We start from the raw sequence: 55886 nt of genomic DNA, 5'->3' as shown, positions 1-55886 counted from the left end.
GCATCGCCCACTGCCGGAGGGGCGTGTCATGCTGAAGCATCGCGGCTTTCCGGGCCGTCTGGCCGGCACCGATTTCCAATTCGTCATCCGCCGCGCCAATGCCAAAGGCGCCACGCCGATCACCCGGCGCGAACGGTTCAAGGACCGCCGCCCCGCTGATCGCCGCGCCGATGTCGCCTTTCTGGCCGCTCTGATCGAACATTTCGGCGACGAACCCTTTGAACGCGGCAATCTGGACGCGGGCCGCCTGTCATGGCTGATCGGGCGCGAGGTGATGCCCGTGGGCAAGCTGAACCCCACCGATTACGAACAGCTTTTCGTCGTCGATCTGGCGCGGGCCGAGGCCTCATTCCCGGAAATTTTCGCCAAGCCTGACAATGGCGAAGGTTGGGAAGATGGCGACGACTGGCCCGAGGATGACGGCGATTGGGACGATGGCGACGATTCCGACGCAGGGCGCGGCTGAATCATGCGCAAACCCTTGCCCATCACCACCTTTTCACGGCCATTTCAGTTTGCCTGTTGGAATAGAAATGGCATAACCTGCGTATGTTCAACACAACCGGCCCGAAAACGGGTCTTTGATACAGGCACAGTGATATGCAGACGACTTCGATCCTTCGCCTTTCCGGCGCTCTTCTTGTTGCGGCAACCCTGTCGGCTTGCCAGCAAGGCTATGGCGCACCCGCCATTTCGCCCGACGTGCAGCGCGCTGCCGGTGGTGCCGTGGCTGGTGCCGTCATCGCCAAAGCCGTTGACGGCAACGTTGGCACCGGCGCGCTTATCGGCGGTGCCGCAGGCGCGCTGTGCGACGATGTGGGCGTCTGCGCCTCGGCATCGGGCTACTGATCGGCGTCATTTCAACGCAATCGCCACGGTTCCTCCGCGCCTGCATGGCGCGGACGGCCTTGGCCTGACGGAAAGACAACTGACATGCGCAAGATCTTTCTCCTTGCTTCCGGCGTCTCGCTTGCCCTTGTGGCGGGCTGCACGCAAAACATCCGGCCGACCGACGCGGACCGCGCCATCATCGGTGCGGCAGGCGGCTATACCGTCCAGACCGTGCGCGGCAAAGGCGGGTCGGATCGTGTCAAAGGCGCGGCCATCGGCGCCGTCGCGGGCGCGCTGTGCGACGACGTGCGGCTTTGCCAATAATCTGACCGCTGCCGCCACGCGCGGCGCGCAAACCTTTTCTGCCGTCCCGGCCTTTGGCGTCCGGGGCGGTTTTTTCATGTCCGGGGACCAGCCATGTTCAAGAAAATCCTGATCGCCAACCGCGGTGAAATTGCCTGCCGCGTCATCAAGACCGCGCGCAAGATGGGCATCCAGACGGTTGCCGTCTATTCGGATGCCGACCGCAACGCGCTGCATGTCGAAATGGCGGATGAGGCGATTCACATCGGCCCGCCCCCGGCGGGCCAATCCTATATCGTGATCGACAAGATCATGGAGGCCATCCGCCAGACCGGCGCCGAGGCGGTTCACCCCGGCTATGGCTTTCTGTCCGAGAACATGAAATTCGCCGAGGCGCTGGAACAGGCCGGCGTGGCCTTTATCGGCCCGCCCGTTGGCGCGATCGAGGCGATGGGCGACAAGATCACCTCGAAAAAGATCGCCGCCGAGGCGGGCGTTTCCACCGTGCCCGGCTATATGGGCCTGATCGCCGACGCCGATGAAGCGGTGAAGATCAGCCAGCAGATCGGCTATCCGGTGATGATAAAGGCATCGGCGGGCGGCGGCGGCAAGGGGATGCGCATCGCCTGGAACGACACCGAGGCGCGCGAGGGCTTTGAAAGTTCCAGGAACGAGGCCGCCAACAGCTTTGGCGACGACCGCATCTTTATCGAGAAATTCGTCACGCAGCCGCGCCACATCGAAATTCAGGTGCTGGCCGATCAGCACGGCAACGCGGTTTACCTGCACGAACGCGAATGCTCGATCCAGCGGCGCAACCAGAAGGTCATCGAAGAAGCGCCCTCGCCCTTTCTTGACGAAGCCACGCGCAAGGCCATGGGCGAACAGGCCGTCGCGCTGGCCAAGGCAGTGGGTTACACCAGCGCAGGCACGGTGGAATTCATCGTCGATGGCGAACGGAATTTCTATTTCCTTGAAATGAACACCCGCTTGCAGGTGGAACATCCGGTCACAGAGCTGATTACCGGCGTCGATCTGGTCGAACAGATGATCCGTGTCGCCAGCGGCGAGCCTCTGCCCTTCCGGCAAGAAGATCTGAAAATCAACGGCTGGGCGATTGAAAGCCGTCTTTATGCCGAAGACCCGTATCGCAACTTTCTACCCTCGATTGGTCGCCTGACCCGTTACCGCCCCCCGGCCGAGGTTGCCGCCGGGCCGATGGTCGGCAGCGGCAAATGGCTGGCCGAGGATGTGCGGCAGGGCGCGACCGCCGTGCGCAACGATACCGGCGTCTATGAAGGCGGCGAGATCAGCATGTATTACGACCCGATGATCGCCAAGCTGTGCACATGGGCACCCACGCGCGACCGCGCGATCGAAGCCATGCGCGAGGCGCTGGACGGGTTCGAGGTGGAAGGGATCGGCCACAACCTGCCCTTCCTGTCGGCGGTGATGGACCACCCGCGTTTCGTCAGCGGCGACATCACCACGGCCTTTATCGCCGAGGAATATCCCGACGGTTTTCAGGGCATCGAACCCTCGCCCGAAGATATGAACCGGATCGCGGCAACGGCGGCGGCAATGCACCGCGTCGCGGAAATTCGCCGCACCCGGATCACCGGCCGTCTGGGCAATCACGAACGCCATGTCGGGTCGAACTGGGTGGTGCTGATCGGCAAGCAGGAAATCAAGGTGCGCATGATCGCCGACCCCGAGGGCGCGGATGTGACCATCGGCGACCAGACCATGCGCGTCGAGGGCGACTGGCTGCCCGGCATGTCGCTGGCGCGGCTGACGGTGGACAGCGAACCCCTGGTCATCAAGGTCGATAAAATCCACGCCGGTTATCGGATGCGCACGCGCGGCGCCGATCTCAAGGTCTATGTCCGCCGTCCGCGCACCGCCGAACTGGCCCGCTTCATGCCGGAAAAGGTGGCGCCGGATACGTCGAAATTCCTGCTGTGCCCGATGCCGGGGCTGGTGGTGAAAATCAACGTGGCCGAGGGCGACGAGGTGCAGGAAGGTCAGGCGCTGGCCACCATCGAAGCGATGAAGATGGAAAACATCCTGCGCGCCGAAAAGAAATCCGTGGTGAAATCCGTCAACGCCGAGCCGGGGCAAAGCCTGCGCGTCGATGACGTCATCATCGAGTTCGAATAAGGTGGCGGCCCGCCCGCTTGGCCGTGGCATCGTGGCGCTGGCCCTGATGGCGGGGCTGGCGGCGGGGGCGGCTGTGCTGGCGCTGGCATGGCGCTTTCCGGTGCGGGCGGCGGCGCTGCATGACCGGGTATCGGCGGCGGTGGGGCTGGACAGTTCCCGCCTGACGCATCAATTGCTGGAACTGGCCGGGCAATTCGCCCTGCTGGCGATGGCCGGGGCGCTGGCCTATGGCACGGTGATCGCGCTGGCCGCCGGGCGCTGGCCCCGGCTGTGGCGGCTGGCCGCTGCGGGTGGAATGATGGCGGCGCTGCCCTTGCTGGCGATGGGGGTGGCCTTTCTGACGCCGCTGCCCGTATCCGGGGCACCTTTCGTTGCCGCCGTGGGCTATTTCACCACCGGCCTGATGCTGCGCGACTGGATCGTGCGGCAGGATGTGCGCTGATGGCCCCTCTGGATCATATCCTTGCGCCCCCCGCGCAGCAGGCGGTGATTGCCGGGCTGTTTCTGGCGGCGGGCTGGTGGGTGGTGGCCTATCAGAACATCTGGCGCGACCGCCGCCATCGCGCGGAACGGGTGCGCGATGTCCAGCGCGCCCTGTTTGCCGAAATCCGCGCCAATGTCGCCATGCTGCGGCGCGAGGAACTGGCCGAATATGGCGAAACCATCGCCCGCATGATCGAAACCCAGCCGGATTATTTCCCGACCATCCCATCGGAATCCAATGATGCGATCTTTCGCGCCATTATCGAGAATATCCACATCCTGCCCCGCGACACCATTGACCCGCTGGTTCTGTATTACAGCCAGTTGAACGCCATTTCGGCGATGATTACCGATCTGCGGGTTCTGGATAAGGAAAAAATCGGCGCGGATCGCGCAGCAGCGATGTATCGCGATTATATCGCCTTTGAACTGGAGGCGCTGGAGCTGGGCGAAAAGGCGATGATCGCCATTGCCAATAATATGGACGGAACCGGACGCCGTTCCGTCAATAGCCCGGACGCGGCTTCGTCCGGCCAAGGATCGGTTGGACGCCCATGATCCGTTCGGCTTCTGCAATCAGGGAAAGACGCGCGCCGCTGGTCTGCACCTCGGGGCGTTCGGGGCGCGACGGCTTTCTGGTCAGGACGGGTTCTGTCCGCGGATGCGACCGGAAAATGCGCAGGGATTTCGGTTTGTCCATGATGCCCTCACTCGTTCTTATGAATATGAGCGGGGTTTCGGTGAATTGCAATCAGGGCAGCACCCCTGCCCGGCCGATTTCCTGCCGCCGCAGCGGGAATTTGTCGATGGCGCGGCTGATTTCGCGCACCGTCCACGGGCTGGGCTTGCGCTGTTTCACCTGCCCGTCCTTGTCCAGCAGCACCAGAGAAAAGCCGCGCGGGTGCAATTGCTGCCGCCATGCGCTGTTTGCCGCTGGGTCGGTATCGGTAATCACCACCACATCGCGGGCAATCAGCGCCGCCGGATCACGCTCTAACCGCTTGAGCTGTTCGATAAAGGCGGGGTCGGCGGCGGTATCGGCAAAGATCACCAGGGGCCGCGCCTGCCACAGGAACGTCGCCGGATCAGCCTCGGACGCGGGCAGGATGCGCAGCACGGCTTGGCCCACGGCGGCGGGCTGGCCTGCGGCGGAACCCGGCGCATCGGGTTCGGGCGACCGGCTGGTCGGCCATGCCGCGCCCGTCGCAGGCTGGGACGGTTGCACCGGCGGCACCACGGATTCAGGCGGCGCATCGGATCGCCCCGGCCCCATCGCAGCCACGGCCATCGCGGCCAGAAACATCGTCGCGGGCAATAATTTACACTTCATCGGCACCTCGTTCTGCCCTTTGAATATAGGGCAGGCAGTCCAATCGGAAAGGACAGATCATGACAAAACCGACGTTGGATGACTGGCGCAAGCTGGCGGAAAAGGAACTGAAGGGCCGCAACCCCGATGATCTGAACTGGCAGACGCTGGAGGGGATCGAGGTCAAACCGCTTTATACCGCCGAGGATACGGCAGGGCTGGACCATATGCACAGCCTGCCGGGGATTGCGCCCTTTACCCGTGGCCCCCGCGCGACCATGTATGCGGGCCGCCCGTGGACGATCCGGCAATATGCGGGCTTTTCCACCGCCGAGGAATCGAATGCCTTTTACCGCAAGGCACTGGCTGCCGGTCAGCAGGGCGTGTCGGTCGCCTTCGATCTGGCCACCCATCGCGGCTATGACAGCGACCATGACCGCGTTGTGGGGGATGTGGGCAAGGCCGGGGTGGCGATCGATTCGGTCGAGGACATGAAGATCCTGTTCGACGGCATCCCGCTGGACAAGGTGTCGGTCTCGATGACCATGAACGGTGCCGTCATCCCGATTCTGGCGAACTTCATCGTCACCGGCGAGGAACAGGGCCACGACCGCTCGGTTCTGTCGGGCACTATTCAGAACGACATTCTGAAAGAATTCATGGTGCGGAACACCTATATCTATCCGCCCGAACCCTCGATGCGGATCATTGCCGATATTATCGAATATACCAGCAACGAGATGCCGAAATTCAACAGCATCTCGATTTCCGGCTATCACATGCAGGAAGCCGGGGCCAATCTGGTGCAGGAACTGGCCTATACGCTGGCCGACGGGCGCGAATATGTCCGCGCCGCGATTGCCGCCGGGATGGATGTTGATGCCTTTGCCGGGCGGCTGTCGTTCTTTTTCGCCATCGGCATGAACTTCTTTATGGAAATTGCCAAGCTGCGGGCCGCGCGTCTGCTGTGGCACCGGATCATGTCGGATTTCAACCCGAAGAAATCCGGCAGCCTGATGCTGCGCACGCATTGCCAGACCTCGGGCGTTTCGTTGCAGGAACAGGACCCCTATAACAACGTGATCCGCACCGCCTACGAGGCGATGTCGGCGGCGCTTGGCGGCACGCAGTCGCTGCACACCAACGCGCTGGACGAAGCCATCGCCCTGCCGACCGAGTTTTCCGCCCGCATCGCGCGGAACACTCAGCTGATCCTGCAAGAAGAAACCGGCATCACCCATGTCGTCGATCCGCTGGCCGGGTCGTATTACATCGAAACCCTGACCGCCGAACTGGCCGAACAGGCATGGGCGCTGATCCAGGAGGTCGAGGACATGGGCGGCATGACCAAGGCCGTCGCCACGGGGATGCCGAAACTGCGGATCGAGGAAACGGCGGCGCGGCGTCAGGCGATGATCGACCGGGGCGAAGAAGTCATCGTCGGCGTCAACAAATATCGCAAGGACAAGGAAGACCCGATCGACATTCTGGACATCGACAACGTGAAGGTGCGTGAATCGCAGATCGCGCGCCTGACCGAAATGCGCGCCACCCGCGACGAAGCCGCCTGTCAGGCCGCGCTGGACGAAATCACCCGCCGCGCCGAACAGGGCGGCAATCTGCTGCAAGCGGCGGTCGAGGCCGCCCGTGTGCGCGCATCCGTGGGGGAAATCAGCATGGCGATGGAGAAAATCTTTGGCCGCCACCGGGCCGAGGTGAAAACGCTGGCCGGCGTTTACGGCGCCGCCTACGAGGGCGACGAAGGCTTTGCCCAGATCCAGCGCGATGTGGAAGCCTTTGCCGAAACCGAAGGCCGCCGCCCGCGTATGCTGGTGGTGAAAATGGGGCAGGACGGCCATGACCGCGGCGCCAAGGTCATCGCCACCGCATTCGCCGACATCGGCTTTGACGTGGACGTTGGCCCGCTGTTCCAAACCCCCGAAGAAGCCGCGCAGGACGCCATCGACAACGATGTTCACGTCGTGGGCATTTCCTCGCAGGCGGCGGGTCACAAGACGCTGGCCCCGAAACTGATCGAGGCTCTGGCGGCGCAGGGGGCCAAGGATATTCTGGTGATCTGCGGCGGCGTGATCCCGCAACAGGATTACGATTTCCTCAAGGCCGCAGGCGTCAAGGCGATCTTCGGCCCCGGCACCAACATCCCCGCCGCCGCCGCCGACATCCTGCGCCTGATCCGCGAAGCACGGGGGTGAGCGGTTCTGATCGCGCATTTCGACTGGTCAACGTCCCCCGCCAAACGGTGGGGGGCGCTTGCACGGCGCAGCGGTGCGGGATAGGTGATTGGTGATCTTGCGCCAGCAGCGGACCTGTTCCCTGCCGACGTTGCCAATGGTTTGCGACAGGCAAGCCGCAATCATCAGGTTCTGGCCGGGTTCGATTTCCCCATCGGCTTGCCCACCGCCTATGCGCAAAGAACCGGGTTTCCGCATTTCCGCGCCTTTTTGCAGGCTCTGTCTTGCGGACAGTGGCCACATTGGCTGTTACCGGGGCAGATCGTTCAAGACATCTCGGTTTATCGCCCGTTCTATCCGCAGGCCACGGCCGAAAAGGGCAGCCAGCACCGGGCACAACTGACCAACGCCCTGAACCTGACGTGGGATCAGTTGCACAGGCGCTGCGACCGCGCGGCAGGTATGGGCAACGCGGCGGCGGTCATGTTCTGGACGCTTGGCGGCAATCAGGTTGGCAAGGCCATGATCGCGGGCCTGAAAGAGATCATCCTGCCCTTGCAAGGCGAAAGCCACCTCTGGCCCTTTGACGGCGATCTGCACGACAGCACCGCCCGCCTGACGCTGGCCGAAACCTATCCCACCCGGTTTTACGACCTGCTGGGGCTGACGCCCCGGCAAAAGCCGGGCAAAACCGATCCGCAGAAACTGATGGCACTGGCCCCGGCGCTTTTGGACAAGGCGCAGGCGTTATCCATCACCCTGTCGCCCCCCATAGAACATATGGTCCGCACCGGATTTGCCGGGCATAAGGCCAAGGCGAACGACGATGCCTTTGACGCGCTGGTGGGGGCTATCGGAATGATCGCGACCCATGACGGCCACCGGCCCGAACATCCGCCGCTGACCGCCGACGAACAGGCATGGGAAGGCTGGATGCTGGGCGCGCATCTGCCCTGACAGCGGCTCGCCCGCCTCAATCCGATCAGCCGGGCACCATGCTCTTGCGATTTTGGGCAGCGGACATACCATGACATCATATCGCGACCGCGCCCAAGGAACCATGACGCAACCCGACCGCCCCTGCCCCCAGCTTGACCCCGACATGGCACAGGCCATCGGCCATGCCGTCGCATCCTTTGGCTTTCTGGAAGAATCGCTGAAACGCGCGATCTATTCGCTGACCCTGAAAGGCCTGGGCGAAAGCGCCAGCGACGCCGCCTTGCAGGACTGGATCGAGCGGATGGAGAATCTGGCCGACGACAGCATGGGCACACTGATCGACGCCTTTGCCGCCGCCAGCCGCGACAGCGGGGCCGAGGGGCGCAAGCCGCTGATCGCCGAGCTGCGCGACATTCGCAAGCTGCGCAACCTGATCTGCCATGCCTCGTGGCGGCCCACCCATACCGAAGGGCTGTGGCAACCGACCTTCATCAACACCAAGGGCGCACCCCCGCCCGGCCCGATGACCGCAACCGAGGTGAACCGCCTGCGCGATCAGACCCTTGCGGCGGCGCGGCGCTGTCTGGCGATCATGCGCGCCACCGGCATCGCCGGACAGATCGCCGGTCAGCACCCGAACGGGGCCAGCGAACCGCCATGCGGCTGACGCCGGATTATCCGCAGGTCAGGCTTGCGGGCCTGGCTGTAGCCGTTTGTCGCCTTGCCGCGCGGCGCGACCCGCGCTAACACCCGGCCAATTCAGGACAAGAGGCCAGACATGACCACGACCGACAGCGCCCCCCTCCGCCTTGGTATCGCCGGGCTTGGCACGGTAGGAACCGGCGTGGTCAAAATCATCCAGCGCCATGCCGACCTGCTGGGCAACCGCTCGGGCCGCCCGCTGACGGTCAGCGCCGTGTCGGCCCGTGATCGCCACAAGAACCGCGATTTCGACATGTCGGAATTCGGCTGGGAAGATTCGCCCGTCGATCTGGCGCAGCGCGACGATGTGGATGTCTATGTCGAACTGATCGGCGGCGACGCCGGCATCGCCCGCGACAGTATCGAGGCCGCACTGCGCGCCGGCAAGGATGTCGTCACCGCGAACAAGGCGCTGCTGGCGATCCACGGTCACGAACTGGCCGAACTGGCCGAATCCCTTGGCCGCGTCATCCGGTTCGAGGCCGCCGTGGCAGGCGGCATCCCGGTCATCAAGACGCTGACGGAATCGCTGGCTGGCAATGGCATGACCCGCGTCATGGGGGTGATGAACGGCACCTGCAACTATATCCTCACCCGGATGGAAAGCGCGGGCCTGCCCTATGAAACCGTATTCGACGAGGCGCGGCAGCTTGGCTATCTCGAAGCGGACCCGACGCTGGACGTGGGCGGCATCGACGCCGGGCACAAGCTGGCGATCCTGTCGGCCATCGCCTTTGGCACGCAGGTTGATTTCGATGCGGTGGAAATCGAAGGGATCGAGCGGGTCAGCATCGACGACATCAACCGCGCCCGCGACATGGGCTATCGCATCAAATTGCTGGGCGTGGCACAGATGACCGCGCGCGGGCTGGAACAGCGTATGTCACCCTGTCTTGTCCCGGCCGACAGCCCGCTGGGGCAACTGGTCGGCGGCACCAATATGGTGGTGGTCGAAGGCGACAGCGTAGGCCAGATCGTCCTGCGCGGTGCCGGCGCGGGCGAAGGCCCCACGGCAAGCGCCGTCATGTCGGACATCGTGGAAATCGCGCGCGGCGTGCGCCTGCCGGTCTTTGGCCAGCCCGCCGCCTCGCTGACGGCGGCACAACCCGCACGCACGGCGGTGCCTGCCGCCTATTACATGCGCATGGAATTGCTGGATAAACCCGGCGCGCTGGCAAAAATCGCCTCGGTTCTGGGCGATGCAGGCATTTCCATCGACCGGATGCGGCAATACAGCCACCACGACGGCGACGGCGTGCCGGTGCTGATCGTCACCGACAAAACCACCCCCGACGCCATCGACTTTGCCATCGAACAGCTGCCCAAAACCGGCGTGCTTCTGGGCGAACCCGTCGAACTGCGCATCGAAGAGGTGTGATCCACCCCGGCCTTGCCGCTTCCTGTTTGCCCAAATACGCTTCTTTGGGGGCAACCGCGCCCCCGAAAGGAACGCTGATGAGGGCAGACATCCGCTTGCGCATGGACTGGGCGACCACCCGCGACAAGCTGGGCGATTCGCCGCTGGATGTGGAATTGCAGGCCGAACGCGCATCGGCGCTTGGCCGCGCCGGGCGGCGGCTGGAACGCGCATTGGCTGCGCTGCCCGATCCCGCGACCCAAGCGGAACTGACTCTGGCCGCAAATGCCGCGTGGGAATTCATGGTGCTGCGCGAACTGGCCGGCCTGCATGATTGGCCCGCCGTCATCCGCCTTTACGCGATCCCGCAATCCGTCCTGGGCCGCATGGGCGCGCAGCAGGCCGCGCCCGCGTCAGACGCACCCTGAGCCTTTAGCTGCCGGAAATGATCCGCACATAGTTGATGGTTTCGCGATAGGGCGGGATGCCGCCATGCTTGGTCACGGCCCCCGGTCCGGCGTTATACGCAGCCAAAGCCAGCCGCCAGTTGCCGAACTGGTTATACATCATCCGCAGATAGCGCGCCCCGCCGTCCAGATTCTGCACCGGATCATGCGGGTTCACGCCCAGCTTGGCCGCCGTGCCGGGCATCAGCTGCGCCAGCCCGGTCGCGCCTTTATGCGACCGCGCGCGCGGGTTCCAGCCCGATTCCTGCTGCACCAGCCGCAGGAACAGGTCCTCGGGGATGCCATGCTTGCGGGCTGCGGCGCGGGCATGGGGCAGATATTCGCTGCGCCGCCCGCGATAGGCGGGGATGTTGTTCGAGGACAGCTCGATCACCACCTGCGAACGATTGCCGCCATCCGGGCGCAGCCGGGCGGATTGCTGATACTGGCTGGCCAGCCGCGAATCCATCAGCCGGGTTTGCCGGTCGAATTGCGCGGCGCGCGACCGATCAGACCCCTGCGGCACCAACAGCCCCTGCGCCCCGGCGGGCAATGCCACCCCAAGCCCCAAGGCCACGACCACAGCCGCACGCAAATGCCTGCCAAAACCCATGTCACCGCCCTCGTCTGTCTTTTCGTTGCCGGGACTATAGCAAAATCCCCCGGCGGAACCAGCACCACAATTCCGGCACCGAAATGGCGCCGAAAGCTCGGCGATTTTCCGCCGAAAAAGGCGTTGGCCATCTTGGCCTTTCGCCCCGCCGCAGCAGGCTGTAAACACGCCCAAGCGGCGCATCACGGCGTCAAAGGCACAGTGAAGGACATTCCATGGCAGGCAGCGTCAACAAGGTCATTCTGGTCGGGAATCTGGGGCAAGACCCGGAAATCCGCACCTTCCAGAACGGGGGCAAGATCGCCAACCTGCGTATCGCCACATCCGAACAGTGGAAGGACCGTAACAGCGGCGAACGGCGCGAACGGACCGAATGGCACAGCGTCGTCATCCATTCCGAACCGCTGGTCCGCGTGGCCGAGCAGTATTTGAAAAAGGGCAGCAAGGTCTATGTCGAGGGTCAGTTGGAAACCCGCAAATGGCAGGACCAGTCCGGCAACGACCGCTATTCGACCGAGGTCGCCCTGCGCCCCTATCGGTCTGAACTGCACATGCTGGACGGCCGCGGCGGCTCGGGCGGCGGCGGTGGTGGCGGCAGCTATGGCGGCGACCGGGGCGGGTATGGCGGCGGTGGCGGCTATGACGACGGCCCCTCGGGCGGCGGCAGCCGGGGCGGTTCGTCCGGTGGCGGCGGCAGCCGCGCCGATTACGACGACGAAATCCCGTTCTGAGTGCGCCGTTTTACTAGTCGAAACAAGTGCTTACGGGGAATTTCCTCGTAAGCATGAACTGTCAGGAGGTTCATTGCAAGCCCAATTCACCTCGGCCTGGTAACAGGAAGTAACCGGTGAAAACCGGCGGGGGAAAACAGCATATTGGGACAAAAGGCGAGTGACGGCGAATCAGTCTAGCGCGGTCTTCGTCATTGCAAGCTGTGTATGGCCAAGCCTTGATTGGTTGAATCGTAGACCTTAGCGGTTTTGGGATATCGGTGGCGAAAGACTGATGAGACGCCATCTCGGAGAATGGAGCAGTGAGATTAGAACGCTGCCTCACCTGACTTCTCCGACGCCTGCTCAATGAGAGTGGCAAAGGGTCGAACGCGGGGCCTAACCACAGCGGTTCTTGTCCGACTGGGAATACGGGATCGCCTAAGTTGGATGCATGTCCAATATGGCGACGGAGCTCCCATAGTACTCGATGTGATCCTGTAACGGGGATTGCAGTCGGTAACCAGCCCGACCTGAAACGGCAGCATAAGTGACCGGCAACGGCCACGAAACCCGCCGAGGTAAGGAGGAAGGGGAGCAGTTTACGATCAACGCCAACGAATGCCCGAGGGAGGGTAGTCAGTGCTATCCGCTCGCACCGTCACGGCATTGGAAGGCGTGGGTAAAGCCACCTGCGGAGGGGCAAGGGTCCGGAAACTCCACAAGCTCATGCGAACGCATGCGGATTTGTGGTATTCGGCCTATGCAAAGCTCTACGCCAACAAGGGGGCGCTCACCCCCGGCGTTACGGGCAACACTCTCGACGGGTTCGGGGAGGAACGAGTTGCTGCGTTGATGCATGCCATCAGCGCAGGCATCTACAAACCCTCTCCGGTTCGCAGGACTTACATCCTCAAGGACCCGAAGAATCCGGCAGGCAAGAAGCGCCCGCTCGGCATTCCCACGGGCGACGACAAACTGGTGCAGGAGGTCGTGCGCACCCTGCTGGAAGTGATCTATGAACCGGTCTTCTCGGACCGGTCGCATGGCTTCCGGCCGGGGCGTTCATGCCACACGGCGCTCAACCAGATTGTTCGATCGTGGAAAGGCACCAAGTGGATCTGCGAAGTCGACATCAAGGGCTACTTCGACAATATCGACCATGAAACCCTGCTTGGTCTTCTGGCGCGCAAGATCGATGATCCTGTGTTCCTGAATCTGATCAGGGAATTCCTCGTGGCCGGTTATCTCGAAGATTGGACATATAACGCCACTTACAGCGGGACACCGCAGGGTGGCGTCGTATCGCCGATCCTCGCCAACATCTACCTCCATGAACTCGATCAGTTTATGGAGACCCGGATCGCGGCATTCAATCGAGGTGCTCGAAGGAAACCCAATCCCGAGTACTGCCGTCTGAATAATCTTGCATCCATTCGCCGTCAAAAACTGCGCATGCATGGCGACAGCCATCCAAACGCAGCAAGGTGGCGACAGGAAATGCAGGAGATGGAGGCGGCAAAAGCACTTCTCCCCAGCGTTGACATGCATGACGAGGGATTCAAGCGATTGCACTACGTGCGATACGCCGACGACTTCCTTATCGGCATCGTCGGCGCGAAAGAGGAGGCCGCGCAGATCATGGCAGAGGTCCGGTCCTTCGTTGAGGGGCCGCTGAAGCTCACCATCTCGGCGGAGAAATCGCGGATGGGTGCCATGAACAAAGGCACCGTCTTCCTCGGCTACGGGGTCCAAACCCGTCGGCTCGACAAACGCATGAAATGTCGGTTGGAAGCTGCGGGCAAGACAGTCTTTGCTGTCAAGCGCACGGTGACCGATCACATCCATCTCTATGTGCCGGAAGAGAAAACCCGTAACTTCGCTATGGCGAAAGGATATGGCGTCATGGACGCCGGGAGAAATGACATACGCTTCAAGTCCATGATGCTGCCGTTGTCGGACTACGAGATCGTAGCCCAATACAACGCGGAGCTTCGCGGGTTCGCAAATTATTATGCACTGGCACCGAAGTACTATCTGAACCGGCTGGAATGGATGGCCCACACGAGCCTCTACAAAACGCTGGCGCGGAAGCACGACACAAGCTGGGGTAAAATGTTTGCGCGTATGCGCTGCCCGGTACATGGCCACTCGCTTGCCTATCATCTGGAAGGAGAGGAACGGCGTCTGCCGGTGTTCCGGTTGAAACACCGATGGGTCGTCGTCTCGCAAAACTCCGATGAAAAGCCGAATATCCACATCTTCGCATCTCGCTCGGAACTGCTGCGACGGATTGCGGCCCGAAAATGTGAATACTGCGGAACTGAAGATGCTCCGTTCGAGGTTATCACGTGCGCAAGCTCGCGGACCTCAAGGATGGAACCTCGCACTGGCAGCGGCTTATGAGTGCCCGGCGTCGCAAGACTTTGGTGCTATGCCGCCCATGCCATGTTGATCTTCACCGGGGCACGCTCTCGGACAATCGCTTTGCTCTTGCAGGATCGGAAATGGAGAGCCGGATGCGGTGAAAGCCGCACGTCCGGTTCGGAGGGGGAGCAACGGTCATCCGGCAAACCCGGAAACACGTGCTCTACCCTACTTTTCGTGACGCCGCCCCGCAACGGGCGGCGTCATCGCTTTGGCAGATCAGCCGCCGTTAACGCGAGGCCGCCAGAACTGCCGCCAGATCGGTGCGCTGCACATCGTCGCTGACAAACGCCTGACCAATACCGCGCGCCAGCACAAAGCGCAGCCGCCCGTCCACCACCTTTTTATCCTGCCCCATCAAGGCGATCAGCGCCGCATCATCGGGCAGATCGCCCGCAATATCGGCGATCCGCGCCTTCATCCCCATGGCCGACAGATGCGCGGCGACCCGGCTGGGGTCTTCCTGCGGGCAAAGCCCCATGCGCGCCGACAGATCAAAGGCCAGGGCGCAGCCGATCGCCACGCCCTCGCCATGCAGCAGCCGCGCGGAATAGCCGGTGGCCGATTCCAGCGCGTGGCAAAAGGTGTGGCCAAGGTTCAGCAGCGCGCGTTCGCCCTGCTCGGTCTCGTCACGCTCGACGATGCCGGCCTTCATGGCGACGGAATGGGCGACCGCGTGCTGCAACAGCGCCGGATCATCGCGCAGGGCCGGGCCGTTTGCCTCTAGCCACTCGAAAAAGGCGGCGTCGCCCAGCAGACCGTATTTCACCACCTCGCCGTAACCGGCCAGAAAATCGCGCGGCGGCAGGCTGGCCAGAACGTCGATGTCGGCCAGCACCAGCGAGGGCTGATGAAAGGCGCCGATCAGGTTCTTGCCATGCGGGCTGTTGATGCCGGTCTTGCCCCCGACCGAACTGTCAACCTGCGCCAGCAAGGAGGTGGGCAGTTGCACGAATCGCACGCCGCGCCGCAGGATCGCGGCAGCAAAGCCCGCCAGATCGCCGATCACCCCGCCACCCAGGGCGATGACCACATCGCGCCGCTCGATCTTTTCGGCCAGCAGCCAGTTGACCGCGCGGCCCAGATGATCCCAGCTTTTGGTGGCCTCGCCCGCAGGCAGGGTCAGGGCGGAACTGGTGATCCCCGCCGCCGACAGCGCCGCCTGCAACGGGGCCAGATGCAGCCCGGCCACCGTTTCATCGGTCAGAATCGCCACGCGCGGACGGCGCAGCAGGGGCGCGATCAGATCGCCCGCCCGCCCGATCAGGCCGCGCCCGATCAGCACGTCATAGGCGCGATCCCCAAGGGCGACGTGAACGCGGGTCTCGGCAAGGGGGGTCATGGGGCGGTCCTTTCGCAGATGTCGGGGTCGGCTGAGCGGATAAGGTCGATCATGCGGGCACTGGCCGCCTCGACCGTATCACCGGCGCGCGATTCAAAGACCAGATCCGCCGTGGCATAAACGGGCGAGCGGGTTTCGATCAGCGATGCCAGCGTGCCCTTGGGGTCGGCGGTTTGCAGCAAGGGGCGGGTGGGCCGCTGCCGCACCCGGTGCCACAGCGTTTCCAGATCGCAGTCGATCCACACCGCCAGCCCGTGTTCGCGGATCAGCGCACGGTTTTCCGGCCGCATCCACGCCCCGCCCCCGGTCGAGACGATCCCCGGCGGCCCGCTCAGGATGCGCGACAGCACCTGCGTTTCACGGTCGCGGAAAAAGGTTTCGCCGTCGCGGGCAAAGATTTCGCTGATGGACATGGCGGCGGCGGCCTCGATCTCGACATCGGAATCGGTGAAGGGCACGCCCAGCCTGCGCGCCGTTTCCGAACCAACCGCCGTTTTTCCGGCGCCCATCATGCCGATCAGCACGATGTGCCGCGCCAGCCGCCTGCCCTTTTCCTGCCCCATAAACCGCCGATTCGCCCCGCGTCGTCAAAGACTTGTGTTATCCCGGCACGATCTGCACCGAATGGCGTGATCTTTGCGGAATTGCCCTATATAGTCCACCCCGGCTGGCGCAGACCGGCATCGGTCGGGCATAAGCGCGACTGGCGGAATAAGGTAAGACAAGGCAAGGACGAAACATGCGGCTGGTGAAATTTCTGGCGGTGCTGCTGGTGGCGGCGGCTCTGGGGCTGATCGGTTATGCCTATCTGGGCGATATGGAGCCGCAGCAACAGGAAATCCGCCAGCCCGTCGCGCTGGAGGGGCTTGGGTGATCCACAGGCTGACGGCGGCACTGGCGATCGGGCTGGCGGCGGCAGGGGCTGCCCCGGCGCAATCGCCCTTGTCCGCCAGCGACTGGCTGTCCGGCTCGGTTCAGGCCCCCCCGCGTCAGGCGTCGGGCTGGCGGCCCGGTGATGCGCGCCCGCCCCGCCAGCCCGCCAGCCCACAGGACGCTGCGCCGCGCGCACCGATTGAGCCCGTGGCGCGCACAGGTTCGGTCGGGCGGGTGACGGTTTCGCGGCTGGACAGCGAAGACCCTGACACGGCGGGCACCGTCACGCCCGATGCAGCGGGCCTGCCCGGCGATCTGTGGAACGGCAGCGCCGCCGATGATCTGGCGCGGCTGATCCGCCAGACCCCGACCCGCCTGCCCGCGATGACCGCGCTGATGCAGCGGCTGCTGACCGCGCAGCTTGCCGCACCCGCCGGTGATTCGCCGCGCGGACGGCTGTTTCTGGCCCGCGCGGACCGGCTGCTGGACATGGGCAATCTGGAAGCCGCGCGCGCCTTGCTGATGCAGCAGGCCGGCAGCGGCAAGCCCGAGGTGTTTCGCCGCCTGTTCGACATCGCTCTGCTGGACGGCGACGAAATGCAGGCCTGTCAGATGATGAACGCCACCCCCGGCATCGCACCCAGCTTTGCCGCGCGCATCTTTTGTCTGGCGCAATCGGGCGACTGGTCGGCGGCGGCCATCGTCTTTCACGGCGCCAGCGATCTGGGGCTGATGGACCCGGACCGCAACGGGCTGATGCAGCAATTTCTGGACGATTCCTATGTCGATGCCGGTCAGGCTCTTGTCCCGCCCGACCCGCTGACCCCGCTGGACCTGCGCATTCTGGAGGCGGTGGGCCAGCCGCTGCCGACCTCGCATCTGCCGATTGCCTTTGCCCATTCCGACCTGCGCGCCAACAGCGGCTGGAAGGCGCGGCTGGACGCGGCCGAGCGGCTGGCGGCGGTGGGGGTTCTGTCGCCTGCGGATATGCTGGCGATCTACAGCGAACAGCGGCCCGCGGCCTCGGGCGGGGTGTGGGACCGGGCGGCGGCGGTGCAGGCGCTGGACCGGGCGATCACCGGCGGCGACACCGCGCCCGATCAGTTGCTGACCGATGCCGCCGCCACCTTTGCCAGTGCCGGGGCCGAGGATGTGCTGGCGCAGATGCTGGCCCCCGCCCTGCCGTCGCTGTCCGCCACCACACCGCAGGCGCAGGCCGCGCTGGCCCGGCTGCGCGGCTGGGTCGGTCAGGGCGACACGCCCCCCCTGCCCGATCCGACGCAGCCCCCCGATGCCCGCAAGGGCGAGGCGTTGCTGGCCGCCATGGCCGACATCGACGCCGCAATCGACGGCGACGACATGCGCGCGGCGCGCGGGCTGGCCTCGCTGGCCGGGCTGGGGTTGGAAGACGACGCCCGGCTGGCCGCCGCGCAGATCGCGCTGGAACGCCAGCAGGCGGCCCGCAACCGATGAGCGCAGCCCCACCCCCCCCGCAAGGCGACCGCGCCATTTCCGCCTTTCTGGATGCGATGGCCGCCGAACGCGGGGCGGCGCGCAACACGCTGGAAGGTTATGGCCGCGACCTGATCGACTTTGCCGCCCATCTGTCGGCGCGCGGCACCGATCTGACCAGCGCCACCCGCGACCAGATCGAGGATTACCTGGCCGCCTGCGACGCGCTTGGTCTGGCGCGGTCCACGCGGGCGCGGCGGTTGTCCTCGATCCGGCAGTTCTGCGCCTTTGCCCTGTCCGAGGGCTGGCGCGCCGATGATCCGGCCATCCGCATCACCGGGCCGGGCCGGGCGGCGCGCCTGCCCCGGTCGCTGACCATGGCCGAGGTGGAATCGCTGATCGCCGCCGCCCCCCGCGCCGGGCGCGATGCCGCCGAACAGGCGCGCAACGCCTGCCTGATCGAACTGCTTTATGCCACCGGGATGCGTGTCAGCGAACTGGTCGGCCTGCCGGTGGCGGCCACGCGCGGCGATCCGCAGGTGCTGCTGATCCGGGGCAAGGGCAACAAGGATCGCATGGTGCCGCTGTCACGCCCGGCGCGCGATGCGCTGACGCATTGGCTGGTGCTGCGCGACAATGCGCCCGCCGACACGGCGCTGGGGCGGCTGGTGGCCGGGCACGGCGCGCGCTGGCTGTTTCCCGCGCCCTCGGCCGCCGGGCATATGCCCCGGCAGGTGTTCGGGCGGCTGCTGGACCAGATGGCGGTTCTGGCCGGGATCGCCCCGGCGCGGGTAACGCCGCATGTCATCCGCCACGCCTTCGCCACGCATCTGCTGGAAGGCGGTGCCGATCTGCGCGCGATCCAGACCTTGCTGGGCCATGCCGATCTTGGCACGACCGAGATTTATACCCATGTGCTGGCCGACCGGATGCGGCGGCTGGTGCTGGATCACCACCCGCTGGCGCGCAATTCCGGCGCGGCCAGTGTTTCCGACCCATCAGACATTTCAGGGACAAGACGATGATTTCCGCCCTTGGCACCGCCGCCCTTGCGCAGACCGCCGACGCCGCCACGCAGACCGGCAGCCGCTTTGACGCCGCCTTCTGGGCCACCAGCGCGGTGATCGTGGTGCTGCTGATGGTCTCGGCGTTCTTTTCCGGTTCGGAAACCGCGCTGACGGCGGCCAGCCGGGGCAAGTTGCAGGCCCGCGCCGACAAGGGCGACACCGGGTCGCAAACCGCACTGGCCGTAACCAAAGACAGCGAGCGGCTGATCGGCGCGATCCTGCTGGGCAATAACGTGGTGAACATCCTGTCGGCCTCGCTGGCGACGGCGCTGATGACCGCCGTGTTCGGCCCCAAGGGCGTTGCCATCGCAACCGCCGTCGTCACCATTCTGGTGCTGATCTTTTCCGAGGTGATGCCGAAAACCTATGCCATTTCCGCGCCCGAGGATATGGCCCGCCGCGTTGCCCGCCCGATCCGCTGGATCACCCTGGTCCTGTCGCCCATCGTTGCCATCGTGCGGGTGATCGTGCGTGGCCTTTTGCGTCTGTTCGGCGTCAAGACCGATCCCGCCGGGGCGATGTTCAGCCTGCACGAAGAAATCGCCGGCGCGCTGTCGATCGGTCAGGCCACCGGCGCCGTCCAGAAAGAGGACCGCGACCGCCTGCTGGGGGCGCTGGATCTGGGCAACCGCTCGGTCGAAGAGGTGATGCGCCACCGCTCGGAAATCGAGATGATCGACGCGGGCCTGCCGCCTGCCGAAATTCTTCAGGCGGTGCTGGACAGTTCGCACACCCGCCTGCCGCTGTATCGCAACGAACGCGAAAACGTCGTCGGGGTGCTGCACGCCAAGGACGTGCTGCGCGCCGTCCATCGCAGCGCCTATGACGGCCAAGGCGACCCCGCCGATGCGGTGCGCGATTTCGACGTGATGGCGGTGGCGATGAAGCCCTATTTCGTCCCCGACACCACCGCGCTGGACGAACAGATGCGCGAGTTTCTAAAGCGGCGCACTCATTTTGCGCTGGTGGTGGACGAATATGGCAGCATCCGCGGGCTGATTACGCTGGAAGACATTCTGGAAGAAATCGTCGGCGAGATCACCGACGAACACGATGCCGAGGCGGCGGGCGCGCTGACCGCCGGGCCGCATGGCGATTACGTCGTCGATGGTGCCATGACGATCCGCGACCTGAACCGGGCGCTGGACTGGACCCTGCCCGATGACGAGGCGAACACCGTCGCCGGGCTGGTCATCCACATGGCGCAGTCGATCCCCGAACAGGGGCAGGTGTTCAGCTTTCACGGTTATCGCTTCGAGGTGCTGCAACGGCGCGAAAACCGCATCGCCAAGCTGCGCATCCGCCCGCTGTCGCGCAGTCAGGCGGGCGATGCGGCATCCGGCACGGACGGCGGCTTAGCCGGCTGAGGGCGGCGTTTTGGGCGGGGTCGGGGTGGCGGGCGCATCGGCGGCCTGCTGTGCCGCCGCCCGCAGCGCGCGGTTAATCAGAATACGCTGTTGCGCCCACAGGTTCAGGCCGGGCCAAAAGCCCTCGGCCCGGCCCAGATGGAACACCGCGCCGCGCTGCCGCCCCGCCGCCGCCATCCGCCGCGCCTTGGACAGTTGCAGCAGCGGGTTGCTGCGCATCAGCGCCAATGCCTGATCCAGATTCGTCATGCCGCGATGCGCATTGCCATGGGCAAAGTGGATGTCGGCGATCCGTTTCCATGTCAGCGGGTCATTGGGCATGTGCCCTTGCAGCCATGTCTGCACCTGCATCGCCCGGCGATAGCGGCCATGAACCGCCAGCGCGGCCCCATACAGCCCGATCCGGCGCGCCTGCTTTTCGGTTTCGGGGGCGGGGGGCTGTTCGCCTGCCTCCAGCCGGGCCTCGACCTCGGCGGCATCGGGGCCGATGGTGCGCAGCTTGGCGGACAGCGCCGGATAGCGGCGCATCGGTTCGCGCGAGGCTTCGTCGGGCAGCAGTTCGGCCCAGTCCATCATATACAGCCAGCCGGGCAAGACCCGCGCGCGCGCCCCGCCGCCAAGGGCAGCGACTGCCGGATCATCGCCATCGCCGGTGCCGCGCACCAGCCCGATGGCCAGTTCCGGCGGGAACATCAGCGCCTTGCCCGCCCGCCCCTCGGCCAGCAAGGCGCGCGCGGCAAAGATCGGCACGACAATATCGGGGCCAAGGCTGCGGCCGATGAAGACATGTTCGATCAGCGCCTCGTCGATGTCGAAATCGGTTTCCTCTGATTCGATCAGCGTCAGCATCTGTTCGCATTGCTGCCGGTCGCGCCGCCGGGTGCGCTCATCGTCCAGCGCGGCGGCCAGCTGATCCTGCGCCAGTTCGCGCATCCCCCCCGCCAGCGCCGCCTGCGCCAGCACCAGCCGCGTAAAGGGATGTGCCGTCATCAGCGCCTGATCCTGCGCCCGTGCCCGCGCCAGCCGCGCCCCCTGCCCGGTCGTCAGCGCATGGGCACCCGCGTAATGCAGCGACTGCGCCAGATCGCCCAAGGCAAAAAAGCTGTCGGGCCGCTCGATCACCCGATCCAGCAGCGCATCATAGGCCGCGATCAGCGCCGGGCGCGGCAGGGCCGTTGGCAGCGGCTCGACCCGCGCGCGGCCCACCAGTTGCGCCGCACGGGAAAAGGCGCTGTTGGACGGCGCGCCGATCCGCGCGAAATCGCCCATCACCAGCAATTCCAGCACGTCGCGTTCAGCCGGCAGCAGGCCCCGATCCCGCAGCAGATCGTCGATCAGCATCACCTTGGGATCGCCCTGCGCCAGATGATGCACGGCGGCGGGCGTATCGGAAAAGGCGACCACCGGCCCCGGCTGCCGCTCGATCCACGCGCGGAAAAATTCGTCGGGAACGTATTTTCCGGGCCATGACGACAGGCTCCACGGATCGCTATCCAGAATATCGCCCCGCCGGACGTGAATGGCCGCAGGTGTGCCCCCCCCGCTGCCCTGCGCAAGACGGTCGCGCAGGCGCGCCAGCTCATCACGCAGACGTGGCGACAGCGGCAGATCCGCGGCGATGGCGGCCAGCCGGGCGCGGACCTCGTTTTCGCCTTCGTCGATCAGACACAGCGCGCCAAAGGCCGTGTCGCAGAAAAACCCGTCGCCGCGCGACAGCATCCTGGCGAACAGATCGCGGTCCATCGTCGGGGCCAGCGCCGACAGATTGCGCAGCCTGGCCAGATCAGGTCCGCGCGACACCACGCCGATATGCTGCGCCACAAAACCGGCATCCAGAAAATGCCCCGGATCGACCAGTTCAGGATAAGGGCCAGAGGGATCGCTTAACCACATGAACCGCGCCGGAACACCGAACTCCTGCCCCAGCCGGATCACATTCAGCAGGCACACGATCCGCGCGCCGACGCGATCCTGACGAAAGCCGGTGATGGCGGGAAGATCGGTCATGAGGCAGGTTCCTGTTGCGGCGCGCGCAAAGCTATCGGGCGCGGCTTGCGCTTGCAACAGGGGCGCGGGCTGCATATCACACCAGCAAAGTTTAACGCCGAAAGGACGCCCGATGGATGTTGCTGCCCGCCGAAAGGCCGCCGAACCGCTGCACTGGAACCTTGCCACCGCCATCCGCGCCCTGACCATGGACGCGGTCGAGGCCGCCAATTCGGGCCACCCCGGCGCGCCGATGGGTCTGGCCGATGTGGCCACCGTGCTGTTCCGCAACCACCTGAAATTCGATGCCTCGGCACCGAACTGGTTCGACCGCGACCGTTTCGTGCTGTCCGCCGGGCATGGCTCGATGCTGATCTATTCGCTGCTGTATCTGACCGGATACGAACAGATGACGCTGGATCAGATCAGGAACTTCCGCCAATTGGGCGCGATCACGGCGGGCCACCCCGAATATGGCCATGTCGAGGGCGTGGAAACCACCACCGGCCCGCTGGGTCAGGGCATCGCCACCGCCGTCGGCATGGCCATCGCCGAAGAGGCGATGCGCGCCGAATTCGGCCCCGCCCTGTGCGACCACCGCACCTGGGTCATCGCCGGTGACGGCTGCCTGATGGAAGGCATCAGCCACGAGGCCATCGGCCTGGCCGGCCGCCAGCAGCTTGGCCGCCTGATCGTGATCTGGGACGACAACGACATCACCATCGACGGCCGCGTGTCGCTGTCGGATAAAACCGATCAAAAGGCACGCTTTGCCGCCGCCGGCTGGCGCGTGCTGGAATGCGACGGCCACGACGCCGCCGACATCGACCGCGCCCTGACGCAGGCGAAAAACGACGATGGCCGCCCGACTCTGGTCGCCGCGAAAACCATCATCGGCTTTGGCGCTCCGACCAAGGCCGACAGCTACAAGGCACATGGCTCGCCGCTGGGCAAAGACGAAATCGCCGCCACCCGCAGCGCCTATGGCTGGGATCACGACGCATTCGTCATCCCGCAGGACGTGCTGGACGAATGGCGCAAGATCGGCGCGCGCGGCGGCGACGCCCGCAAAGACTGGGCAGGCCGCGTCGATGCGCTGCCGACCGATCAGCGCGACGAATTCGCCCGCCGCATCGGCGGTGACGCAACACCGAAACTGGCCGCCACGGTTCAGACGCTGAAACAGCAGTCGCTGGAAGCCAAACCCAAGGTTGCCACCCGCAAAGCCAGCGAAAACGTGCTCGAGGCGCTGAACCCGGTGATGCCGGAAAACTTTGGCGGCTCGGCCGACCTGACGGGTTCGAACAACACCAAAACGCCGGATCTGGGCGTGTTCGGCCCCGATAACCGCAAGGGCCGCTATCTGCACTATGGCATCCGCGAACACGGCATGGCGGCGGCGATGAACGGCATCTGGCTGCACGGCGGCTTCCGCCCCTATGGCGGCACCTTCATGGCCTTTACCGACTATGCGCGCGGGGCCATGCGCCTGTCGGCGTTGATGGGTCTGCCGGTGGTCTATGTGATGACCCATGATTCCATCGGTCTGGGCGAAGACGGCCCGACTCACCAGCCGGTCGAACATCTGGCCATCAGCCGCGCCACACCCAACACACTGGTGCTGCGCCCCTGCGACCAGATCGAAACCGCCGAAGCGTGGGAAATCGCGCTGTCGCAGGAAAGCACCCCCTCGGTGCTGGCCCTGTCGCGGCAGAACCTGCCCCTGCTGCGCGAGGATGCGGGCGAAAACCTGTCGGCACGCGGCGCCTATATCCTGCGCGAAGCCAGCGACGAACCCGAGGTCATCCTGATGGCCACCGGCTCCGAGGTGGAAATCGCCGTCGCCGCCCGCGACACGCTGGAGGCCGAAGGCATCGCCACCCGCGTCGTCTCGGTCCCCTCGATGGAACTGTTCCGCAACCAGCCCAGGGATTACCGCAAGGACATCCTGCCCAAAGGCCCGGTCCGCATCGCGATCGAGGCCGCCGTGCGCCAGCCGTGGGATTGGCTGCTGCTGGGCGAACGCGGGCGCGAGAAAAAGGCAGGCTTCATCGGCATGACAGGCTTCGGCGCATCCGCCCCGGCCCCCGAACTCTACAAGGAATTCGGGATCACCGCCCAGGCCGTTGCCGAACTGGCGCGGGATCTGCTGTGATGGCCCAAGCCCCTGACGAGGGTATTCGGATAAATCAGGCCCCGCTTCCTGTTTGTCCAAATACGCTCTTTGGGGGCAACGCCTGATGCCCGTCCTGCCGCGCGCCTTTGCGCTGATGGGGCGCGAAAAGGACGGCAAACGCCAGCCCGGCGGTGAACAGGCCGCCGGGATCGCACTGCTGCTGGCCGCCATCTTTACCTTTACGCTGATGGATGCGACGGCCAAGCATCTGACCCAGTTCTATCACCCGGTGCAGGTGGTCTGGGCGCGTTTCGTCGGCAATATGGTGCTGGTTGCGCTGATCTTTGGCCCGCGTCTGGCCGCCACCATGCGGACACGGCAACCGGGCCTGCAATTCGCACGCGGGCTGACGCAGATCGCATCGGTGATGCTGTTCTTTACCTCGATCCAGTTCATCGGTCTGGCCGAGGCAACCGCGATCATGGACCTGAACCCGGTGCTGATTACCCTAGGGGCGGCGCTGTTTCTGGGCGAAAAGATCGGGCCGCGCCGCATCGCCGGGATCGTGGTGGCCATGATCGGCGCGATGCTGATTATCAAACCGGGTGCGGGCGTGTTTCAGCCCGCCGCGCTGCTGCCGCTGATCGGAGCCTTTACCTATGCCGCGGGGGCCTTGCTGACACGGGTGGTGCGGTTCGATTCCACCGCCACTTCGGTTGTCTGGTCGGCGGCGATGGGAACGGTGCTGTCCTCGCTGGCGGTGCCGTTTTTCTGGACAATGCCCGACACTGGCCACCTGTGGGCCTTTGTGCTGATCGGCATTCTGGGCACGATCAGCCAGGCCATGCTGATCCGCGCCTTTGCACTGGCCGAGGCAGGGGCCATCGCGCCCTTTGGCTATACCGGGCTGATCTGGGCGGGGCTTTGGGGCTGGCTGTTTTTCGGGCAAATCCCGGATATGCTCAGCCTGACCGGCGCGGCGATCATCGTGGGCGCCGGGCTGTATGTCTGGTCACGCGAAGCAAAGGCGGCACAACATGGCTGACACCCCCGGTTTCGCCGACAGGCTCAGCAGCGGAGCCTTTGCCGCGCTGATGCGGGCTGCGGGCCTGCTGCCCTATCGGCACAGGATCGCGGCGGCGGGCTGGGTGATGGCGCGCGTGATCGCCCCCATCGCCGGCTGGCGCAAACGCATCCGCGCCAATCTGGCGCTGGCCCGGCCCGACCTGCCCCCCGCCGAGGTCCGCCGCCTGATCCGCGCCGTGCCCGACAACGCGGGCCGGTCGCTGGCGGAAATCTATTCGGGCGAGGAATTCACCGCCCACATCCGCGATACCGCCGTCATGCAAGGCCCCGGCCTGCCGCTGCTGGAACAGGCGGCGGATGAGGGGCGCCCGGTCATTCTGGCCTGCGCGCATTTCGGCAATTACGACGCCATGCGCGCCGCGCTGGCCGCACGGGGCTGGCCCGTGGGCGGGCTGTTCCGCCCGATGAACAATCAGGCGTTCAACGAACACTATATCCCCGCGATCAATGCCATTGCCCAACCGCTGTTTCCGCGCAGCCGGTCGGGCATGGGGGCGATGCTGAAATTCCTGCGCGGCGGCGGTATGCTGGCGCTGGGGTTTGACCAATACACCTATGACGCGCCCGAGCTGCGCTTTTTCGGCCTGCCGACCCGCACCGTACTGACGCCTGCGGAACTGGCGCTGAAATATGATGCGCTTCTGGTGCCGATTGCGGGCATCCGCCAGCCCGACGGGCTGACCTTCCGCATCCAGATCGGCCCGGCCATCGCAGCGGACACGCCGGAGCAGATGATGCAGGCGCTGAATGACGATCTGGAACAACTGGTCCGCCAGCATATGGACCAGTGGTTCTGGATTCACCGGCGCTGGAAATAACGCGCCGCGCAGGCCACGGCGGCAAACCAGTGCGGCCTGGCAGCAGGCCGGGGGACACAGCGCCCCCCGGCTGTTGCAGCAATCAGCCCGCCTTGACACTCTGCGCGGCACCGCCATTGCGGCGGCGGGCGCGCAGTTCCTCGGACACGAGGAAGGCCAGTTCCAGCGACTGGCTGGCGTTCAGGCGCGGGTCGCAGGCGGTGTGATAGCGGTCGGACAGGTCTTCATCCGTCACCGCGCGCACGCCGCCGGTGCATTCGGTCACATCCTTGCCGGTCATCTCGAAATGCACGCCGCCGGGGATGGTGCCTTCTGCCGCGTGGATGGCAAAGAACTCGCGCACCTCGCGCAGCACCGAATCGAACGGCCGCGTCTTATAGCCCGAGGCCGATTTGATCGTGTTGCCGTGCATCGGATCGCAGGACCAGACGACATTCGCGCCCTCGGCCTGAACGGCGCGGATCAGGCGTGGCAGATTGTCGCCCACCTTGCCCGCGCCAAAGCGCGCGATCAGCGTCAGACGGCCCGGATCGTTATCCGGGTTCAGCTTCCAGATCAGCGCCTTGAGGTCATCCTCGGAAATCGAGGGGCCGCATTTCAGGCCGATGGGGTTCTGCACCCCGCGCGCAAATTCGACATGCGCGCCATCCACCTGACGGGTGCGGTCGCCGATCCACAGCATATGGCCGGACCCGGCCACGGGCAGGCCGGTGGTGGAATCGGTGCGCGCCAGCGCCTGTTCGTATTCCAGCAACAGCGCCTCGTGGCTGGTATAGAAATCCACCGTGCCCAGATCATGCGCGGTTTCGGCGGTCACGCCCGCCGCCGCCATAAAGGCCATCGCGTCACTGATGCGTTCGGCCACCTCGGCATAGCGCGCCGCCTCGGGGCCGCCGGCGAAATCGCTGATCCAGCTTTGGACGCGCTGTATATCGGCATAACCGCCGGTCGAGAAGGCGCGCAGCAGGTTCAGGCTGGCCGCCGCCTGCGTATAGGCCATCAGCATCCGGTTCGGGTCGGGCACGCGCGCGGTTTCGGTAAAGTCGAAACCGTTGATGATGTCGCCGCGATAGCTGGGCAGTTCCACGCCATCCACGGTTTCGGTCGGCGCGGAACGCGGCTTGGCGAATTGCCCGGCCATGCGGCCCACCTTGACCACGGGCAGTTGCGCGCCCCAGGTCAGCACCACGGCCATTTGCAGCATCACCTTGAAGGTGTCGCGGATGTTGTCGGCGGAAAATTCAGCGAAACTTTCGGCGCAATCGCCGCCCTGCAACAGAAATGCCTTGCCTGCGGCGACTTCGGCCAGTTGCGCGCGCAGGCGCCGTGCCTCGCCGGCGAAGACCAGTGGCGGATATTTGGACAGTTGTGCCTCGACCGCGTGCAGAGCCGCCGCATCGGTATAATCCGGCATCTGGACGCGGGGATAGGCGCGCCAGCCTGCCTTGTCCCAGTTATGGCTGGCGGCGGTGCGGGATTCCTGCGTCATGATACGGTCCTCCGGGAACAGAAATGTCGCCGGGTTATAGAAGAACCCGGCGTCAAGGAAAAGAGCGCGCCCCCTTGCGCGGCACGGTTTTCCCTGCTGATTTGCCGGAAAATCAATAACAGACCGATCATGGACACAGATAAACCGCGATGCTTTACGTTTCTGCTGCTGCCTCGTTTCACAATGATGCCCTTTACCGCCGCGATCGAGCCTTTGCGGCTGGCCAACCGCGCCGCCGGACGACGCCTGTATGAGTGGCGGCTGGCGGGCGAGGGGGGCGATCACGCCACCTGTTCCAACGGCGTCCGCGTCGCGCTGGACACGGGGTTAGAGATCGAACCGGGCCGCAAGGAAACGGTGGTGGTCTGCGGCGGCATCGACATCGCACAAACGGCATCCAGGCCCGCCATGGCTTTTCTGCGGCGCATGGCGCGCGGCGGGGCGCAGATGGGGGCGGTCTGCACCGGCGCATGGCTGCTGGCGCGGGCGGGCCTGCTGGACGGGCGGCGGGCGACGATTCATTGGGAAAACCACGACGGTTTTGCCGAAGCCTTCCCCGAGGTCGATCTTTACCGCTCGGTTTTTGTGCATGACGGCAACCGGATCACGGCGGCGGGCGGCACCTCGTCCATCGACCTGATGCTGCACCTGATCGCCGAGGAACACGGCGACCCGCTGGCCGCCGATGTGGCCGACCAGTTGCTGCATACCGGCATCCGCACCGGGCAGGACCGGCAGCGCCTGTCGATCCCCACCCGCATCGGCGTGCGCCACCCGCGCCTTGCCGCCGTCATCGCCCGGATGGAGGAAAATCTGGAAGAACCCGTCAGCCCGGCACAACTGGCCGCCGACGCAGGCATGTCCACACGACAGCTGGAACGGCTGTTCCGCCGCTATCTGAACCGCAGCCCCAAGCGGTATTACATGGAAACGCGGCTGGGGCGGGCGCGCAACCTGCTGATGCAGACCGACCTGACCATCATCGAGGTGGCGCTGGCCTGCGGCTTTTCCAGCCCGTCGCATTTTTCGAAATGCTACCGCGCGCAATATGGCAGCACCCCTTACCGCGAACGCGGCATGGGCGGCGACTGATCCTGTCACGCCGTTAACCTGCCCTTAACCACTGACCCGTTAAGCCTCTGTCAACAGCGGTAAAGCCGCGATGAACGACAGGGGGCAGAATGATCCGTCACATCACGATTCTGACGCTGGACTGGCAGGTTCCTGTCACGCGAACCAATATGGCCGCGCAGCACGCCCCCTGGGGGGATATGCGCACCGGTCAGCAGGTCGATCTGTCGGGCGGCAAGCTGGACACGATGTATCTGTATGACAGCGACCCGATGCTGGAAAATGTCGCGATGGCCCAGCGACATGGAACCCAGCCGGAAACCGAGCAATACCTCAGCCAGCCGCTGACGCTGGGTTCGGGAACGTCAACGGAAACCCTGCCGGAAGGCACGCTGATGACCTTCAGCTTTTACCGGATTCTGGAGGACGACAACGGCAACCGCTTTGCGGTCAGCTTTCCGCATCTGCCCGGTGATGATTCTATTGGCACGATGGTGGGGAATCGCTATTCGCTGATGGTTCTGCCGATGGCACAAACCGATGCCGACGGAAACACCACCTTTCCGACCTTTGACCCCACGGCGGGGTTTACCGTCAGGCAACGGCCCACCTTTGGGCCAAGCCACTACAGCCTGCCCTATGCGCCGCTGACCAGCGTCGATTGCTTTGCCGCCGGAACGCTGATCGACACGGCGACCGGGCCGCGCGCGGTGGAAACGCTGCGCGCGGGCGACCTGATCCGCACGCAAGATCGCGGTCTGCAACCGCTGTCATGGGTGCGCGGCACGCCGGTTGACGCCGCGCGGCTGGACGTGCAGCCGAACCTGCGCCCGATCCGCATCAGCGCCGGAGCCTTGGGCCAGGGCACGCCGCGCCGCGATCTGATCGTCTCGCCGCAGCATCGGGTTCTGGTGCGCTCGGTCATCGTGCAGCGGATGTTCGGCCACAGCGAGGTGCTGGTCGCCGCCAAGCATCTGCTGGGCCTGCCCGGCATTTCGGTGCTGAACCCGCCGCAGGGCGTCGAATACTGGCATCTGCTGTTTCCGCACCACGAAATCGTCCGCGCCAACGGTGCATGGGCCGAAAGCCTGCTGACCGGGCCGCAGGCGCTGAAAGGGCTGGGGGTCGCAGGCCGGGCCGAGGTGGTGACGCTGTTCCCCGAACTCGCCTCGCCCGATCACAGCCCCACGCCCGCGCGGCATATCCTGACCGGGCGCGAAGGCCGCAAGCTGGCCGAGCGTCTTGGCCGCAAGGGCCGGCAGCTGATCGAGGCGATCTAGCCGCCGCCGGACAGGGCCTTTCATCCGGCGCGGCGCTGACCTAATCTGCGGGGGCGGAAAGGACAGGGCAAATGCACAGGATTTCATGGGTTTTCGGTTATGGCTCGCTGATGTGGGATCCGGGCTTCGATCCGACCGAAACCGTCCGCGCCCGGCTGGAAGGCTATGCCCGCAGCTTTTGCCTGCGCTCGATCGAACATCGCGGCACGCCCGACCGCCCCGGCCTTGTGCTGGGGCTGGATGCCGATATGTCGGCGCATTGCACCGGGCTGGCGCTGCGCATCCCCGAAGGCGGGCATGACGACATCATCGCCGCCCTGCGCGCCCGCGAACTGGTGACGCAAGCCTATGCCGAGGCGCTGGTGCCGCTGGCGCTGGAAGACGGGCGGCAGGTGCAGGCACTGGCCTATGTGATGCGGCGCGATCATTGGCAATATGCGGGCGGGCTGGCCGCACCGGAACAGGCGCGGATCATCGCTCTGGCCCATGGCCGACGCGGGCCGAATGCCGATTACCTGTTCAACACCGCCCGCCATCTGGCCCAGATCGGGCTGGCCGACGAAAACATGGATGCCTTATCCGACGCCGTGCGCCAGTTGCTGACCCCCTCGGACGGGCTGTCACATTAACCCTGCCTTTCGCGACACTTGGCATCGGCGCCAATCCGGGCCACACTTGCCCCAATGCCACAAGACCAAAGGGCCTTGCCGTGACCGACTCCACCCCTGCCCGGCCGCCCGGCGGCGCTTCAGGATCGGCGGCGCGCCTGCGCCTGACCGCCGATCAGCGCGCCGTCACCATGACCGCGATGCGCCCGCAGTTTTCCCAGCCAGTGCGGCAGATCGTGCTGATGCTGATCGTGCTGGCGCTGGTCGCGGCGGGCGGCTGGTTCGCCTATGGGCGCATCCTGCCGATCTTTCTGGCCAACCGCTGGCTGAACGGGCTGATTCTGTCGGTCTTTGTGCTGGGGCTGCTGGCGTGCCTGTGGCAGGTCGCGCAACTGGTGCAATCGGTCAGCTGGATCGAACGCTTTGCCGCACGACGCCGCGCCGCCAGTGACAAGGGCACCGCAACCCGGCCCGATGGCAGCGCCGATCAGGCCCCGCGCCTGCTGGCACCGCTGGCCGCACTGCTGGGCGCGGGCGGGCCAGCGGGCGGGGCGATTTCGACCGTGGCGGCACGCTCGATCCTTGAATCCGTCGCCACCCGGATCGAGGAATCGCGCGATATTACCCGTTATCTGTCAAACCTGCTGATTTTCCTTGGCCTTTTGGGCACGTTCTATGGCCTTGCCTCGACCGTGCCCGCCATCGTCGAAACCATCCGCGCCCTCGCCCCGCAAGAGGGGCAGACCGCGATGGACCTGTTCGACAAGCTGATGGGCGGGCTGGAAAGCCAGCTTGGCGGCATGGCGACCGCCTTTTCATCATCGCTGCTGGGGCTGGCCGGGTCGCTGGTCGTCGGCCTGCTGGACCTGTTCGCCAGCCACGGCCAGAACCGCTTCTACCGCGAGCTTGAGGAATGGATGTCGGGCTTTACCCGCATCAGCCTTGCCGCGACCGAGGGCGAAGCACCGGATCAGGCCGAGATTACCGGCTTTCTGGAACAGCTTGGCGGCCAGATGGAACGCTGGGCCGAATTTCAGATCGAACGCGACGCCATCCGCGACGAAGGCGCGGCGCAGGCCGATGAACGGGTGCTGCTGGTGGCCCAGGGCGTCGATGCGCTGGCCCGGCGCAGCGCCAGCGATGCCGAGGCCGCCATCGCCCGCGCCGCCGCGCTGGCCGACACGCTGAACCGGCTGGCCGATGCGCAAGACCGGCTGATCGCCGGGCAGGACAGGCTGGCCGCCTTGCAGGAACGGCTGATCGCCGCCACCGAAACCGCGCGCCCTGCCCCGCCCGACCTCTCTGGCGTCGAGGCTGCGCTGCACCGGCTGGTCATCGACCTGAACGACGGGCGCGAGGAAATGCTGTCGGAATTGCGATCCGACCTGCTGGTGCTGACGCGGGCGGTGCGGGCTGCGCGCTTTAACGATCCGTTCCGCGACGATCTGCTGCCGCCCGGCCCGCATCCTCGCGGCGGGGCGTAACATGGCGCTGGGGCGCAACAGCGGCAACCGCTTTGCCAGCACCATCTGGCCCGGCTATGTCGATGCGATGACGGCGCTGCTGATGGTGCTGATCTTTCTGCTGACGGTGTTCATCGTCGTGCAATCGCTGTTGCGCGAACGGATCACGGTGCAGGACAGCACGATCAGCACGCAGGAACAGGAAATCGACGAACGCGACACCCAGCTTGCCCGGCTGGGCGCGCGCGTGTCGGAACTGGGCGCGGCGCTGTCGGTATCGCAGGATCAGGCGCGCAGCCGCAGCGCCGAGGTGGCGCGCCTGTCCGACGATCTGGCCGCCAGCCGCAGCCGTCTTACCGATTTCGAGGCCGAGGTGGCCACCCTGATGGCCGCACGCGAACAGGACCGCAGCGATCGCCAGCAGTTGCAGGGGCAGTTGGACGAAACGGCCAGCCGCGCCTCGGCCGCCGAACTGGCCGTGGCGGCGGCGCGGTCGGAAATCGACGCGCAGGCAGAACAGGCGCGTCTGGCCGCCGCCCGCCACGATGCGCTGATGGCGCTGGTCGCCGATCTGCGCCAACGCGGCGAACAGGCGCAGGACGAAATGCAAGCCCGGCTTTCGCAGGCCGAGGCAGACCGCCTGACCGAAGCCGCCGCCGCGCAGGCGCTGCGCGACCGGTTGCAAGGGGCCGATGCCGAACTGACCGCAATGACGCTGGCGCTGGAAGAAAGCCGCAAACAGGCCGAGGAAACGCTGACCCTGCTGGCTGCGGCCCGCGCGGCGCAGGATCAGTTGACCGATGACGCCCGCGCCGCCGCCGAACGCGCCACCCAGGCCGAGGCGCGCGCCGCCCTGCTGGCCACCGCGCAGGACCAGTTGGCGCAGGAACAGGCCCAATCGGCCGAGGGGCAGCGCCGCCTTGCCCTGCTGAACGAACAGGTTTCCGCGCTGAACGCCGATCTGGGCCGGCTTCAGGCGGCGCTGGACGCCAGCGGCGACGAACAGCGCGCCGCCGAACTGCGGGTGCAGGATCTGGGCACGCAGTTGAACGCCGCCCTGCTGCTGGCCGCCGAGGAAAAAGACCGCCGCCTTGCCCTTGAAACCGAGGCCCGCACCCGCGCCGAAACCGAGGCCCGCGATCTGGCCCGCTATCGGTCGGAATTCTTTGGCCGCCTGTCCCAAATCCTTGAAGGGCGTCAGGGCGTCCGCATCGTCGGCGACCGTTTCGTGTTTGATTCCAGCGTGTTGTTCCAGACGGGCGAGGCGAATTTGTCGCCCGAAGGGCAGGCCCAGATCCGCAACGTCGCCCAGATGCTGACCAGCATATCGCAGGATATTCCGCCGGAAATCGACTGGATCATCCGCGTGGATGGGCACACCGACAACCTGCCGCTGTCCGGCATGGGGCGGTATCGCGACAATTGGGAACTCAGCCAGGCGCGGGCCTTGGCCGTGGTGCGTTACATGACCGGCAGCCTTGGCTTTCCGGCGGATCGCCTGGCGCCCACCGGCTTTGCCGACACGCGCCCCGTCACGCCCGAGGACAGCGCCGAAGGTCGCGCCCTGAACCGGCGGATCGAACTGAAACTGACCGAACGCTAGGGTGCGACGGCGGCGCGCCTTGCCGTCGCGCGGCGGTCGCCCTATCTTGGCCCCATGACCGCCCCCCTGAACATCGCCAAACTATGCGTTGGCTGCGACAGCCCCGAGGAACTGGCCCGATGGCAGGCCGGTCGCTGGGGCGATGGCCCGGCCTGCCACATCACCCGGATGTGGCCCAAGCGCGAAGATGAGCTGCTGCCCGACGGCTCGATTTACTGGGTTTTCAAGGGGGTAATGCTGGCCCGTCAACGCCTGCTGGGGTTCGAGGAACGGATCGGCGCCGATGGTATCCGCCGCTGCGGCCTGATGCTTGACCGGCAGATCGTGCGCACCGTCGCCGTGCCGCGCCGCGCCTTTCAGGGCTGGCGCTATCTGTCCGGCACCGACGCGCCGCCCGACCTGCCCGCCGGGCGCGGATCAGAAAGCCCGCTGCCCCCGAAACTGGCCGCCGCGCTGGCCGATGTCGGACTGATCTGACCGCGCTATTCCGGCGCGACGCTGCGGCGCATGGTGCGCATCATCTGGCTGCTGGACGAAAACCCGCAGCTTTGCGCGATTTCGGCGCGGCTCAGCCCGGTTTCAGCCATCAGCGCCCGCGCCCGCTGCAATCGCAGCGCAGTCAGATGTTCGCGCGGGGATTGGCCAAAATGGCGGCGGAACAGCCGTTCGACCTGACGTCGCGACAGGCCGTGCCGCCCGGCCAAGTCACCCACCTCGACAATATCGGCCAGATTGGCTTCGACATCGCTCATCACTGCCGCAAAGCGGTCGCCGGGGCGCAGGCTGGGTGGCAGGGGGCGGCGCTGAAACTGCTCGCCGGCGCGCTGATGGCCGTGCAGGCTCATCGACAGAACGGCATCGGCCAGCCGGTCGCCATGGCGGCGGCGCAGCATGGTGATGAACAGGTCCGCCGCCGCCGCGCCGCCCGCGCAGGTCCAGATGCGCCCATCCATGCAATACAACTGCTCGACCGGCTCTAACGAGGGATAGCTGGCGCGAAAGGGCGCGATGTTTTCCCAATGCAGCGTAAAGCGCCGCCCCGCCAGCAGCCCGGCGCGCGCCAGCGCATAGGCCCCGGTGCAAAGCCCGCCCACCACTTCGCCGCTGCGCCACTGACGACGCAACCAGTCGCTGACCTTGCGGTTGACCGCCGATTCCGGCTGCACGCCGCCGCAGACAAAGACCATCGCACCGGGGGCCAGATCATCCAGCGCCCCGGTCGGCTGCACGGTCAACCCACCGGATGAGGCCACCTGCGCGCCATCGACCGACAGGATCTGCCATTCGAACAACTGCCGCGCGGTCAGTTGGTTGGCGATCCGCAGCACCTCATGCGCTGATGAAAACGGCAGCAACGAAAACCGGGGCAGCAGCAGAAACACAACACGCGCGGGCGGCCCATCCTGCCGAACCGGCACATGCACCACGCCCTTGGCAACATATTTGCTGTCCATTCCCATCGCCCCATCCGCAACTTGGGCAGGTTAGAACGGGCGCGCAATCAAGTCGATTGCTGACCTGACCTGCGTCACAACCAAACGGATCGCGCCGCTTTTTTCGGCATGACCCCAAGGGCAGAGCTTGCAATCTGATTTTGCCCGTGGGGGGCCAAGATGCGACATCCCGCTGGGGACCAGCCCCGGCACGGGAAACTCGTTTTGCAAAAGCCGCCGATTTGATTGCCGCTGCATCTTGCGCCGGGCGAGGGCTTGGGCTATTCCCTGCCCCGCTGCGGGTGTAGTTCAGTGGTAGAACGTCAGCTTCCCAAGCTGAATGTCGTCGGTTCGATCCCGATCACCCGCTCCATTCCTTACCATAAGCAGGCTTGGGTTCTGGCCATCACCGGATGATGCGCCGTGCCGCAATGGCACGGCACCGCGTCAGCCGTAGTAGTAATACTGGCTGTCTGCGCCCTGATGGCGACATTTGTTCAGGACGACGCCCAGAACTTCGGTCTGTCCGGCCAGTTCGCGTTCGCATTCGTCCAGATCCTCGATAGAGGTCTGACCGGCTGCGGCGATAATCATCACCGAATCCGTCTTGTCCATAAAGCTCATGGTGTCATCGCTGACCTTGAAGGGCGGCAGGTCAAAGATCATGATGGTCGGCTGGTATCGCGCCTGAAGCTGGTCAATGGAATCGGCCAGAACCCCGGATTGCAGCAGTTCTGCCGATTCCGAAACGCGGGCAGTCATCCCGATGGCCAGATTCGGGCGTGGGCGGAACAGGTGATCCTGTGGCGCGGCAACACCGGCCAACGAACGGGAAAAGTCAAAACCCTGCTGAATATTCAGGATCTTGCGGAACGACGGGCGGCGCATGTCGAGTTCGATAACCATGACCCGCGCGCCCTCTTGCCGGGCAAGGCCAAAGCCAAGGTTCAGCGCGATTGTGCTTTTGCCGCAGGACGGGCCGGGCGAGGTGATGGCCAGACGTGTCCAGCCCTTGCCCTGCATCCGCTGCAAAACGCGGGTGCGCAGCTTGTCGAACTCGATCGCCTCGCTGCCCTTGCCGACAGAGACGATGCGATTGTCGATCAGCAATTCGTCGCTGATCGGGATTTCGCGCAACTCGCCCCACGCCTCGGCCACGGTTTCGGGGACAGGCGCCGAAACGGCCGCCGGAGTTGCGGGCGCACCGGCCAGTTCCTGCCGCGAGGCGCGGGCCTTGGCGATGGCGGATTGAAGACGTTCCATGATTCAGCCCTTTCCGCCTAGACCTTGAGGACGCCGGTCAGACCAGACATCGCCGAACGGAACGGCAGGTTGTCCATGACCCTATCCATCAATAGATCCAGCGGCGTTACAAATTCGTTAATCAGCCACAATCCCAACGGAAGGCCGATGATGACAAGTGCAGCAATGCCCACGAACATCATCTTGCGGCGCGCAATTTCGCCGCGCGTGCGCATATAGGACAGCGAAGCCAGCGGCACGATGTCCAGCCTGTTCACGATGTCAGCCGGACGGCGAATCGAATTGTTCAACAGCTCCAGCAGCGCGATCAGGGCAAAACCCAGCAGCATCCCGCCACCGACACCCGCCGCAACCAGACGTTTGCGATTGGGCCGGAACGGCTCTTCCGGGGGAACGGCCTGTTCGACGATGGAAATCCGTTCGCCTTTGGACAGCGCCTCGATCAGATCGCCGGTTTCGGCGCGCGCGCGATTCGCGACGGCGCGGTCGTATTGGGTCCGCACGTTATCATAATCCCGCTGGAGCGTTTCCAGCGTGACGGCATTGGCCGGGGTCGCCTCGATGGTTTGGCTGAGGCGCGCAATGTCGGCTTCAAGACGCTCTTTTTCGGTCAGCACGCCGCGGATCTGCGTGTCCAGATCGGCAATCTGAATATCGACCGGCGTCATCGGCGTGCCTTCGGGCAGCGCCGCGCCGGCAGCCGCAGCGGCATCGGCATCTTGCTGGGCGACGATTTCTTCCAGCGAGGCGATGCGTTCGCGCAGCACACGGACGCGCGGGTTTTCGACATTGGTGCCGCCCGTCGCCCCCGCATAGCGTTCGCGCAGGCGCGCCAGTTCACGGGCCTCGGGCGTCATGTTTTCAGCGTTGCCCGTGGTCTGATACTGGCCCGTCGCGTCAAACAGCGCCCGGACGCTGTCACGGCGGGACACCAGCGACTGTTCCTGCGTTTCCAGTTGCAGCAGGCGGGCCTGCGCGTTGGAATACTGGCTGCGGCGGAACTCCAGACTGTCGGGCAGCGCCTCTTTGTTCTGTTCCTGAAAATCCACGATCCGGGAACGGCGGTCGGCCAGTTCGCGCTCAAGGCGCTGAACCTCTTGCGCAAAGAATTGCAGGGTCTGGCCACTGACGCCCGTGCGCATCCGCACGTTTTCGTCCAGAATCAGGGTGACGATTTCGTTCGTCACAGCCGCAGCCATCTGCCCGGTCGGCGCGACAAAGCCAACCTGAACAGTCGTGACCGAGGTGGCATTCCGCCCGGCAGGCGCGCCGCCGCTGATCGTCATCTGGATGCGGTCGCGCATATCCTGCACGATCTCATCCGGGCGCAGCGCCGTTTCGGGGCTGCGCTGGCGGTCGGCATAGATGTTCATGCGGTTGGCCATATCCAGCATGTTATCGCGCGACAGAATGCGCTGCTGAATGATCTGCAACTGCTCGAACGCACGGGTATGCACGGTCGAGGCGGCCAAATCGTCAGGAATCTGTTCGGATTCAACGACCAGCCGGGCGCGCGCCATGTATTCGGGCGCCATCAACAGCGCAAAGGTGATGCCAATCGCAGCACCCAGCACCGTCAGCAGGATGAAATAGTGGATACGCCGAAGAAACAGCGAAAAGTAGAACCGGACTTCCTGAATCACTGGACAATACTCGAACGGGAGACGGGATTGACGACGCGCAACGGCTCACCACTGGTCAGCCCGCCGCCGAAGAACACGCCATCGTTGATGACCTCGTTTACGGTGTCTTCCGTAACGGTCCCCGCCTCGGCTGTGAAGGCATAGACAAGCGAAAGATCACACAACTGGTTTACCAGCCGTGGAACCCCGCCGGTATGGGCATGGATCGCGGCGCAGGCGCCGGGCGTGAACAGATCGGGCGAGCCGCCCGCGACCGTCAGACGATGGGCGATATAGTCGCGCACAACGCTTTCGGTCATCGGGCCGATGTGGAAACCGGCGGCAACGCGCTGCGCGAACTGGGTCATGTCGGGGCGGCGCACGATGTCGCGCAGTTCTGGCTGGCCGACCAGAATCAGTTGCAGCAACTCGTCCTTTTCCGAGTTGATGTTGGTCAGCATCCGCAGTTCTTCCAGCGCGTCCCGGCCAAGGTTCTGCGCCTCGTCAAAGATCAGCACCACGCGGCGGCCGGCGGCGTATTCGGCGATGATGAATTCCTGCAAGCGCGAGAACAGATCGACGTAAGACTGGTCCGCGCTGGTCGCAACGTCCAGCGCGTGCAGCACCCAACGCAGCAACTGGTCTGGCTGACCGTGCGCGTTCGACACCAGGCCGATGCGCACGTCCTGATCCATCACCCGCAGCAGATGACGCAGCAGCGTCGTCTTGCCAGCACCGACATCGCCCGTCAAAAGGGTGATCGGCGCCTTGGTCAGGATGCCGTATTCCAGAATCGAGAAAGCCCGTCGGTGCGCCGGCCCCCAGAACAGAAAGTCGGGGTCAGGCACCAGATTGAACGGCCTGTGGGTCAGGCCGAAGTGCGTGGTGTAAATATCGATTTCGTTACTCATCAACTCGGCCCGTCCGTGGTTCCTGACATTCCTGCCTGCGGGCATTTCCGCCGCCCGACCGGGCAGCGCGCCCTGCCTCATACCCGCTGGCCATCACACCGACAAGCAGCATATCTATAAAGTTTAATCTTTGATCTTCACCAGATCGTGCACATCCACCCTAAGGTTGAGTCATGCGCTAGCATAAACAGTCTTTTTGCACAACATGTTGATGGCGCAGGGGTTAAATCTGCCGATCGCAGATTGTGCAACGGTGGTTTTCCGCCTATGCATGGCTGGAAATGCTGCAAGTGCATTACAATCCCCGTGCGGGTATGTTAACTAAAGATTGAATCAAGTTCGACTGAACTGACATTCCACGTGACGAGTAAGCCGGTTCGGGAGTATGCTGTGAACAACAGTTCGAAGTCGTTTGTAATAAGTTCGGATGTAACCATGCCCAGTTTCGGCATTTCAAACCAGATGAATAAAACCCTGCGTAAGCAAGGGTCTGACGCCTTTCTCTCGATCACGTCGGATGAGCGGCGCGCCGTTGTCACGAATCGCCTGGCCGAAGCTGGCCCGCACGGTCGTGCGGCCCTTCCCCAGCCCGGCGGTGCAGCGATGGCCTTTACGGCCGGTCCGCAGCAGGACAATGAGGCGCAGGGCAAGATCTATCGCCGCGGGATCAAGCGTGCGCTGGATGTGTTCCTGATTCTCTTGTCCCTGCCAATCGTGCTGCCGGTCGTGGCCTTTATGGCGCTTTTGGTGGCCCGTGATGGCGGCAAGCCGTTCTACAGTCAGGACCGGATCGGGCGCGGCGGCAAGGTTTACCGGATCTGGAAACTGCGCACGATGGTGCATGATGCCGATGCCCGGCTGGACGCCTATCTGCGCGAAAACCCGGTTCTGCGCGAACAGTGGCTGACCAAGCAAAAGCTGCTGGACGATCCGCGCATCACCCGGATCGGGCGCATCCTGCGCAAGACCTCGCTTGACGAATTGCCGCAGCTTTTCAACGTCTTCAAAGGCGATATGAGCCTTGTCGGCCCGCGCCCCATGATGGTGTCGCAAAAGGAAATGTATCCGGGCAGCGCCTATTACCGGCTGCGCCCCGGCATCACCGGCCTGTGGCAGGTGTCCGACCGCAACGAGACCCGTTTTTCGGAACGTGCGTGGTATGACGAAGAATATGATCGCAGCCTGTCGTTCATGACCGATCTGTCGATTCTGCTGGCAACCTTCCGGGTGGTGCTGCGCGGCACCGGCCACTAAGACAATCACAATTTCGTGAAAGGCGGCTGTTCTTGCCAGAACAGCCGCCTTTTTTCACGTCTTGTTCACCCCTGACGTGACACATAGGCGAAATCTCGTCATATAAGCGGTGTATCCAGTCGCTTCAGGAGTTTTCGATGCGCCCCACTCGTCTTGTTCTTGCCTTAACCGCCGTGCTGGCGCTTGGTGCCTGCGAAAGCTCGAAAGACAAGGCCGAGCGGTATTATCAATCGGCCATGACGCTGCTTGAAGCGGGCGACATCGACCGGGCAACCGTCGAATTGCGCAACGTTTTTCGCTATGATGGCGCCCATTACGCAGCGCGCAAACAACTGGCCGACCTGCTGATTCAGCGCGGCAACGCACGTGAAGGCTATTCTCAACTGCTGCGGCTGGCTGAACAGTATCCGCAGGATGCTGCGGTGCGGCGTCAGCTTGCCGATATGGCAATCACATTGGGCAACTGGGACGAAGCCGAGCGCCACGGGCGCGAGGCCGAGCGGCTGGAACCCGGCAACCCGGAACTGGACACGATTCTTCTGGCGCTGGATTATCGCAAGGCGGCGCTGGCCCGCGACACCGCCGCACAGGCCGATGTGATTCAGCGCGCGCGCACGCAACTGACCGATGATCCGGGTAACGTGATGCTGCTGCGTCTTTTGGCCTCGTATTACGTTGAAAACCAACAACAGGCCGATGCGCTGGAAATGGCTGATGCGCTGATCGCCGCCGAGCCTGATTCGATTGAACCGGCGATGCTGAAACTGGGCTTGCTCGGACGCGAAGATGATGACGCCGCAACTGAAGCGCATCTGAACTGGATGATCGGGCATTTCCCTGGCGACACTCAGGTAATGGCCACGCAGGCAGCGTGGTATGTTGCCAAGAATCGGCTGGATGATGCCGAACAGATCTGGCGCCACATGGCCGATCAGGCCGAAGATGGTTCCGATGCCAGCATGGGCCTGATCCAGTTCATGGAACGCTATCACGGCAGCGAAGCCGCGCTGGCCGAGACCGAGCGTCTTTCCCAGGCCGCACAAGACGACGCCGGACGTCAGATCTATGATTCGATGCGCGCCTACTATATGTTCAACTTGGGACAGCGCGATGCGTCGATCGAGCTGCTGCGCAGCACGCTGAACAACGCCCAGCCTTCGGCGCAGACCAACCGGCTGCGCGCCATGCTTGCCGGGATGCTGTTGAATCAGGGCCAGACCGAAGAAGCCGACCGCTTGGTGCAAGAGGTGCTGGACGCCGATTCGACCAACATCTTTGCGCTGCGCGTCAAAGCCGAATCGCTGATGAACAACGGCCGCGCCAACGAAGCGATCATCGAGTTGCGCCGCGCATTGGATCAGGCACCGCGCGATCTGGACACGCTGAACCTGCTGGCAACCGCCTATGAGCGCGCCGGGAACCGCCAGTTGATGGGCGAAACGCTGGCTTCTGCGGTGGATATTTCAGCGGCGGCCCCCGAAACATCCGTCCGCTATGCCGCCTTTCTGATTCAGGACAACCGCCGCGCCGCCGCACGCACGGTGATTGATGATGCGCTGCGCAATACCCCCTCTGATACCGCCCTGCTGACAACCGCCGGGCGCATGGCGGTCGAGGATCAGGCATGGGGGCGCGTAACCGAAATCGCGGCCCAGCTTGAGGCCGTTCAGAACAACGCCGCCGCACAGGCCGCAGCCAGCGCGCTGCGCAGTGAAGCCATGCTGCGGCAGGGCCGCGTGGACGAAGGCCTGGCATTGCTGCAACAGCGTGCCGATGAAGGTCAGGGCAACCGCGCCGCCGTTCTGTCGCTGATCCGCGCGCGCGTCATGGCCGGCCAGCACGCCGAGGCGCGCGGCTATCTGGATGGGCTGCTGGCCGAAACCCCCGACGATGCCGAACTTCAGTTGATTAACTCGGGCCTGCTGCTGTCCGAGGGCAAACTCGCCGAAGCCGAACAGGTTCTGCGTGATGTGATCGCAGCAAATCCTCAGGCACCCGGCCCTGTTCAACTGCTGTATGGGCAGTTGGTCGCTCAGGAGCGGGCTGACGATGCAAATGCGGTGCTGACCGATGCGCTGTCCCGTATGCCGGACGACGCCCGCCTTAACATGATCCATGCGTCGGTTCTGGAACGCGACGGTCAGATCGACGGCGCGTTGGCAATCTATGAAAAGCTGTATGCCGCCAACCCCGCCGACACGGTGCTGGCCAATAATGTCGCCAGCCTGTTGGCAACATGGCGGCGCGATCCTGAAAGTCTGGCGCGCGCGACGGCTGCTGCTCAACGGTTGCGCGGCACCACTGTTCCGCCGTTTCAGGATACTTATGGCTGGATCGCCTATCTGAACAACAACGCCGAAGAGGGCCTGCCCTATCTGGAACGTGCTGTTCAGGGCCTGCCAGAAGATCCGCTGGTCCGTTTCCACTTGGGGATGACTCAGGCGCGCCTTGGCCAGAACGAGGCGGCGCGGGCCAGCCTGACCACCGCTCTGGAGCTGGCGGGCGATCAGGAACTGCCGCAAATGGCCGAAGCGCGCGAGATGCTGGCAACGCTGGATGGCACGGCCGACGGTCAGGCCGCGCCAGCCGGACAATGATCCATGCTGCTTAAGATGAACGCGCGGGATATTCGCAACGCTGCGGCGTCCCGCGCGGCTTTTGCGCTATGATCGGCAAGCTGTTCCGCCGGATCAGACCAGGCCACAATCCATCAGAGGACTGGACTGCTCCGCTGCCCCGCCCCTCGCGGCCCGTCTGCCTGATCGGGGATATTCACGGGCAGTTGGGTCTGCTGGAAGATTTACTTGCGCAGATTGCCATCCAGCCCGGCTATAAAACGGCGCGCATCGTGGTCTTGGGCGACATGATCGACCGTGGCCCCGACAGTGCCGCCGTTATCGCGCGGTTGATGGCCCAAAAGCGGACAGAACCGGATCGCTGGATCTGCCTTATGGGCAACCACGAAAGGATGATGCTGGATTTTCTGGCCGATCCGGCAAAGGCACATCGCTGGCTGCGGCATGGCGCGGATGCCACGCTGTTGTCCTATCGCGTCAACACCACGCCAGACCGGCCGCAACTGACCGCACAAGAACTGCGCCGCAATATGCCTACGGAACAGTATGACTGGCTGAACAGCTTGCCGCTGATCTGGCAGGGTGAGCCAGACCTTGCAGCCGTCCACGCCGCAGCAGACCCGTCACGCGGGCTTGATCGTCAAAAAGATCACGATCTGCTGTGGGGCCATGCCGATTTCGCGACCAAGCCGCGCCGCGATGGATACTGGATCGCGCATGGGCATATCATCACCCCCGAACCCGTTGCCCATTCAGGCCGAATCTCGGTCGATACGGGGGCGTGGCGCAATGGCGTTCTGACAGCCGCATGGCTGGATGCAGACGGGCTGCGGTTCCTTCAGGCCAAAGGGCACACCAGCGCAGGAATAGCCGCCAAACCCGCTTTCACGTCCGATCAAGCGCCGCTCATTTTACGCAAATAGGTCCATGTCGGCACGCGCGCGCCACGGGCAACCGACCAGCTTTCAGCGTCGCCCAGATACTCAAAGCCACAATTCGTCAGGACACGCGCCGAGCCGGGATTATCCTGAAACGCCTCGGCAAACAGCGTGCGCGAGCCATGCGGATTGACCTCGACCAAGGCCGCCACCGCCTCGGTTGCAAAGCCGGTATTCCAGAAGCCGGCACCGATCCAAAAGCCCAGTTCCGACTGCGCCCCCTCCATCCGGGTCAGAGAAACGACGCCCAGAACCTCGGTCAATGCCTGTTCGGAACCATCGATGGCCCAGACATCTTCATTCCGCTCGGGCGACATGGCGCGTTTGACAAAGACTTCTGATGCGCCGGGGGGAAGCGGATGCGGGATGGCGCGCGTCCCCTCGGCCACGCGCCGGTCAGCAGTGTAATGCGCAATCAACCCGACATCCGACCCGCGCAGCGGGCGAAGAATGAACCGTTCGGTCCTGATAATCGGCTGTTCCGTGACGGCCTGCATGATTGCTGTCTCCCTCTCCTCATTGCCACGTCCGCGTCCCCTTCGCTGACATAGGCAAAAGCAAAAGGACCGGCAGCGCCGGTCCCCTGCTGTAACACGAATGTGTTAAGACCGGCTTACTCGGCAGCCTCGATCATGGCCGGAGTCACCGAAATAAAGGTGCGGCCTTTCAGGCCCTTGTGGAACGTCACCTGACCGTCGGTCAGCGCGAACAGGGTGTGATCCTTGCCCATGCCGACATTGGCGCCCGGCCACCATTTGGTGCCGCGCTGACGAACGATGATGTTGCCGGCGATGGCTTCTTGCCCGCCGAACAGCTTGACCCCCAGACGGCGGCCCGCGGAATCGCGACCGTTGCGCGAGGAACCGCCTGCTTTTTTATGTGCCATATCTTTTGGTCCTTCTTACGCTTGGGTTTCGGTGGCGGTGTCGCGGGTGCGCGCGCCAACGGCAGCCTTGACGCCGGTTTTATCTGCGCCCTTGTCCAGCACGTCGGTCACGCGGATCAGCGTCAGTTGCTGACGGTGGCCACGGGTCCGCTGGCTGGAGTGCTTGCGGCGACGCTTGACAAAGGTGATGACCTTGTCGGCCTTGATCTGGTCAACGACCTCGGCCTGAACGCAGGCCCCGGCGACCAGCGGCGCGCCCAGCGTGCTGCCGACCATCAGAATGTCGTTGAACTGAACCTTGTCGCCAGCTTCGGCGGCCAGTTTTTCCACGCGCAGCACATCGCCTGCCTGCACTTTGTATTGCTTGCCGCCGGTTTTCAGAACCGCAAACATCCGCTCATCCTTACATTTCCGCGTCCTTTGGCCCCTGCGATTGCAGGCGTTTGTTGCCACGGACAGCGCACCCGGATCAAAGGGTGGTGTTGAAAATAACGCACCGGCCAAGGGCAGATGCCCGGCCGGTCGCGTGTATATGGCGGATTCGCCCCCGCAAGTCAAGCAATCCTTAGTCGGTGGCAGGTTCCATGATTTCTACCTCGGCCCCGTCGCGGATCGCGGTATAAAAGCATGACCGCCGGTTGGTGTGGCAGGCAGGCCCCGTCTGATCGACGATCAGCAACAGGCAGTCGCGGTCGCAATCCACCCGCATTTCAACCAGCCGCTGCACATGACCGCTGCTTTCGCCCTTGACCCAGAACGACTGCCGCGAGCGCGACCAATAGGTGACGCGCCCGGTTTCCAGCGTCCGCGCGACCGCCTGCGCGTTCATCCAGGCCATCATCAGCACTTCGCCGGTTTGTGATTGCGCAATGGCCGGGATCAGGCCCGAGGCATCGAAACGCAGGCTGGCAGGGTCGAACATCGGCTTTCCTTTCGTGATACGCGCCCCTATCTAGGATGCAATCATTGGGGGCACCATGTCCGATCAAGACCTTATGCAGCTTTATTCGCGGCGCATTCTGGCGCTGACGGCGGCGATTCCGCATCTGGGCCGCCTGCCCGCCCCGCAAGGCAGCGCAATGCGCCGGTCGCCGCAATGCGGATCGACGGTCACGGTGGATGTCGTGCTGGACGGCGGCAAAGTCACCGATTTTGCGCAAGAGGTGCGGGCCTGCGCGCTGGGGCAGGCATCGGCGGCGGTTCTGGGGTCTGCCGTCATTGGCCACACCCGCGACGAAATCGCCGCCGCCCGCGATGCGCTGGAGGCGATGCTGAAACGTGGTGGCCCCGTGCCCGGTGCCCCTTTTGAGGCGCTGGAAGCCCTGTCGCCTGCACGCGATTTCCCCAACCGCCATGCCTCGATCCTGCTGGCGTGGGATGCGACGCTGGCGGCGCTTGATACGGCCCAAGCCACCGCCGCCTGATGAAAAAGCCGGCCCGCGACGGGGCCGGTCAAAGTTGCGCGTCGCGGGGACAGAAACGGCGCACAGGCGATGGCACCAAAGCAACGCGGGGCAGAAATCACACGCCAAACAAGGCAGGCAACCAGAACATAACGACAGTCGTCACCGACAGTGCGGCGGCACCCAGAATATCGGACATAAGCTCGCGGGTCATAGCATGGCTCCTTCCTTGATGTTCTCATCTTGTTCTCACATCGCCCGCGGCTTGTAAAGAACTTTTTGAGAACATTCAGCCGACGCCAATCAGTTTGACCGCTTTTTCCTGCTCCATCAGCCACATCAGCAACCGCACTGCCTGCCCCCGCGCGCTGTCCAGCGTGGGATCGCGTTCCAGCAGGGCGCGGGCATCCTGCCGCGCCATCGCCATCAGCCCGGCCTGCCGTTCCAGATCAGCCACGCGGAACCGGGGCAGACCGGACTGCGCCGTGCCGATCACATCCCCTGCCCCGCGCATTTCCAGATCGGTTTCGGCGATGCGAAAGCCGTCTTCGGTTTCGCGCATGATTTCAAGACGCTGCGCAGCATAACCCGACAGCGGCGGATGATACATCAGCACGCAGGTCGAGGCCTCAGACCCGCGCCCGACCCGCCCGCGCAACTGGTGCAACTGCGCCAGACCGAAACTTTCGGCGCGTTCGATAACCATGATCGTCGCCTCGGGCACGTCCACGCCGACCTCGATCACCGTGGTCGCAACCAGCAAGCGCGCCCGGCCCGCGATAAAGTCGGCCATCGCCGCGTCGCGCGCCTCGACCGGCATCTGGCCGTGGATCAGGCGCACCACATCGCCAAACTGCGCCCTCAGCGCCTGAAACCGGGCCTCGGCGGCGGTCAGATCGCTGACCTCGCTTTCCTCGACCAGCGGGCAGACCCAATAGGCGCGCGCCCCGCCATCAAGCGCGGCGCGCAGCCGGGCCGTCACCTGATCCAGCCGCTGATCCGAGATCATCACCGTGGTGATCGGCTGCCGCCCGGCAGGCTTTTCGTCCAGCACCGACAAGTCCAGATCGCCATATTGCGACAGCGCCAGACTGCGCGGAATCGGCGTCGCCGTCATCACCAGCATATCCGGCGGCGCCACGCCCTTGGCCGACAGTTCCAGCCGCTGCGCCACGCCAAAGCGGTGCTGTTCGTCGATAATCGCCAGCCGCAGGTCGTGAAATTCGACCTCGGGCTGAATCACGGCGTGGGTGCCGACCAGAATGCCGATCCGCCCCTGCCGCAGATCCTCCAGAATCGCCGCGCGGCCTTCGCCCTTGTCGCGCCCGGTCAGCGCAGCCAGCCGCACCCCGGCCGCGCGGGCCAATGGCTCTAACGCGCGGGCGTGCTGACGGGCCAGAATCTCGGTCGGAGCCATCAGCACCGCCTGCCCGCCCGCCTCGACCGCGACCAGCGCCGACAACAGCGCGACCAAGGTTTTCCCTGCCCCGACATCGCCTTGCAGCAGCCGGTTCATCCGCTGGTCGCTGGCCATATCGGCGGCAATTTCAGCCACGGCACGGGCCTGCGCGCCGGTCATCGGCCATGGCAGACTGTCGATCACACGCGACCGCAGGCGCCCGTCGCCCGCACTGGCACGCCCCTTGCTGCGCCGTTTGTCGCGGCGCACCAGCGCCAGCGTCATCTGATGCGCGAACAATTCGTCATAGGCCAGCCGCGCGCGGGGCAAAGCGGCGGGCGACAGGTCGCCCATCCCCGTCGGCGCATGGGCCGCCGCCAAAGCGTCCCGCCACGATGGCCAGCCCTGCGCGGCAATCACCGCCGGATCAATCCATTCGGGCGGGTCGGGCGCACGGTCCAGCGCAGCCGCCGCTGCACGCGCCATGACCTTTTGCGTCAGACCGGCGGACAGCGGGTAAACCGGCTCGAAATCGGCGGGCGGCGGGTCGGTGTCGCGCAGGATATGGTCGGGGTGAACCATCTGCGCCATGCCGTCGAACAGTTCGACCTTGCCGCTGATGATGCGCCGCTGGCCGATGGGCAGTTGCGCGGCGATCCAATCCGTGCGCGGGTGAAAGAACACCAGCGCCACATCGGCCACGCCATCGCTGCACAGCACGCGAAACGGACGCCCGCGCGCCGTGGGCGGGGCGTGGCGGGTGACAGTTACCGCCACCGTCACCATTTCGGGCGGGCGGGCGTCGGCCAGCCGTGTCAGAGGCCGCCGCTGCACCCCGCCCGATGGCAGGGTCAGCAACAGATCGCGCGGGCGTTCGACCCCCAACTGCGCCAAGGCCTGCGCCGCCTTGGGGCCAATACCGGGCAAGGTCTCGGCCGAGGCAAACAGCGGAAACAGCGCAGGAGGGCGGCCTTTGGGTTGATCGGTCATCCCGTCGCGATCGCCAGCCATTCGTCTTCGTCAATGATGCGGATGCCCAGATCCTCGGCCTTTTTCGCCTTGGACCCAGCCCCCGGCCCCGCCACGACCAGATCGGTTTTCGCACTGACCGAACCGGCGACCTTGGCGCCCAAAGCCTCGGCCCGCGCCTTGGCCTCGGCTCGCGTCATCTTTTCCAGCGAGCCGGTGAACACGATGGTCAGCCCCGCCACCGGGCTGTCTTGCGCAGAGTGGGCATCGGCGGGCTGCACATCCAGTTCCGCGATCAGCCGGTCGATCACCGCCCGTTCGCTGGGCTGGTGAAAGGCCGTGACCAGCGATTGCGCCAGAACCGCGCCAAGCCCGTCGATCCCGGTCAGATCATCCCAGGCCGCCCGTGCTGCATCGGGCAGCGGCGGGTCGGACCAGATGCGGTCGCGCGTTTCGGCAATACGGGCACGGCGGCCTTGCGCGGCGGCCTGTGCGCGTTCGGTGGCAACGGCTTCATCGGCGGCAATGTGGCGTTCGGCGGCGGGCACGGCGGCGTCCATCGCGGCGATCAGCGTGGGCAGATCGCCAAAATGCCGCGCCAATGTCGCGGCGGCAACTTCGCCCACATGGCGAATGCCAAGCGCAAAGATCAGCCGCGCCAAGGGGATCGCGCGCCGTTCCTCGATCGCGGCGAACAGTTTTTCGGCGGACCGTTCGCCAAAGCCATCGCGGTTCTTCAGCCGCGACAGGTTCGCCTCGTCCCGCGCCGCCAGCGTAAAGATGTCAGCCGGTTCCCGGATCGGCAGCGTGTCATCGGCAAAGAACATCTCGATCTGTTTGGCACCCAGACCCTCGATGTCAAAGGCGGCGCGGCTGACGAAATGTTTCAGCTTTTCAATCGCCTGCGCCGGGCAGGCCAGCCCCCCCGTGCAACGGCGCACGGAATCGCCGGGTTCGCGGATCGCTTCGGACCCGCAGGCGGGGCAATGGTCGGGGAACGGGTAGGGCGCAGGGTTCGTGCGCTGCGACTGATCCACCGCAGCAACCTTGGGGATCACGTCCCCCGCGCGATACACCTGCACCCAGTCTCCGGGGCGGATGTCGGTGTCGCGGATCTGTGCGCCGCTGCTGTCGCGCCCGGCGATATAATCTTCGTTATGCAAGGTGGCGTTGGACACGACGACCCCGCCCACCGTCACCGGCTGAAGCCGCGCCACGGGGGACAGCGCGCCGGTGCGGCCCACCTGAATGTCGATGGAATCCAGCCGCGTCCAGGCCAGTTCGGCAGGAAATTTATGCGCCAAGGCCCAACGCGGCGTGGTCGAGCGGAACCCCAGCCGCGCCTGATAGGACAGGTCGTCCACCTTATACACCACGCCGTCGATGTCATAGCCCAGCGTGGCGCGCTGTTGCTCGATCCCGGCCCAGATGGCCAGCATGGCATCGGTGCCGTCGCAAAGCTGCATCAACGGGTTGGTCTGAAACCCGAAATCAGCCAGCCGCGCCACCGCGCCTGATTGCGTGTCGGCCAGCGGCGCAGACAGCTCGCCCCAGCCATAGGCGAAAAAGCGCAGCGGGCGCGCCGCCGTGATCGCCGGGTCGAGTTGCCGCAAAGACCCGGCCGCCGCATTGCGCGGGTTAGCGAATGTGCGGGGGCCGGTGTCGTTCAGGCGCGCGAAATCGGCGTGGGTCATGTAAACCTCGCCGCGCACCTCAAGCACGTCGGGCGCGTCGGGCGGCAGGGTTTCGGGAATATCGGCAATCGTGCGGGCGTTGGCGGTGACGTTTTCCCCGACCGAGCCATCCCCGCGCGTCGCCGCCTGCACCAGCCGCCCGCCCTCGTATCGCAGCGACAGCGAAAGGCCGTCGATCTTGGGTTCGGCGGTAAACTTCAGCGGCGCGTCGGCAGGCAGGTTCAGAAAGCTGCGGATGCGGGCGCAGAAATCCGTCACGTCAGCGTCAGAGAACGCATTTCCCAGCGACATCATCCGTTGCCGATGCGTCACCTTGCCAAAGCCCTCGGCCGGGGCGGCCCCCACCTGATCGCTGGGGCTGTCGTGCTGTTTCAGATCGGGAAACGCCGCCTCAAGCGCGGCAAGTTCGCGTTTCAGCGCATCGTAATCGGCATCGCTGATCGTCGGCGCGTCGTGCCGGTGATAATCCTGGTTCGCCTGTGCGATCCGTGCGGTCAGGTCGTTGATGCGGGCCGCAGCCTCGGCGGTGGTCAGATCGGTGGTCATCTGGTCGTCCGGGTTCTGTCTGTTCGCCTTTAGGTCGGCCATTTTGCGTCAGGGCACAATGGCCATGCGCGCAGAATCCGGCAAAAGCCCCTGCCCGACCCTGACAAAGCCAGAGCAGGCACAGAAAATGGCGGCCGGTCAACCCGGCCAGCCGCTGTCAGTGGCAAGCGCCGACCCGCATCAACGGGCCAGCGCAGGCACCATTCAGGCACCGATCGCCAGCCGTTCCTCATCCGCGGGCGAGGGATCGCGCAGCACATATCCGCGCCCCCAGACGGTTTCGATATGGTTCGCCCCGCCCAAAGCCTCGGTCAGCTTTTTGCGCAGCTTGCAGATGAACACGTCGATGATCTTGAGTTCGGGTTCGTCCATGCCGCCATAAAGGTGGTTCAGGAACATTTCCTTGGTCAGCGTGGTGCCCTTGCGCAGGCTCAGCAGTTCAAGGATCTGGTATTCCTTGCCGGTCAGGTTGACCGCGCGGCCATTCACCTCGACCGAGCGGGCGTCGAGGTTCACGGTCAGATCGCCGGTCTGGATGATGGCCTGACTGTGCCCCTTGGAGCGGCGGATGATCGCCTGAATCCGCGCGACCAGTTCCTCGCGCACAAAGGGCTTGGTCATGTAATCATCAGCGCCAAAGCCAAAGCCGCGCAGCTTGCTTTCGGTATCGTCCGAGCCGGTCAGGATCAGGATCGGCGTGTCGATACGCGACATCCGCAGGTGACGCAGCACCTCCATCCCGTGCATGTCGGGCAGGTCCAGATCCAGCAGGATCAGGTCGTAGTCATACAGTTTCGCCAGGTCGATGCCTTCTTCCCCCATGTCGGTGCGGAAGACATTATAGTTGGCGGCAGACAACATCAGCTCGATCGCGCGGGCTGTGCTGTGTTCGTCCTCAACGAGCAAGATGCGCATTTTGATTCCCTTAAGGTGTTCTTTCCCCGTCAGGGTGCAGACAAATGGTTAATATCTGGTTACCTTTCGGATAGTTTTTGCGCAATCGGCAATTTATGGTTGCCGGAACTTTTGCAGCGCCGTCACCTTGAGCGCCCGTGCCCCATGCCGTTCGATGGCGCTGACCCAACTGTCGAATTCCTCTTCTGACAGGTCATAACGGCGAATCGCCTCATCCCGCGAAATCAGGCCGTGGGCCACGGCATGAACCACCACAGCCTTGCGGCTGGCGACCCAGCGCGTATTGACGGGAGGCAGATCGACAATCGACAGAATGCTGCCATCGGGCAGCGTAACGGTGCGGGGGCCATAGCTTTTTTTCACGAACATTCGCCTGTCCTTTGAACTGTTGCCAAGGACCATCGCGGAAATCGGTTAAATCCCGGTTGAACAAAAGCAGAATCCGCCCCCACCACGGGTTGAGAATGCACAGCATTTGACTATATTTTGCCTCAACTCCGGCCCGATGGCCCCAAAGGTTCACCCGATGAGCATGACAACCGACCCACGCGCCGCTGCGCGCGACAGCGAATTGAACAGCCTTGGTTTCGCCAAACCGCCCTCGGAAACGCGGGTTGTCGTGGCGATGTCGGGCGGCGTGGACAGTTCGGCAGTGGCGGCGCTGCTGAAGGATCAGGGCTACGATGTCATCGGCGTGACCTTGCAGCTTTACGATCACGGCGCGGCCTTGGCGAAAAAAGGTGCGTGCTGTGCAGGTCAAGACATCCACGATGCCCGCCGGGTGGCAGAGCGGATGGGGTTTCCGCACTATGTGCTTGATTACGAAAACAAGTTCCGCGAATCGGTGATCGACGAATTTGCCGATGCCTATCTGGCGGGGGCGACTCCGGTTCCTTGCATTCGATGCAATGAACGGGTGAAGTTCCGCGACCTGCTGCAAACCGCGCGCGAGCTGGACGCCGATTGCATGGCGACCGGCCACTATATTCAGCGCAAGGATGGCCCACAGCGGGCCGAGCTGCACATGGCCGCCGACCCGGCCCGCGATCAAAGCTATTTTCTGTTTTCCACCACTCAGGAACAGCTTGATTTCCTGCGCTTTCCGCTGGGACACCTGCCCAGCAAGGCCGACACGCGGGCGCTGGCGGCGCAATACGGCCTGCCGGTCGCCGACAAGCCCGATTCGCAGGACATCTGCTTTGTCCCCAATGGCGATTATGCCGCCGTCATCGAAAAGCTGCGCCCCGGCGCGGCCGAGCCGGGGCAGATCGTGGACATGGACGGCACCGTTCTGGGCCAGCATCAGGGGGTGATTCACTATACCATCGGTCAGCGCCGCGGCCTTGGCATCGGCGGCCTTGCCGATCCGCTGTATGTGGTGCGGCTGGACCCCGAATCACGGCAGGTCGTTGTCGGCCCGAAATCGGCGCTGTCCGCCAGCATCGTGCCCGTGACCGAAGTCAACTGGCTGGGCGACACCCCGTTTCAGGGCGAAATCCCGGTGCGCGTCCGCATCCGTTCGACCCGCCCGCCGCGCCCGGCGATCCTGCGCCCCACCGGACCCGACCGCGCCGAGGTCGAATTGCTGGACCCGGAAGAAGGCGTCAGCCCCGGTCAGGCATGTGTGTTCTATGCGCCCGAAGGATCGCGCGTGCTGGGCGGCGGCTGGATCAGCCTGCGTCGGCGGAAAGCAGCCTGATCCGCTCGATCATCGCGCGCAGACCGTTGGACCGCTGCGAGGAAAGGTTGTCCTCCAGCCCCAGCCGGGCCAGTTCGGCGGTGGCATCAATATCGGCCACCTGCCCCACCGGAACGCCGGAATACAGCGCGTGCAGCACCGCGATCAGCCCACGCACGATCATCGCATCGCTTTCGCCCTGAAAATCGAACACGCCATCGGCGATGCGCGGCATGATCCAGACCTGACTGGCACAGCCGTCCACCTTGGTCGCTGGCACGCACAAGGCCGGGTCCATCGGCGGCATCGCCTTGCCCAGTTCGATGACGTGGCGATAGCGGTCTTCCCAGTTGTCCAGAAAGTCAAAGGTTTCGGCGATCTCTTCAAAGGCAGGGGTGGCCATGGCGGTTTCCTTTCGCCGCCAAGGATTAGACCGCGCCATCGCCAAGGTCAAAGAGGCTTTCGTCCCGCCTCGCTTTCCCCTAACACTTGGCGCGGAACGACGGGGAACTGCGATGATGAAACTGACCGCGCCTTTGCTGATCGTAACGATGGCCGCTGCCGGATGTGGCCGCCTGGGGGACAGCGCCGGGTCGCTGAACCCGCTGCGCTGGATGGGCAGCGGCGCAGGCGTGCGCACCGCCACGCTGGAGCCCGAGGGCGGCTATCGCTCGACCACGCCGGCGCGTCCGGGGATTGCCCAGATCACCGGCGCATCATGGCAACCCATCAGCGAGGGGCGGCTGCTGGTCGTCACCGGCATCGCCCCGACCAAGGGCTATTCCGGCGTGGCGCTGGTCGCCGAAACACCCGACCCGACCGGCCGCCTGCGCCCCGACGCGGACGGCGTGCTGCGCCTGCGCATGGTCGCCAACCCGCCCCAGCCCGGCACAACCGCCGCCGCCACACCCGCCAACCCTGCCGTGGACACGATCACCGCCGCCGTCGCCATCCCCAACGTGACACTGGCACGCCTGCGCCAGGTCTCCATCTCGGGTGCGGGGAATACTGTCACGCTGAACCGCTGACCTGTTGCACCCCCGCGCCCACCGGGATAATGCAGGCCGACGGAGGCGTGGCAGAGTGGTTTAATGCACCGGTCTTGAAAACCGACGTGGGTGAAAGTCCACCGTGGGTTCGAATCCCACCGCCTCCGCCATTCATCATTGATTTTATTTGCAAATTTACACCCGGCAAAGCTGCCCATAATCAGCCCACGGTGAACGATCCGCTGCAAGTTGCGCCTACATGACCGGACGCAGGGCCATTTCGGCCCCCAGCAACAGCAGAAACAGCAGGAACATCCGCCTGAAGGCGGTTGGGCTGATACGGTGGCGGAGCTTTTGGCCGGCCCACATACCCAGCAAGGCGGGACCAAGGGCCAGCAGCGACAGCCCCAGCGTGCCCGTTGCAAAAGCCCCGTGCGAACCGAGCGCGGCCGCCAAGGCCACCGTCGAGACCGTGAACGACAGGCCCAACGCCTGAACCAGATCCTCTCGGGACAGGCCAGGCGATTGCAGATAGGGCACCGCCGGGATCACGAATACGCCGGTAGCACCGCTGACGATCCCGGTCGCCGCCCCGATCATCGGCGACAGCAGAGGCTCGATCTTCGCGGGAACGGACAATTGCCGCGCCAGCAGGGTGTATCCGGCATAGATCATCAGGGCGACGCCCAGAACAACCGTGGTCCTGCCCGTATCTCCGCTGGCAAGCCAGCCTGCACCCAGCATGGTCCCAACCAGAATCGCAAGCATCATCGGTCACAGGCGGCGGGCAATGGGTCAGAACACCGGTCCGGCCAAAAGCTGCCAGACATTCGTCACGAACGAAGGCACGATCAAAAGACTGGCCGCAGCCAACGGCGAGACAAGCGCCCCAAGGGCGCCCATCGCAACGGTTGGTAACCCCATGCCGGTGATGCCTTTGACAGCCCCGGCGGTAAAAAAGGTCGCAGCGATCGCAAGGATGAAGGGTATGGAAATATCGGTCATGCTGTTGTGATACGCCGTTCCCGCATTCGCACAATGCGGGAATGCCGCAGTCAGCATTCGGCTGTTCCTAAGGCTGACGCGGCGATACGGTGCAGCCATACGGTTTGACCTGACGGATCTTCGGTTGTTTCTGGCCGTTGCCGACGCGGGCAGCATCACGCATGGCGCGGCGGATGTCGGCCTGTCCCTGGCGGCGGCCAGCGAGCAGTTGCGGGACATGGAGGCAACAGGCGGCGTAAAGCTGCTGGATCGCCAAGGGCGGGGCGTGGTCCCATACGCGCTAACTTAAGTGGTAGACGGGCGGCATCTGTC

55 protein-coding genes and 2 tRNA genes are annotated in these 55886 nt (G+C 64.6%); 36 read left to right on the top strand and 21 right to left on the bottom strand.

Annotated features, from left to right (window positions below):
• Positions 1-28: 28 nt before the first annotated feature.
• From Q4G14_RS09585 to Q4G14_RS09560, 6 genes are all read left to right on the top strand, one after another.
• Entirely contained in the window at positions 29-466 is a 438-nt protein-coding gene (locus tag Q4G14_RS09585) for a hypothetical protein (RefSeq protein WP_303361518.1), read from the top strand.
• A gap of 134 nt (positions 467-600) precedes the next feature.
• Complete coding sequence (locus tag Q4G14_RS09580; RefSeq protein WP_303361517.1) at positions 601-849, top strand: hypothetical protein; 249 nt, start codon at positions 601-603, stop codon at positions 847-849.
• A gap of 84 nt (positions 850-933) precedes the next feature.
• On the top strand, positions 934-1155 hold the full coding sequence (locus tag Q4G14_RS09575; protein WP_303361516.1) for a hypothetical protein: 222 nt from the start codon (positions 934-936) through the stop codon (positions 1153-1155).
• A gap of 93 nt (positions 1156-1248) precedes the next feature.
• On the top strand, positions 1249-3294 hold the full coding sequence (locus tag Q4G14_RS09570; RefSeq protein WP_303361515.1) for an acetyl/propionyl/methylcrotonyl-CoA carboxylase subunit alpha: 2046 nt from the start codon (positions 1249-1251) through the stop codon (positions 3292-3294).
• A gap of 1 nt (position 3295) precedes the next feature.
• Complete coding sequence (locus Q4G14_RS09565; RefSeq protein ID WP_303361514.1) at positions 3296-3736, top strand: hypothetical protein; 441 nt, start codon at positions 3296-3298, stop codon at positions 3734-3736.
• Positions 3736-4335: a hypothetical protein gene (locus tag Q4G14_RS09560; protein ID WP_303361513.1), complete on the top strand. Its 600-nt coding sequence runs from the start codon at positions 3736-3738 to the stop codon at positions 4333-4335. The genes Q4G14_RS09565 and Q4G14_RS09560 overlap by 1 nt, the downstream gene beginning before the upstream one ends.
• A gap of 193 nt (positions 4336-4528) precedes the next feature.
• On the opposite strand, the gene Q4G14_RS09555 is transcribed toward Q4G14_RS09560, so the two are convergent.
• The gene (locus Q4G14_RS09555; RefSeq protein ID WP_303361512.1) at positions 4529-5107 is read right to left on the bottom strand and encodes a DUF4174 domain-containing protein; all 579 of its coding nucleotides are present in this window, start codon (positions 5105-5107) and stop codon (positions 4529-4531) included.
• A 59-nt stretch (positions 5108-5166) separates the two neighbouring features.
• Here Q4G14_RS09555 and scpA point away from each other — a divergent pair, with 59 nt between their 5' ends.
• The 5 genes from scpA to Q4G14_RS09530 all read left to right on the top strand — a co-directional run bounded on the left by scpA (position 5167) and on the right by Q4G14_RS09530 (position 10704).
• The gene (scpA, locus tag Q4G14_RS09550) at positions 5167-7299 is read left to right on the top strand and encodes a methylmalonyl-CoA mutase (protein ID WP_303361511.1); all 2133 of its coding nucleotides are present in this window, start codon (positions 5167-5169) and stop codon (positions 7297-7299) included.
• Positions 7300-7440: 141 nt separating this feature from the next.
• Positions 7441-8235 (top strand): hypothetical protein, encoded by a 795-nt coding sequence (locus Q4G14_RS09545; RefSeq protein ID WP_368661350.1) that lies wholly within the window; start codon positions 7441-7443, stop codon positions 8233-8235.
• A gap of 70 nt (positions 8236-8305) precedes the next feature.
• Positions 8306-8884, top strand: coding sequence for a hypothetical protein (locus tag Q4G14_RS09540; RefSeq protein WP_303361509.1), 579 nt, complete (start codon positions 8306-8308; stop codon positions 8882-8884).
• A 111-nt stretch (positions 8885-8995) separates the two neighbouring features.
• Positions 8996-10297, top strand: coding sequence for a homoserine dehydrogenase (locus Q4G14_RS09535; protein WP_303361508.1), 1302 nt, complete (start codon positions 8996-8998; stop codon positions 10295-10297).
• Positions 10298-10374: 77 nt separating this feature from the next.
• Positions 10375-10704, top strand: a complete 330-nt coding sequence (locus tag Q4G14_RS09530; RefSeq protein WP_303361507.1) for a DUF6665 family protein — start codon at positions 10375-10377, stop codon at positions 10702-10704.
• Positions 10705-10708: 4 nt separating this feature from the next.
• Here Q4G14_RS09530 and Q4G14_RS09525 read toward each other — a convergent pair whose 3' ends face one another.
• Positions 10709-11335 (bottom strand): lytic transglycosylase domain-containing protein, encoded by a 627-nt coding sequence (locus Q4G14_RS09525; protein ID WP_303361506.1) that lies wholly within the window; start codon positions 11333-11335, stop codon positions 10709-10711.
• Positions 11336-11550: 215 nt separating this feature from the next.
• Here Q4G14_RS09525 and ssb point away from each other — a divergent pair, with 215 nt between their 5' ends.
• The 3 genes from ssb to Q4G14_RS15060 all read left to right on the top strand — a co-directional run bounded on the left by ssb (position 11551) and on the right by Q4G14_RS15060 (position 14573).
• The gene (gene ssb / locus Q4G14_RS09520) at positions 11551-12066 is read left to right on the top strand and encodes a single-stranded DNA-binding protein (protein WP_303361505.1); all 516 of its coding nucleotides are present in this window, start codon (positions 11551-11553) and stop codon (positions 12064-12066) included.
• A gap of 708 nt (positions 12067-12774) precedes the next feature.
• The gene (locus Q4G14_RS09515) at positions 12775-14451 is read left to right on the top strand and encodes a reverse transcriptase domain-containing protein (protein WP_303361504.1); all 1677 of its coding nucleotides are present in this window, start codon (positions 12775-12777) and stop codon (positions 14449-14451) included.
• A complete protein-coding gene (locus Q4G14_RS15060) occupies positions 14397-14573 on the top strand; it encodes a hypothetical protein (protein WP_368661349.1) in 177 nt (58 codons plus the stop codon). The genes Q4G14_RS09515 and Q4G14_RS15060 overlap by 55 nt, the downstream gene beginning before the upstream one ends.
• 128 nt (positions 14574-14701) lie before the next feature.
• Here Q4G14_RS15060 and aroB read toward each other — a convergent pair whose 3' ends face one another.
• Both aroB and Q4G14_RS09505 read right to left on the bottom strand, forming a co-directional pair.
• Positions 14702-15814: a 3-dehydroquinate synthase gene (gene aroB, locus Q4G14_RS09510; protein WP_303361503.1), complete on the bottom strand. Its 1113-nt coding sequence runs from the start codon at positions 15812-15814 to the stop codon at positions 14702-14704.
• Positions 15811-16377: a shikimate kinase gene (locus Q4G14_RS09505; RefSeq protein ID WP_303361502.1), complete on the bottom strand. Its 567-nt coding sequence runs from the start codon at positions 16375-16377 to the stop codon at positions 15811-15813. Before Q4G14_RS09505 ends, aroB begins: the two co-directional genes overlap by 4 nt.
• A 176-nt stretch (positions 16378-16553) precedes the next feature.
• On the opposite strand from Q4G14_RS09505, the gene Q4G14_RS09500 reads away from it, so the two are divergent.
• From Q4G14_RS09500 to Q4G14_RS09485, 4 genes are read left to right on the top strand one after another with little or no spacing between them, the layout of a single operon-like run.
• Positions 16554-16688 carry a hypothetical protein gene (locus Q4G14_RS09500; protein WP_303361501.1) on the top strand — a complete coding sequence of 45 codons (135 nt, stop codon included), beginning with the start codon at positions 16554-16556 and terminating at the stop codon, positions 16686-16688.
• Positions 16685-18160 carry a hypothetical protein gene (locus Q4G14_RS09495; RefSeq protein WP_303361500.1) on the top strand — a complete coding sequence of 492 codons (1476 nt, stop codon included), beginning with the start codon at positions 16685-16687 and terminating at the stop codon, positions 18158-18160. The genes Q4G14_RS09500 and Q4G14_RS09495 overlap by 4 nt, the downstream gene beginning before the upstream one ends.
• Positions 18157-19164 (top strand): site-specific tyrosine recombinase XerD, encoded by a 1008-nt coding sequence (locus Q4G14_RS09490; RefSeq protein WP_303361499.1) that lies wholly within the window; start codon positions 18157-18159, stop codon positions 19162-19164. The genes Q4G14_RS09495 and Q4G14_RS09490 overlap by 4 nt, the downstream gene beginning before the upstream one ends.
• Positions 19161-20573 (top strand): HlyC/CorC family transporter, encoded by a 1413-nt coding sequence (locus Q4G14_RS09485; RefSeq protein ID WP_303361498.1) that lies wholly within the window; start codon positions 19161-19163, stop codon positions 20571-20573. The genes Q4G14_RS09490 and Q4G14_RS09485 overlap by 4 nt, the downstream gene beginning before the upstream one ends.
• Here the strand turns inward: Q4G14_RS09485 and Q4G14_RS09480 are convergent.
• Entirely contained in the window at positions 20562-22580 is a 2019-nt protein-coding gene (locus Q4G14_RS09480; protein WP_303361497.1) for a hypothetical protein, read from the bottom strand. The two genes, Q4G14_RS09485 and Q4G14_RS09480, sit on opposite strands and share 12 nt — an antisense overlap.
• A 112-nt stretch (positions 22581-22692) precedes the next feature.
• Between Q4G14_RS09480 and tkt the strand changes: the two genes are divergently transcribed.
• The 3 genes from tkt (at position 22693) to Q4G14_RS09465 (ending at position 26579) form a co-directional block, all read left to right on the top strand.
• On the top strand, positions 22693-24714 hold the full coding sequence (gene tkt, locus Q4G14_RS09475) for a transketolase (RefSeq protein ID WP_303361496.1): 2022 nt from the start codon (positions 22693-22695) through the stop codon (positions 24712-24714).
• An 85-nt stretch (positions 24715-24799) separates the two neighbouring features.
• Positions 24800-25720 (top strand): DMT family transporter, encoded by a 921-nt coding sequence (locus tag Q4G14_RS09470; protein WP_303361495.1) that lies wholly within the window; start codon positions 24800-24802, stop codon positions 25718-25720.
• Positions 25713-26579 (top strand): lysophospholipid acyltransferase family protein, encoded by an 867-nt coding sequence (locus Q4G14_RS09465; protein WP_303361494.1) that lies wholly within the window; start codon positions 25713-25715, stop codon positions 26577-26579. The genes Q4G14_RS09470 and Q4G14_RS09465 overlap by 8 nt, the downstream gene beginning before the upstream one ends.
• A gap of 82 nt (positions 26580-26661) precedes the next feature.
• On the opposite strand, the gene Q4G14_RS09460 is transcribed toward Q4G14_RS09465, so the two are convergent.
• The gene (locus tag Q4G14_RS09460; RefSeq protein WP_303361493.1) at positions 26662-28068 is read right to left on the bottom strand and encodes a class II 3-deoxy-7-phosphoheptulonate synthase; all 1407 of its coding nucleotides are present in this window, start codon (positions 28066-28068) and stop codon (positions 26662-26664) included.
• Between the two features lie 129 nt (positions 28069-28197).
• On the opposite strand from Q4G14_RS09460, the gene Q4G14_RS09455 reads away from it, so the two are divergent.
• From Q4G14_RS09455 to Q4G14_RS09430, 6 genes are all read left to right on the top strand, one after another.
• Complete coding sequence (locus Q4G14_RS09455) at positions 28198-29160, top strand: GlxA family transcriptional regulator (protein ID WP_303361492.1); 963 nt, start codon at positions 28198-28200, stop codon at positions 29158-29160.
• An 89-nt stretch (positions 29161-29249) separates the two neighbouring features.
• Complete coding sequence (locus tag Q4G14_RS09450; RefSeq protein ID WP_303361491.1) at positions 29250-30419, top strand: Hint domain-containing protein; 1170 nt, start codon at positions 29250-29252, stop codon at positions 30417-30419.
• Positions 30420-30490: 71 nt separating this feature from the next.
• On the top strand, positions 30491-31048 hold the full coding sequence (locus Q4G14_RS09445; RefSeq protein WP_303361490.1) for a gamma-glutamylcyclotransferase: 558 nt from the start codon (positions 30491-30493) through the stop codon (positions 31046-31048).
• Between the two features lie 170 nt (positions 31049-31218).
• On the top strand, positions 31219-32511 hold the full coding sequence (locus tag Q4G14_RS09440; protein ID WP_303361548.1) for a biopolymer transporter ExbB: 1293 nt from the start codon (positions 31219-31221) through the stop codon (positions 32509-32511).
• Between the two features lies 1 nt (position 32512).
• Positions 32513-34093: a peptidoglycan -binding protein gene (locus Q4G14_RS09435; RefSeq protein WP_303361489.1), complete on the top strand. Its 1581-nt coding sequence runs from the start codon at positions 32513-32515 to the stop codon at positions 34091-34093.
• Positions 34094-34147: 54 nt separating this feature from the next.
• The gene (locus Q4G14_RS09430) at positions 34148-34570 is read left to right on the top strand and encodes a DUF1489 family protein (RefSeq protein ID WP_303361488.1); all 423 of its coding nucleotides are present in this window, start codon (positions 34148-34150) and stop codon (positions 34568-34570) included.
• Between the two features lie 5 nt (positions 34571-34575).
• Here Q4G14_RS09430 and Q4G14_RS09425 read toward each other — a convergent pair whose 3' ends face one another.
• Entirely contained in the window at positions 34576-35547 is a 972-nt protein-coding gene (locus Q4G14_RS09425) for a GlxA family transcriptional regulator (protein WP_303361487.1), read from the bottom strand.
• Between the two features lie 277 nt (positions 35548-35824).
• On the opposite strand from Q4G14_RS09425, the gene Q4G14_RS09420 reads away from it, so the two are divergent.
• Positions 35825-35899, top strand: a tRNA-Gly gene (locus tag Q4G14_RS09420).
• A 74-nt stretch (positions 35900-35973) separates the two neighbouring features.
• On the opposite strand, the gene Q4G14_RS09415 is transcribed toward Q4G14_RS09420, so the two are convergent.
• The 3 genes from Q4G14_RS09415 to Q4G14_RS09405 are packed head-to-tail and all read right to left on the bottom strand — an operon-like array spanning position 35974 to position 39322.
• Positions 35974-36789, bottom strand: a complete 816-nt coding sequence (locus Q4G14_RS09415; protein ID WP_303361486.1) for a CpsD/CapB family tyrosine-protein kinase — start codon at positions 36787-36789, stop codon at positions 35974-35976.
• Between the two features lie 17 nt (positions 36790-36806).
• A complete protein-coding gene (locus tag Q4G14_RS09410) occupies positions 36807-38432 on the bottom strand; it encodes a lipopolysaccharide biosynthesis protein (RefSeq protein ID WP_303361485.1) in 1626 nt (541 codons plus the stop codon).
• The gene (locus Q4G14_RS09405) at positions 38429-39322 is read right to left on the bottom strand and encodes an ExeA family protein (protein WP_303361484.1); all 894 of its coding nucleotides are present in this window, start codon (positions 39320-39322) and stop codon (positions 38429-38431) included. The genes Q4G14_RS09410 and Q4G14_RS09405 overlap by 4 nt, the downstream gene beginning before the upstream one ends.
• A 462-nt stretch (positions 39323-39784) precedes the next feature.
• Here Q4G14_RS09405 and Q4G14_RS09400 point away from each other — a divergent pair, with 462 nt between their 5' ends.
• The 3 genes from Q4G14_RS09400 to Q4G14_RS09390 all read left to right on the top strand — a co-directional run bounded on the left by Q4G14_RS09400 (position 39785) and on the right by Q4G14_RS09390 (position 44075).
• Entirely contained in the window at positions 39785-40576 is a 792-nt protein-coding gene (locus Q4G14_RS09400) for a sugar transferase (protein WP_303361483.1), read from the top strand.
• A gap of 137 nt (positions 40577-40713) precedes the next feature.
• On the top strand, positions 40714-43173 hold the full coding sequence (locus Q4G14_RS09395; protein ID WP_303361482.1) for a tetratricopeptide repeat protein: 2460 nt from the start codon (positions 40714-40716) through the stop codon (positions 43171-43173).
• Positions 43174-43241: 68 nt separating this feature from the next.
• A complete protein-coding gene (locus Q4G14_RS09390) occupies positions 43242-44075 on the top strand; it encodes a metallophosphoesterase family protein (protein ID WP_303361481.1) in 834 nt (277 codons plus the stop codon).
• On the opposite strand, the gene Q4G14_RS09385 is transcribed toward Q4G14_RS09390, so the two are convergent.
• The 4 genes from Q4G14_RS09385 to hisI form a co-directional block, all read right to left on the bottom strand.
• Positions 44048-44587 carry a GNAT family N-acetyltransferase gene (locus Q4G14_RS09385; protein WP_303361480.1) on the bottom strand — a complete coding sequence of 180 codons (540 nt, stop codon included), beginning with the start codon at positions 44585-44587 and terminating at the stop codon, positions 44048-44050. The genes Q4G14_RS09390 and Q4G14_RS09385 overlap by 28 nt on opposite strands.
• Positions 44588-44703: 116 nt before the next feature.
• Positions 44704-44976 (bottom strand): 50S ribosomal protein L27, encoded by a 273-nt coding sequence (rpmA, locus tag Q4G14_RS09380; protein ID WP_303361479.1) that lies wholly within the window; start codon positions 44974-44976, stop codon positions 44704-44706.
• Positions 44977-44991: 15 nt separating this feature from the next.
• Complete coding sequence (gene rplU, locus Q4G14_RS09375) at positions 44992-45369, bottom strand: 50S ribosomal protein L21 (protein ID WP_303361478.1); 378 nt, start codon at positions 45367-45369, stop codon at positions 44992-44994.
• A 172-nt stretch (positions 45370-45541) separates the two neighbouring features.
• Positions 45542-45898, bottom strand: a complete 357-nt coding sequence (hisI, locus tag Q4G14_RS09370; RefSeq protein ID WP_303361477.1) for a phosphoribosyl-AMP cyclohydrolase — start codon at positions 45896-45898, stop codon at positions 45542-45544.
• 55 nt (positions 45899-45953) lie between these two features.
• On the opposite strand from hisI, the gene Q4G14_RS09365 reads away from it, so the two are divergent.
• A complete protein-coding gene (locus tag Q4G14_RS09365) occupies positions 45954-46400 on the top strand; it encodes an iron-sulfur cluster assembly scaffold protein (RefSeq protein WP_303361476.1) in 447 nt (148 codons plus the stop codon).
• Positions 46401-46668: 268 nt separating this feature from the next.
• Here Q4G14_RS09365 and recG read toward each other — a convergent pair whose 3' ends face one another.
• From recG to Q4G14_RS09345, 4 genes are all read right to left on the bottom strand, one after another.
• Entirely contained in the window at positions 46669-48768 is a 2100-nt protein-coding gene (recG, locus tag Q4G14_RS09360; protein ID WP_303361475.1) for an ATP-dependent DNA helicase RecG, read from the bottom strand.
• Positions 48765-50987 carry an NAD-dependent DNA ligase LigA gene (ligA, locus tag Q4G14_RS09355; protein WP_303361474.1) on the bottom strand — a complete coding sequence of 741 codons (2223 nt, stop codon included), beginning with the start codon at positions 50985-50987 and terminating at the stop codon, positions 48765-48767. The genes recG and ligA overlap by 4 nt, the downstream gene beginning before the upstream one ends.
• 204 nt (positions 50988-51191) lie before the next feature.
• Complete coding sequence (gene ctrA, locus Q4G14_RS09350; RefSeq protein ID WP_303361473.1) at positions 51192-51902, bottom strand: response regulator transcription factor CtrA; 711 nt, start codon at positions 51900-51902, stop codon at positions 51192-51194.
• A 93-nt stretch (positions 51903-51995) separates the two neighbouring features.
• Positions 51996-52271, bottom strand: coding sequence for a DUF1153 domain-containing protein (locus Q4G14_RS09345; RefSeq protein WP_303361472.1), 276 nt, complete (start codon positions 52269-52271; stop codon positions 51996-51998).
• Between the two features lie 163 nt (positions 52272-52434).
• On the opposite strand from Q4G14_RS09345, the gene mnmA reads away from it, so the two are divergent.
• Positions 52435-53601: a tRNA 2-thiouridine(34) synthase MnmA gene (gene mnmA, locus Q4G14_RS09340; protein WP_303361547.1), complete on the top strand. Its 1167-nt coding sequence runs from the start codon at positions 52435-52437 to the stop codon at positions 53599-53601.
• Here mnmA and Q4G14_RS09335 read toward each other — a convergent pair.
• Positions 53573-53983, bottom strand: coding sequence for a SufE family protein (locus tag Q4G14_RS09335; protein WP_303361471.1), 411 nt, complete (start codon positions 53981-53983; stop codon positions 53573-53575). The two genes, mnmA and Q4G14_RS09335, sit on opposite strands and share 29 nt — an antisense overlap.
• Positions 53984-54095: 112 nt before the next feature.
• Here Q4G14_RS09335 and Q4G14_RS09330 point away from each other — a divergent pair, with 112 nt between their 5' ends.
• Together Q4G14_RS09330 and Q4G14_RS09325 are read left to right on the top strand one after the other, a co-directional pair.
• The gene (locus Q4G14_RS09330; protein WP_303361470.1) at positions 54096-54608 is read left to right on the top strand and encodes a hypothetical protein; all 513 of its coding nucleotides are present in this window, start codon (positions 54096-54098) and stop codon (positions 54606-54608) included.
• Positions 54609-54649: 41 nt separating this feature from the next.
• A tRNA-Ser gene (locus Q4G14_RS09325) sits at positions 54650-54739 on the top strand.
• Between the two features lie 85 nt (positions 54740-54824).
• Here Q4G14_RS09325 and Q4G14_RS09320 read toward each other — a convergent pair.
• Both Q4G14_RS09320 and Q4G14_RS09315 read right to left on the bottom strand, forming a co-directional pair.
• Entirely contained in the window at positions 54825-55340 is a 516-nt protein-coding gene (locus Q4G14_RS09320) for a sulfite exporter TauE/SafE family protein (protein WP_303361469.1), read from the bottom strand.
• Positions 55341-55364: 24 nt separating this feature from the next.
• Entirely contained in the window at positions 55365-55574 is a 210-nt protein-coding gene (locus Q4G14_RS09315; protein ID WP_303361468.1) for a hypothetical protein, read from the bottom strand.
• A gap of 55 nt (positions 55575-55629) precedes the next feature.
• Here Q4G14_RS09315 and Q4G14_RS09310 point away from each other — a divergent pair, with 55 nt between their 5' ends.
• Positions 55630-55863, top strand: a complete 234-nt coding sequence (locus tag Q4G14_RS09310; protein WP_368661351.1) for a LysR family transcriptional regulator — start codon at positions 55630-55632, stop codon at positions 55861-55863.
• Positions 55864-55886: the final 23 nt, after the last annotated feature.

The sequence above is a fragment of the Paracoccus sp. (in: a-proteobacteria) genome, assembly GCF_030538755.1.
Classification (GTDB): domain Bacteria; phylum Pseudomonadota; class Alphaproteobacteria; order Rhodobacterales; family Rhodobacteraceae; genus Paracoccus.
The sequence above is the reverse complement of the archived record's forward strand: the minus strand, read 5'-3'. Positions and strand labels throughout refer to the sequence as shown.

Coding starts and splice junctions, on each gene's coding strand:
- Q4G14_RS09530 (WP_303361507.1), top strand. CDS start 10,375: ATGAGGGCAGACATCCGCTTGCGCATGGACTGGGCGACCACCCGCGAC.
- Q4G14_RS09320 (WP_303361469.1), bottom strand. CDS start 55,340: ATGATGCTTGCGATTCTGGTTGGGACCATGCTGGGTGCAGGCTGGCTT.
- Q4G14_RS09560 (WP_303361513.1), top strand. CDS start 3,736: ATGGCCCCTCTGGATCATATCCTTGCGCCCCCCGCGCAGCAGGCGGTG.
- Q4G14_RS09525 (WP_303361506.1), bottom strand. CDS start 11,335: ATGGGTTTTGGCAGGCATTTGCGTGCGGCTGTGGTCGTGGCCTTGGGG.
- Q4G14_RS09505 (WP_303361502.1), bottom strand. CDS start 16,377: ATGGGGCAGGAAAAGGGCAGGCGGCTGGCGCGGCACATCGTGCTGATC.
- Q4G14_RS09390 (WP_303361481.1), top strand. CDS start 43,242: ATGATCGGCAAGCTGTTCCGCCGGATCAGACCAGGCCACAATCCATCA.
- Q4G14_RS09330 (WP_303361470.1), top strand. CDS start 54,096: ATGATGAAACTGACCGCGCCTTTGCTGATCGTAACGATGGCCGCTGCC.
- rplU (WP_303361478.1), bottom strand. CDS start 45,369: ATGTTTGCGGTTCTGAAAACCGGCGGCAAGCAATACAAAGTGCAGGCA.
- recG (WP_303361475.1), bottom strand. CDS start 48,768: ATGACCGATCAACCCAAAGGCCGCCCTCCTGCGCTGTTTCCGCTGTTT.
- tkt (WP_303361496.1), top strand. CDS start 22,693: ATGGATGTTGCTGCCCGCCGAAAGGCCGCCGAACCGCTGCACTGGAAC.
- aroB (WP_303361503.1), bottom strand. CDS start 15,814: ATGACCCCCCTTGCCGAGACCCGCGTTCACGTCGCCCTTGGGGATCGC.
- Q4G14_RS09395 (WP_303361482.1), top strand. CDS start 40,714: ATGCGCCCCACTCGTCTTGTTCTTGCCTTAACCGCCGTGCTGGCGCTT.
- Q4G14_RS09445 (WP_303361490.1), top strand. CDS start 30,491: ATGCACAGGATTTCATGGGTTTTCGGTTATGGCTCGCTGATGTGGGAT.
- Q4G14_RS09425 (WP_303361487.1), bottom strand. CDS start 35,547: ATGGACAGCAAATATGTTGCCAAGGGCGTGGTGCATGTGCCGGTTCGG.
- scpA (WP_303361511.1), top strand. CDS start 5,167: ATGACAAAACCGACGTTGGATGACTGGCGCAAGCTGGCGGAAAAGGAA.
- Q4G14_RS09480 (WP_303361497.1), bottom strand. CDS start 22,580: ATGACCGATCTTCCCGCCATCACCGGCTTTCGTCAGGATCGCGTCGGC.
- Q4G14_RS09585 (WP_303361518.1), top strand. CDS start 29: ATGCTGAAGCATCGCGGCTTTCCGGGCCGTCTGGCCGGCACCGATTTC.
- Q4G14_RS09415 (WP_303361486.1), bottom strand. CDS start 36,789: ATGGAACGTCTTCAATCCGCCATCGCCAAGGCCCGCGCCTCGCGGCAG.
- Q4G14_RS09450 (WP_303361491.1), top strand. CDS start 29,250: ATGATCCGTCACATCACGATTCTGACGCTGGACTGGCAGGTTCCTGTC.
- Q4G14_RS09465 (WP_303361494.1), top strand. CDS start 25,713: ATGGCTGACACCCCCGGTTTCGCCGACAGGCTCAGCAGCGGAGCCTTT.
- Q4G14_RS09575 (WP_303361516.1), top strand. CDS start 934: ATGCGCAAGATCTTTCTCCTTGCTTCCGGCGTCTCGCTTGCCCTTGTG.
- Q4G14_RS09460 (WP_303361493.1), bottom strand. CDS start 28,068: ATGACGCAGGAATCCCGCACCGCCGCCAGCCATAACTGGGACAAGGCA.
- hisI (WP_303361477.1), bottom strand. CDS start 45,898: ATGTTCGACCCTGCCAGCCTGCGTTTCGATGCCTCGGGCCTGATCCCG.
- ssb (WP_303361505.1), top strand. CDS start 11,551: ATGGCAGGCAGCGTCAACAAGGTCATTCTGGTCGGGAATCTGGGGCAA.
- Q4G14_RS09535 (WP_303361508.1), top strand. CDS start 8,996: ATGACCACGACCGACAGCGCCCCCCTCCGCCTTGGTATCGCCGGGCTT.
- Q4G14_RS09555 (WP_303361512.1), bottom strand. CDS start 5,107: ATGAAGTGTAAATTATTGCCCGCGACGATGTTTCTGGCCGCGATGGCC.
- Q4G14_RS09430 (WP_303361488.1), top strand. CDS start 34,148: ATGACCGCCCCCCTGAACATCGCCAAACTATGCGTTGGCTGCGACAGC.
- Q4G14_RS09515 (WP_303361504.1), top strand. CDS start 12,775: ATGCGAACGCATGCGGATTTGTGGTATTCGGCCTATGCAAAGCTCTAC.
- rpmA (WP_303361479.1), bottom strand. CDS start 44,976: ATGGCACATAAAAAAGCAGGCGGTTCCTCGCGCAACGGTCGCGATTCC.
- Q4G14_RS09435 (WP_303361489.1), top strand. CDS start 32,513: ATGGCGCTGGGGCGCAACAGCGGCAACCGCTTTGCCAGCACCATCTGG.
- Q4G14_RS09490 (WP_303361499.1), top strand. CDS start 18,157: ATGAGCGCAGCCCCACCCCCCCCGCAAGGCGACCGCGCCATTTCCGCC.
- Q4G14_RS09570 (WP_303361515.1), top strand. CDS start 1,249: ATGTTCAAGAAAATCCTGATCGCCAACCGCGGTGAAATTGCCTGCCGC.
- ligA (WP_303361474.1), bottom strand. CDS start 50,987: ATGACCACCGATCTGACCACCGCCGAGGCTGCGGCCCGCATCAACGAC.
- Q4G14_RS09540 (WP_303361509.1), top strand. CDS start 8,306: ATGACATCATATCGCGACCGCGCCCAAGGAACCATGACGCAACCCGAC.
- Q4G14_RS09485 (WP_303361498.1), top strand. CDS start 19,161: ATGATTTCCGCCCTTGGCACCGCCGCCCTTGCGCAGACCGCCGACGCC.
- Q4G14_RS09400 (WP_303361483.1), top strand. CDS start 39,785: ATGAATAAAACCCTGCGTAAGCAAGGGTCTGACGCCTTTCTCTCGATC.
- Q4G14_RS09385 (WP_303361480.1), bottom strand. CDS start 44,587: ATGCAGGCCGTCACGGAACAGCCGATTATCAGGACCGAACGGTTCATT.
- Q4G14_RS09455 (WP_303361492.1), top strand. CDS start 28,198: ATGGACACAGATAAACCGCGATGCTTTACGTTTCTGCTGCTGCCTCGT.
- Q4G14_RS09440 (WP_303361548.1), top strand. CDS start 31,219: ATGACCGCGATGCGCCCGCAGTTTTCCCAGCCAGTGCGGCAGATCGTG.
- Q4G14_RS09365 (WP_303361476.1), top strand. CDS start 45,954: ATGTCCGATCAAGACCTTATGCAGCTTTATTCGCGGCGCATTCTGGCG.
- Q4G14_RS09315 (WP_303361468.1), bottom strand. CDS start 55,574: ATGACCGATATTTCCATACCCTTCATCCTTGCGATCGCTGCGACCTTT.
- Q4G14_RS09580 (WP_303361517.1), top strand. CDS start 601: ATGCAGACGACTTCGATCCTTCGCCTTTCCGGCGCTCTTCTTGTTGCG.
- Q4G14_RS09470 (WP_303361495.1), top strand. CDS start 24,800: ATGCCCGTCCTGCCGCGCGCCTTTGCGCTGATGGGGCGCGAAAAGGAC.
- Q4G14_RS09345 (WP_303361472.1), bottom strand. CDS start 52,271: ATGTTCGTGAAAAAAAGCTATGGCCCCCGCACCGTTACGCTGCCCGAT.
- Q4G14_RS09500 (WP_303361501.1), top strand. CDS start 16,554: ATGCGGCTGGTGAAATTTCTGGCGGTGCTGCTGGTGGCGGCGGCTCTG.
- ctrA (WP_303361473.1), bottom strand. CDS start 51,902: ATGCGCATCTTGCTCGTTGAGGACGAACACAGCACAGCCCGCGCGATC.
- Q4G14_RS09405 (WP_303361484.1), bottom strand. CDS start 39,322: ATGAGTAACGAAATCGATATTTACACCACGCACTTCGGCCTGACCCAC.
- Q4G14_RS09335 (WP_303361471.1), bottom strand. CDS start 53,983: ATGGCCACCCCTGCCTTTGAAGAGATCGCCGAAACCTTTGACTTTCTG.
- mnmA (WP_303361547.1), top strand. CDS start 52,435: ATGACAACCGACCCACGCGCCGCTGCGCGCGACAGCGAATTGAACAGC.